The organism is Pedobacter hartonius, assembly GCF_900107535.1.
In the GTDB taxonomy this organism is placed as follows: domain Bacteria; phylum Bacteroidota; class Bacteroidia; order Sphingobacteriales; family Sphingobacteriaceae; genus Pedobacter; species Pedobacter hartonius.
This window is the reverse complement of sequence record NZ_FNRA01000003.1, coordinates 173015-230685: the sequence shown is the minus strand read 5'-3', so window position 1 is coordinate 230685 and position 57671 is coordinate 173015. Positions and strand designations below refer to the sequence as shown.

The window sequence follows — 57671 nt, the reverse complement described above, 5'->3', positions numbered from 1 at the left end:
TCTTGGCTTTGATGTTGGCAATATTGTGTTGGGAAAAGTTACCGTTTCACCAGATCCTGAGCCTCTAAAGCTGCAGGAGATCTCAGCGGCACTTCAGGTACTGGGCTTTGAGCTGATTGATAAAGAGAAAGACCAGCTGATAGAGCAGATCAAAACGCAGGTGATTGAACTTGTGCATTATTCTGATCTGAGTGATGTGCAGCAAAGCCTCATGAACCTGATCGCCGCGAAGCTGAATAAGGATTACGTTTATCTCAGCAGGCTGTTTTCTGACGCGGAAGGAATTACCATTGAGAAATATATCATTCAGCAGAAGGTGGAGAAGGTAAAGGAACTGCTTGAATACGGGGAGCTGAACCTGAATGAGATCGCCTATAAAATGGGCTACAGCAGCAGCGCACATCTGTCTACACAGTTTAAAGCTGTCACCGGTATGCCGCCCAGTAAATATAAGGCGCAGGATGCCGGTGACAGGACACCCTTGGATCAGCTGAATGCTAAACTTTGAAACGCTCGAAACATGCCCTGTCCAGTTCTTCCCGATGATCGGGGTGTGCCAGGCTGATCAGTGCATTTGCACGCTGCTTAAAGCTTTTTCCAAAAAGGTTTACCTTCCCGTATTCTGTAACCACCCAGTGTATGTGACCCCTAGTGGTAACCACCCCGGCACCTTCTTTTAAAAAAGGTACAATGCGGGATATCCCCTTTGAGGTTACTGATGGCAGGGCGATGATGGGTTTTCCGCCGGGCGACAAGGAGGCACCATGAATAAAATCCATTTGCCCGCCAATGCCCGAATATTGATAAGTACCTATAGAATCCGCACACACCTGCCCTGTGAGGTCAAGCTCTATGGCTGAATTGATGGCTGTAACCTTTTGGTTCTGCCTGATCACACTGGTATCATTTGCATAAGCAATATCCATTACCCTGATTGCCGGATTGTCGTTTACGAAATCATAAAGACGGCGTGTGCCTATCATAAACGAGGTAACAGATTTTCCGAGGTTAATCTTTTTCATACTGTTGTTGATCACCCCGCTTTCAATCAGGGGAATGACCCCGTCTGAAAGCATTTCTGTATGAAGGCCGAGATTTTTGTGGTTCCCGAGGTTCTTAAGTACCTGGTCCGGTATTCCGCCAATACCCAATTGCAAAGTTGCGCCATCCTCTACGAGGGATGCAATATGTTCTCCTATGGTGATCATTGCACTGCTGATCTTTGCAGAATAATCAACTTCAGGTAAGACCGATGAATGCCATACCAGTGAATCCAGCTTGCTGATATGGATAAACCCGTCACCATGTGTACGTGGCATATATGGATTTACCTGTGCAATCACATGTTTTGCAGTATCTACCGCTGCCCTGGCAATGTCTACAGACGTACCCAGGGAGCAGAATCCATGTGCATCAGGCGGTGATACCTGAACCATGGCAACATCCAGCGGGAGGAACCCCTCTCTGAATAATTTAGGAATCTGGCTGAGAAAAACTGGCACATAATCTCCATTGACGCTATTGACCACACCCCGGGTATTGGCAGAAACAAATAACGAGTTGAAAAAGAAGCTATTACTCCATGAGGGATGGTTAAATTCCACATCTCCAAGGGTAGTGATACTAACCAGTTCTACATTTTTTAACTCTGCATGCCTTTGCTGCATGGCTTTAATCAAATATGCGGGGGTGGCGGCACTTCCATGAAGGAATACACGGTGGCCCGACTGTATATGTTTTACTGCTTCTTCTGCGGTGATATATTTCGGATTACTCATATAGTCAATTTAAATTGCTCCCACAAAAGACCGTATTATACGGATACCTGTGGATGATAATGATCAATATCATTAATGATTAAGATCATATTATAAAGATAATTTTCTTTATCTTAATGGCTTTGAACAATACATTAAAACATGGATGTCAACATCATCAGGCAGCAAACAAAAGGATGCTCAGATAAAATATTTCTCAATAGTGCAGGCTCATCGCTGGTTCCTGAGGTGGTGACGGAAAAGATGGTCAGCTACCTGCAGCAGGAGGCGCTGACGGGAGGGTATGCCCTGGCAAGCCAGTTTGCCGGCGAACTTCAGGAACTGTATGTACAGGCCGCTGTACTGCTCAACTGTTCTCCTGAAAATATTGCTTATACTACCAGTGCTACTGACGCTTATGCAAAGGCGCTTACGGCGGTGAATTTTAAGCAGGGTAATGTGATCCTCACCACTGACGATGATTACATATCCAACCAGCTTTCTTTTTTATCCTTAAAAGACAGGCTGGGAATAGAGATCCTGAGAGCGGATAACTTACCCAACGGGGATCTTGACCTGGAATCTTTTGAAAAGCTGCTGATCAGTCATGAGCCGAAATTAGTAGCACTCACACACATTCCCACCAATTCAGGTCTGGTACAGCCGGCAGAAGAAGTTGGGGCAATCTGCCGTAAATACGATATTTTATATCTGCTTGATGCCTGCCAGTCTGTGGGCCAGATGGTGGTTGATGTGAAAAAGATTGGCTGTGATTTCCTGACAGCTACAGGCAGAAAATTTATTCGCGGGCCAAGGGGGACAGGATTGTTATATGTGTCAGACAAGGTGCTGGCGAAGGGTATGGTTCCGCTGATCTTTGACAACATGGGAGCGGACTGGACCGGGGCTAACGAATATAAACTGGCCAAAACCGCGAAAAGATTTGAATTCTGGGAGTCTTCAATTGCAGGCAGGCTTGGACTGACTACTGCCCTGAAATATATCAATGATCTCGGGATTGCGAATATCGAACAGTATAACATCAGGCTGATGCAGCAATTCAGGGAAGCCTTCGGGAAGATTGATGGATTGCAGCTGCATGACCTGGGCAGCAGGCAGAGTAATATACTTACCTTCACAACCAGCAACCGGCCGATCGAAGATACGGCACAGCTGCTGAGAGATCACGAGATATACTTTTCTCTAAGCTTCAGGAATTTTGCTGTGATTGATTTCAGCAAAAAAAAACTGGACAGCGTGATCCGCCTTTCACCGCACTATTTCAATACGGCAGAAGAACTTGAAAAAATTGCCGACATTTTGCATTATTAATTGTTACTATCTAAACAACAAAACTCGTCTTATTATGAAAGCAATTTATAATGGAAAGGTTCTGGCAGAAAGCCAGGATACTATTGTGGTAGAAAACAACCACTATTTCCCCGAAGACTCCATAGACAAAGCATACTTTAAAGATTCAGCCAAGCATACTACATGCCCCTGGAAAGGTGAAGCATCCTATTTCAATATAGAAGTGGACGGCAAGAGCAATCCTGATGCCGCATGGTATTATCCTGAGCCTAAGTATGCAGCCAAAGAGATCAAAAACTATATTGCATTTTGGAGAGGCGTTGAAGTTGTGGATTAACGCGGAGCAAAAACAATTTATACAGAAATAACAGAACTCATGAAGGAATTTGATGCAATTATAATAGGCTCAGGTCAGGCCGGCGTACCGCTGGCAAAAAAATTAGCTTTAGCAGGTTGGAAAACAGCTATCATAGAAAAGAGGATAGTGGGTGGAACGTGTATTAATGATGGCTGCACGCCTACAAAAGCGATGGTAGCTTCAGCGCGGCTGGCCTGGCTGGCGGGTAACAACAAAGAATTGGGAATAGAAATTCCTTCCTTTAATGTGAATTTTGAAGCTGTGATGGCACGCAAGGCAGAAATAGTGAGACAATTTCGTGAAGGCTCGGTAAAAGGAATTGAAAAGACTGAAAACCTGACGCTGATCTATGGGGATGCAAAATTCACTGGTGATTATACCTTATCTGTCAAAGGAAATGATGGCAGTGTTGAAAACTACACTGCCAAACATATCTTTATCAACACCGGAGAAAGTCCCGTCATCCCTGATATTGAAGGGGTACAGGAAATCAAATACCTTACTTCTACCACAATTCTTGAACTTGAGGAAGTCCCGGAGCATTTACTGATTGTTGGAGGAGGTTATATAGGTTTGGAATTCGGACAGATGTTCAGCCGTTTCGGTGCAAAGGTAACCCTGCTGGAACATGGCAACCGGCTTCTGCCAAAAGAAGATACAGATGTATGTGAAGTGGTGACCCAGATCTTCAAAGAAGATGGTATTGAAGTATTCACTGCAGCCAAAGTCACGAGGTTTGAGAACCTGCCCGATCAGAAAATAAAGGTTACTGCAGAACTGGGCGGCAAGACAATTACGCATAGCTGTAGTCATGTTTTACTGGCATCCGGAAGAAAACCACAAACCGAAACTCTCGGACTGGCCGATACAGGCATCAAATGTGACGACCGCGGGCATATTCAGGTGAATGAATTCCTGGAAACTGCGGTGAAGAACGTTTTTGCGCTTGGTGACGTGAAGGGTGGGCCTGCCTTTACCCATATCTCTTACAATGACTATATCATTGTTGCCAACAATCTTTTGGAGAACGGGAAAATGAGCACAAAAGGGCGTATGGTTCCTTATTGTATGTTTATAGACCCACAGTTGGGCAGAATAGGTATTACCGAAACGCAGGCTATTGAACAGGGTTTAGATTATATTGCAGCGAAAATTCCGATGAAAAATGTGGCGAGGGCAATAGAGAACGGCGAAACGCGGGGTTTCATGAAGGCTGTAGTTGATAAAAACACCAGGCAGATTCTGGGGGCTACGATCATAGGGGAACAGGGAGGCGAAACGATGACAATACTCCAGATGGCCATGATGGGAAAGATCACCTATGACGAGATCAGGACTACCATCTTTGCCCATCCGCTCTATGCCGAATCATTGAACAATCTATTTATGTCCATTGAATAAATGATCAAAGCAGAAAACCTGGTTAAAAAATTCGGCTCTTCTACGGCAGTAAACAGCATCACTTTCGAGGTGAAAGAGGGAGAGAACCTCGTCTTGCTGGGAACAAGCGGCTGCGGAAAAACTACTACCCTGAGAATGATCAACCGGTTGATAGAGCCGGATTCGGGAACCATATTCCTAAACGGTACAGATATCAGGTCGCAGCAGCCCGAAGTATTACGTCGTGGAATAGGTTACGTATTGCAGAATCACGGCCTGTTCCCACATTATACGGTTGCGGAAAACATCGCCATCGTACCGCGCCTGCTCAAATGGGATAATGAAGCGATCAGGAAACGTGCTGATGAGCTTTTTCAAAAGTTAAACCTCGATCCTTCGTTAAAGGATAAATTTCCGGCAGCACTGAGCGGCGGGCAGCAGCAGCGTGTTGGTCTTGCCCGCTCACTGATGGTCAATCCGCCGGTACTATTGATGGATGAGCCATTTGGCGCTTTAGATAATTTAACCAGGATCAGCATCCGTAGAGAATTCAGACTGCTGGATGAGCTGGTGAAAAAAACGATCATCATGGTTACCCACGATGTACAGGAAGCTTTTGAAATGGGCGACCGCATTTGCCTGATGGACAAGGGAGAGATCAGACAGATTGGTACTCCAGAGGAGTTGCTCTTCCATCCGGCAAATGAGTTTATTGCAGATTTCTTAAATGAGCAGCGCCTGCAGCTGGAACTGAAATCGGTTTTCCTTACAGAGATATTGCCTGAATATAGTGCTGATAGAAATGATAATGATCATTCCGATAGGGGAACCGTCTCCGTATGGGACCAGATGGAAATCTTACTACAAAGGAAGAATAACACCCCGCGGCTGCAGGACAGCATAGCTGATGAAGGTTTAACAATTGAGCGTTTGATGAGTGCATTTTCTACCTATAAAAAGAGATAATCATGGATCAGACGCAGAGTTTCTGGCAATTCATTGATCAGCAATCGTATAAATTATGGAGCCAGACTTGGGCACACATCGGCCTTACCATGATCTCGCTGATCCTGGCCATCATTATTGCCGTTCCCATAGGGATTCTCATCGCGAGAAAGCAAAAACTATCGGGCGTTGTTCTGGGCTTTGCAGGTGTATTGCAAACTATTCCCAGCATCGCTTTACTGGGGATAATGATCCCCTTTTTAGGAATCGGGCCCAAACCGGCTATCCTTGCGCTTTTCCTTTATGCATTGCTACCCATTATCAGAAACACCTATACCGGGATCATGGAAGTGAACCCTGCCGTGACCGATGCGGCAAAGGGGATGGGGATGAGCAAATGGCAGATCCTGACCAAGGTAGAATTGCCGCTGGCCTTTCCGGTACTTATGGCTGGTATACGCACGGCTACAGTAATCAACGTTGGTGTGGCCACTCTTGCTGCATATATTGCTGCGGGTGGGTTAGGCGAATTTATTTTTGGCGGAATAGCGCTGAACAATTCAAATATGATCCTTGCAGGGGCCATTCCGGCAGCCTTGCTGGCTATTGCGCTCGACTTTCTGTTGTCGCTCGTGCAGAAGATCAATCTTAAAAGTATCCGCGTGACCTGGCTGATTCTGCCTTTTATCTTTATTTCAACCACATCCTTTTACTTGCTGCCCACACAGATCGGCGGAAGGATGCTGGGAGGTTTTACCCCGGAGTTTATGGGCAGGGAAGATGGTTATCTGGGCCTGAAAAAAGTATACCGGCTGGGCATTGAGACAGTAGTGATCAGTGATGCGGTGATGTATAAGGCAGCATTTGAACATCAGCTGGATGTGATCAGCGGGTACAGTACTGACGGGCGCTTAAAAGCATATGACCTGATTATACTAAAAGATGACAGGAATATATTTCCCCCATATTATGCCGCACCAGTGATAAGGAACGATGTGCTGAAAAAATTCCCGGAGCTGGAGGCAGTGCTCAATCAATTGTCAGGCACTATCAATGATTCGGTCATGACCTCCCTGAATTACAAGGTTGACCAGTTGAAACAAAGCCCGGAAAAGGTAGCGATGGACTTCATGACGAGCAATAAATTGTACAAACCAGCTAGGAATGGTACAAAAGGGACAATCCGGATAGGCTCTAAAATATTTGGTGAACAATATATCTTAGCTCAGATGTACAAGATCCTGATCCTGGGCAATACCGATCTGGCAGTAGCTACCAAAACAGGCCTGGGAGGCACCAAAATATGTTTTGATGCACTGACCAATAACCAGATCGACTTCTACCCCGAATATACAGGGACAGGTTTTCTGGTTTTGTTAAAACCTGACATAAAAACGATGAAGAGCTTAGCGGGCAACAGGGATGGTGTTTACCAATATGTAAGTCAGGCATTTAAACAGCAGTATAATCTCAAATGGTTAAAACCAATTGGCTTTAATAACAGCTATGCACTGATGATGAGAAGAGAACAGGCACAGAGTTTGCGTATAGAAACCATAACTGACTTAACAAAGCATCTAAATTAAAAATAATATGTCACTCTCGGAGAAATACGCAGCAGTTAGGGCGCATAGTGTCCTGATATGTTCGAAACTTCAAAAAGAAGACTACGTAGTACAGCCGGTAGTGGATGTGAGCCCGCCAAAGTGGCATCTTGGGCATACTACATGGTTTTTTGAAACATTCATCCTCATACCAAACGCATTTACCTATCAGCCCTTCAACCCGGATTATAACTATGTTTTTAACAGCTATTACGAGAACATCGGCGCCAGGGTAATCCGCACTGACAGGGGTAATTTAAGCAGGCCAACGGTTGATGATGTATTCCATTACAGGGCCTATGTGGATGAAGCTATGGCCAGCTACCTGCCAGCAATAACCAACCCTGAGATATTGAAACTGGTGGAACTTGGTTTAAACCATGAGCAGCAACACCAGGAACTGTTATGGTACGATATCAAATACATATTAGGCCATAATCCCCTGTTTCCGGAATACGGCGAAGAAAATATAGAATCCGGCCTGGTTAACGCTGCAGAGGGCTGGATAGATTTCAGCGAAGGTGTATATGAAATTGGTCATCAGGGAGAAGGATTTCAATTTGATAACGAGCTGGGCAGGCATAAAACCTATATCCAGAACTTCAGCATATCCACAAGCCTGGTAAGCAATGCAGAATATCTTGCTTTTATAAAAGACGGAGGTTACAAGGATTTCAATTTATGGCATGCAGAGGCCTGGGACTGGGTAAATAAGAATGCCATTACTGCCCCCTTGTACTGGTATAAGGTAGATGGTGTATGGCATCGGTACAGCCTCTCCGGCCTGGAATTGATTGATACTGAACAGCCGGTTTCTCATATCAGCTATTACGAAGCTTCGGCATTTGCACAGTGGAAAGGAATGCGCCTGCCTACGGAATTTGAGTGGGAAGTGGCCTCAGCACAGCTGGAATGGGGTAAGCTTTGGGAATGGACAGGAAGTGCTTATCTTCCCTATCCCGGTTTCTCCAAGGCTCCAGGCGCATTAGGAGAATACAATGGTAAATTTATGATCAATCAGGAAGTATTACGTGGTGCTTCGGTGGCCACGCCGGCAAATCACAGCAGGCATACTTACCGCAATTTCTTTCACCCCAATTTACGCTGGATGTATAGCGGAATCAGGCTCGCAAAATAATATGAATCAATTTTTAAAGGAGGTTTTACATGATCTCAATCAAACACCTAAAACCCTGAACTCTAAATATTTCTATGATGGAAAAGGCGATAAGCTTTTTCAGGAAATCATGGATTGCCCTGAATATTACCCCACCAATTGTGAGATGGAAATCTTCAGGGAACATACTGAAAGCCTTGCCACAACATTAAAAAACGGCTTTAACACCTTCGACCTTGTGGAAATGGGAGCTGGTGACGCTACTAAATCGAGTTTTCTGTTAAAGGAACTGGTAGATATGCAGGCTGATTTTACCTATATGCCGATAGATATTTCCTCAGCCATGATCGCCCACCTGGAAGAATCCCTGCCGGGAAAGATTGATGGACTGAAGGTTGAAGGGCTGAACGGTGAATATTTTGAGATGCTGGACAAGGCAAATCAGATTTCTTCAAGGAAAAAAGTGGTCATGCTGCTTGGAGGCAATATCGGGAATGAAACACCGCAGAATGCGCTTGACTTTTGCCGTAAGATCCGTTCCTGCCTGCAGGAAGGCGATCTGGTATTGGTTGGGTTTGACCTGAAAAAGAATCCGCGTACCATTCTTGCTGCCTATAACGATGCCGCCGGTTTTACGAGGGATTTTAACCTGAACCTTTTGCACAGGATCAACAATGAGCTTGGGGGAGATTTTGATACTGAACAATTTGAACATTATCCTACCTATGATCCTGCCACGGGTGCCTGCAAAAGTTACCTGGTGAGCAGGATGGACCAGGAAGTAAACATTTCGGGACAAAAGTTTATATTTAAGGAGAATGAATTCATCTTTATGGAGATCTCGCAAAAGTATAGTCTAGGGGAGACTGAAGCAATAGCCACTAACACTGGATTTAAGACGGTGATGCATTTTATGGACCATAAAAAATGGTTTGTTGATACCGTATGGCAGTGCATATAAAATGTGATATCCTGATCTGCGGGGGAGGACTGGCAGGCCTCAGCCTTTTATACCGGGCAATGAAATCAGGGGTATGGGCGGGAAAGCAGATTATTGTGATTGACCGTTCAGATAAATCGGAGAATGACAGGACCTGGTCTTTCTGGAAAAAAGAAGAGTCCTGTTTTGAAGAGCTGATCCGGCATCAATGGAAGAACCTGTATTTTTTTGCCAATGACGGCACCAGGATTTCTCTTGATAGCGGGGGATACACCTATAACAGTATTAAAAGCATAGATTTTTATACTGATGTGCTTTCCTATTTAAGAGAATTCTCTACTATATCTTTTGTCCGCACGGAGGTGCTAACAGTTGTCTCTTTCGGAAATGAATGTACGCTGACCACCCCTGAACATACCTACACATCGTCATATGTGTTTAATTCTGTTTACCATAAGCCTGCAATAAACGCTAATGAACAGTATTTCCTACAGCATTTCAAAGGAGTACGAATTAAAACCGGGGCTGTAATTCCGCCCTTGCAGGATGCCTGGCTGATGGACTTCAGAACCAGCCAGGAAAACGGCGCTACCTTTTTCTATACTCTGCCAATGGCCGCGGACGAGCTGTTTCTTGAATATACGCTCTTTTCCAAATCAATATTGCCTATGGAAGAATACGATAGGCAGATCGGCACCTATATCAATGAAGTTTTAGGTATAGCTCATTACGAGATCCTGGAAGATGAATATGGCGTTATACCCATGACAGATCATCTTTTTAAAAGATTTGACGGAAATATTATCCACATAGGAACTGCAGGCGGAGATACCAGGGCAAGTACGGGGTATACTTTTACAAATACACAAAAAACCATCGGTAAAATCATTCAAAGTTTTAAAACTGATGGACATCCTTTTTTTAGCTCAGAAACTATAGGCATGAAACAGCAGTTGTATGACGCCACACTGCTGCATGTGCTGGCTCAGGGCGAATATGCCGGGCACCAGCTGTTCAGCGACCTGTTTAAGAAAGCACCTGCACACCTTATCTTTGCCTTTCTTGATGCGGAGACTTCTATTCTGCAGGATCTGTCTATCATGAAAAGTCTAAAAGTGATGCCTTTCCTCCAATCCTTTGCCGTAGCTGTGGCTAACAGGTTGAAGAACGCGGTATAAAACCCAGACCTCCTATACAGGGTTTTCAGACAGTCGTTCTCTCCCTTCTTTAAACTTATTACCAGCCTTTTCATCAGAGTGATTTCGGGTTTCGGGCACATAGCCTTCATTTTTAGTGTCACTACAAATATCATTGCATTATCATGTTTAAACATACATTGGTTTATCGGGAAAACCCGATGTATCTTTGATTTATGGATCAGGTAGATATATTTAAGGCATTATCAAACAAAACGAGGTTGTTAATACTTAAATGGCTCAAAGACCCGGCATTGCACTTTCCAGAACAGGAAAGGGACTTCAGTGAGGCGGGTGTGTGTGTAGGACAGATCCAGAAAAAGGCCAGGTTAACCCAATCTACAGTTTCTGAATACCTGTCCCTTCTTCAAAGAACCGGGCTGATAGAATCTACAAGGATTGGCCAGTGGACATATTATAAAAGAAACGAAGCCGCTTTTCAACTGCTCAAAGAGCAGATCAATAAAGAACTATAACTATAATATATATGAATATAAATAGCTTGTTTCAGCCATTTAAACTGAAAACATTAAATATGAAGAACAGAATAGTCATGGCGCCTATGACACGTTCTTTTTCGCCTGATGGCGTACCGACTTTAGATGTAGCGGATTATTATCGTAAAAGGGCAGCAGGAGATGTGGGGCTTATTCTCTCTGAAGGAACAGTGATTGACCGTCCCTCTTCGTCAAATGATGCAAACATCCCTCATTTTTATGGTGAGCATGCTTTGGCAGGCTGGCAAAAGGTGATTGATGGTGTACATGGTGCCCATGGGCAAATGGGGCCGCAGATCTGGCATATGGGTATTATGGCAGACCACCATTCGGGATGGATTCCACCCGCTCCGTTTGAAGGACCTTCAGGATTTGTCAATCCGGGTGAGAAAAAGGGACAGGCAATGACAGAGAGGGATATCACAGAGGCAATCCTGGCATACGGACGTGCAGCGGCGGATGCAAAAAGACTTGGGTTTGACTGTGTAGAGATACACGGGGCACACGGGTACCTGATCGACCAGTTTTTCTGGAATGAGCTAAATCAGCGTACCGACCAGTATGGCGGCGCAACTCTTCCTGAACGCAGCCGTTTTGGTATTGAAGTGATCAAAGAAGTGCGCAGGCAGGTAGGGAATGATTTTGCTGTGATCATCAGGCTTTCACAATTCAAACCTCAGGATTATAATTATAAACTGGCAAAAACTCCGATAGAAATGGAAGCCTGGCTGAACCCATTGGTTAATGCTGGTGTAGATATCTTACACTGTTCACAAAGACGTTTCTGGGAACCTGAATTTGAGGGATCAGACCTGAATTTTGCAGGATGGGCTAAAAAGCTGACGGGTGCTGCAACAATTACAGTGGGATCAGTAGGATTAACCGGCGAGTTTATGGCGGCATTCAGGGGCGAAGCTTCTCAGCCGGCATCACTAGATGAATTGTTGAGAAGATTGGATAGGGGAGATTTTGACCTTGTAGGTGTAGGAAGACCGCTTTTGGCAGACCCTGAATGGGCGAAAAAAGTGATTGAAGGTAAAACGGAAGAGCTTAAAGGATTCAGTAAAGAAGCCCTGGCAACACTGGTATAATCCTATCACGTTATGGAATCATCATATCAAATAAAACTATCTCCGGAGCAGCGTGAATCATTGGCGCAAGATCTTGATTTTTCAGCCGGAGTGCTGACAGAGATTATTGACGAACATGCTGATCAGCTGGGCTATATGCTGCAGGCTTATTATCCGCGTGAGAAGGTAAGCAGGGTGATGGTCAGTCCCGGAAGCATGGTAATAAAGGATGACGGGCTGACGAGTATGAGGCTGGAATATGTGCTGGAAGAATTTAGCGCCTGCAGTGCCATTGACACTGAGCAAAAGGATAAAATGACCGTTATTGTATACCTGAATGCTGAAACCGGAGTGTTAAATTTGAAAGGTGAAACCTGGCCTGAACTTTAGGAATTAAATTGCCGGTGAAAGTTCGCCTGAATGTTAAATATAATTCCAATAAAAAAAGACCTGCAATTTGCAGGTCTTTTTTTATAAAGAGGTTTGATCTACTAGTATAAAGTAAACTCAACCCTTCTGTTTTTCTGACGGCCTTCGGCAGTCTTGTTAGTAGCGATAGGTTGGTTTGGACCATAACCTGTAGCTTCTATACGGGAAGGATTAGCACCCTGAGATACAAGATAAGATTTAACTGCCTCTGCTCTGTCTTTCGATAAACGTAAGTTTAAAGCCATAGAACCAGTGTTATCAGTATGTCCTGCTAATTTCAGGCTGAAGTTTTTCTCTACCAATAAAGCAGCAACCCTATTTAAAGTATTGTATGAAGTTGCTTTGATTGTAGATTTTCCTAAGTCAAACTCAAGATCCCTGATCGCTTCGCTTACCACTTTACGATCCGATTCAGTGATGATCACTTTTTCTCTGATTACTGGTTTAGGGGCAACTAAAGGACAACCTGCACCGTCAACCACTGTGTTTGCAGGAGTTCCCGGGCATTTATCAAATTTGTTTGCTACACCATCCATATCATCATCGCCCATATCTTTAGCATATTGCTCCTGATCTCTCAGTCTGTTTTGCTCAGATGTAGACAATGCTCTTCTTAACTCAGCACTTTCAGCTGCACTTTCTTCGCGAATGGCTGCAATAGGGCTGTAGTTCTGTAATTGAGAAGTTCCTTTTTTACCCAAGGCGATCTCAACACCTGCATGTGCGTAAGAGAACTTATCATTGCTTCCGCTGCGTACCCCATCAAAATTATCACTTTTCACGAAGCTAACTGTATAACCTAGATCGATGTTCACACCTTTAGATACACCCAATTTGAAACCTGCTCCAACTGGTACAAACCAGTTTTCGTTGTATCCTGTACTTGCGCCTGCCGGAGTGTTCTGAACGTTAGCACTTGAAGACATGTAACCAGCACCTGCAGTTACATAAGGAGACAAGAAATTACGTTTTTGATTTAAGCTCAGGTTAGCGATCGTAAAGTTTGCACTTACTGCTGCTGACCAGTCGATCTTAGTTTCAAAACTACTGTTGTCCTGAGCTGCACTTGGAGAAGGCAAAACATTAGATCTGAAACCTTTTACTTTACCAGCAAGGAAGTCAGCCTGGATACCAAATCCCGGTACAATTTGTTTCTTGATATAACCTCCATATCCCCAGCTCTCCTGTGGAGTGCGGAAATCACCATTTGAGCTCCCGTTGAAAGGAGTATAGTGCGATAAAATTCCTCCGTTAAGTCCTATTGACCAGGTGCGGAATTCTTTTTTGTCGAAACGTTTTGTTGAGTCAGAAGTCATGTCCTGAGCAAACAAAGAAGTTGATAATCCTACAAGGGATAATATCAACGCCGATTTTGTAATTTTTGAGTTCATTTTATTGTATAGTTAGATATTAAATGCATCCAGTTTGTACTGAATGATTAGGCTACACGTAATAATCCTGCCAAAGAGATTACCAATGTGAATTATAACTGAAATCTATTCATAATGAACTGTTTAGTTATGATTATTATTTTTATTTAAAATCTGACTTTCCTGCTTTAAACGTCAATCAACTGTATAGTATTTGCTACAAAACACAAATTTCAGCTCATTATTTAATGATTTGTTTACCTATTGTTTACGCTAATCAGGAATATGGTACACTCATACTTAATTTTTGTTCAGGTGTTGCTGGATTAACCTTCAACAATTTTTGATAATTTTTAAAACAATAACGCTGATTAATAAATTCTAATAGTTTTGTAACGCGAATTATTTTGCATTAATAACTATGAATTTGAATAACATTGATCTGACCAATTGCGATAGGGAGCCTATCCATATTCCAGGAAGAATACAATCCCATGGATTTGTGCTTGCGGTAGATAGTGCCTCTTTTAACATTACATATGCAAGCGAAAATTGTATAAATTTTGTTCCTCTTGAGGCTAAAGCTTTGTTAGGTACCTCCATCGGGCAATTTGAACAGATGGCAGGGCTATCCGAAAAAAACGGGGCGTTGTTACAGCTAATTCATCTCGGGAATGCAAAAAAGAATTACGAGGCGATCAATCCTTATCCGGTTAAGATTAATGGTGCTGATTATTATCTGATCATATCGGTATCTACGGATTCCTGTATGCTTGAATTTGAGCCCGTAACTTTAGAATACGATATACAAAACCAGGTGGGCAAGTCGATTTCAGAAATTCTGAAAGGTAAAACTCTGAGGTCGATGTTACATAATACCGCTGAGGAAATAAAGGAGATCATTAATTATGACCGCGTGATGATCTACAGATTTCTGGAAGACGGGCATGGAGAGGTCATTGCAGAGGTGAAGAACGAAGACCTGGAACCATTTTTCGGACTGCATTATCCTGCTTCCGATATTCCCAGGCAGGCCAGGGAGCTGTATAAATTGAATTATACCAGGATCATTGCTGATGTGAATGCTGACAGTTCACCGATCCTTACTTATGAACAGGGTAAACCTCTTGATCTTACGCACTCGGCGCTCAGGGCGGTCTCCCCAATACATATACAGTATCTTAAAAACATGGGCGTAGAGTCCAGTTTCAGTATTTCGCTGATGGCTCAGGGAGAATTATGGGGCTTGGTTGCCTGTCATAATTATAGCCCTAAATTTATAGATTACAGGGCACGGGAAGGAGTTAAACTGATCGGCAAGATTGTTTCATCAGCTTTAGCGTACAAGGAAGATGAAGAACTGGAGCAGCAGTCGAACACTAACGAGTTGGCCATCAACCGGATTGGTCTTCACCTCACAAAAGACGAAGACCTGCTTTTTGCCCTGACTGGCCAGGAATATACGATAAAAGACATTATAGGGGCTACGGGCGCAGCAGTATTATTTGACAGCGAGATCTCGACGGTAGGTGAGACACCCGATGAGGCACAAATAAGGGAGCTGGTGGATTGGCTGATGATCACCATGGAGGATGCTGTTTATTATACCCATCGTTTGCCAGAGGTATTTCATCCGGCTAAAGAATATAAAAAAAATGCCAGCGGGATCATTTCAGCGATGATCTCAAAGGAAATGAATGAAATCATTATTTGGTTCAGGCCCGAAAAGATCACTTCTGTGAATTGGGCCGGAAATCCTGAGAAGCCTGTAGTAACTGCTGAAAACGGACTGCTGAATCTTTCTCCGAGAAATTCATTCAAGATCTTTTCCCAGCTGGTGGAGAATACCGCATTGAAATGGACCCGGTCTGAAGTTTCCAATGTGATGAAGTTAAGAGATAAGATCATCAATGCGATTACGAAGAAGGCTGGCGAGATCAGGATCTTAAATGAACGGCTGCGGCGTGCGTATGAAGAACTGGACACCTTTAGCTACACGATTTCCCATGATCTGCGTACACCGCTTACTTCAATTAAGAGTTATACCGAATTGGTAATCGCATCAAATAAATCATTAGATGAGCAGGGAAAACTGTTATTGGGAAGGGTGGTGGCCGGAGCTGATAAAATGAACTTCCTGATCAACGAGATTCTAAAGCTTGCAAGGGTAGGCAGGGCCGACATGGAATTTGTGAGTTTAGATATGGACCGGATCGTCAGGGAAAGTGCTGCTGAAGTTATTTCTTCTATGAATGCAGGTCATGTATTGCTGACCTTCGGCGAACTTCCTTCAATAAAGGGTGCTGAGCTTCTTGTGAGTCAGGTTTTTACAAATTTAATCGGGAACGCCGTAAAATACAGTGTTGGTTCAGCACATCCATTGGTACATATAGAAGGAGTAAGGGAAGGGGACGAAATTATTTATAAGGTGGAGGATAATGGTATTGGAATAGACATCAGTCATCACGATAAGGTATTTGAACTTTTTAAAAGGATGGAAAACGTTAAAGATATCCAGGGGACAGGCGTGGGCCTGGCGATAGTGAAACGTATAGTGGAAAAGCACAACGCCAGGGTTTGGTTTGAGAGCGAACTGAAAGTTGGCACAATTTTTTACGTAGCCTTCAGAAAATAATTATGCAAGTGTCTCCGGATATATTTTACATAGAAGATGATAAGGATTTTGCATTCATTATGCAATACGCTGTAAAAGAAGTTAGTGATGACCTGACGGTAAGTATAGTTGAGGATGGAAATTCTGCCATTGCAATGTTACATCGCTATGCCGAGGAGAAACACAGGCCAAAACTTATTTTACTGGATTTAAATTTACCCGGGATATCTGGTTTGGACGTACTGAAACGTATCAAAGAAATTCCGTATTTTAAATACGTGCCTGTAATACTTTTTTCTACCTCAGATGATTTGAATGATGTAAAAACATCACTGGAAATTGGTGCAAATGCATTTCTCACCAAACCGAACGGATATCACAACCTGATCATCTGTGTACAATCGCTCTATGATTTCTGGTTTAACCAGAACAGAAACATCGCTTGATTTTACCGCATAATTATTACCTTTACATTGTCTACAACGTCACCGCTTAATATGCTCTTATGCTTCAGGAAAAATTAAAGTCCGCTACAAGTGCCCATCACGATGAATTGGAAGAACTCATGTACGTTCATGAGATCATGAATAAAACTTTAACCCTTGAACAATACAAAACGCTGCTGGCTACAAATTATATTATACATTCAGCAGTAGAATCAAAACTTCACGATGCCCTGGATGGGGAAATCAGGGATAGTCTTGATATTGACAGCAGGAATAAGCTCAATGCATTGGAAATGGACCTGGCGGAAATGAATATGGAGAAAAAAATTCTTGATGCCATTGCTTTCGAATTTGACCTTAAAGATCATCGTAATGCTGCCTCTTTAGGTGCTATGTACGTACTGGAAGGGGCTACGCTCGGTGGCAGTGTTATACAAAAGAAACTTCGGGCAAATTCGGCATTTGCCAATCTAAGCTTAAACTATTACAACGTTTATGCACAAAACCTGATACCTAACTGGCAGACCTTTGTTAAGGTGCTGAATACGAGTGTACCTGAAACTGATCACCAGCTGGCTGAAGAAAGTGCTGTGGACATGTTCCAGGATATTGCCAGAGTGTCAAAAGCCGTTAAAACAGTCCTTTCCTGAAATCTGCCGGATACACCCGCTGTACCGGATTAACCCTGGTCAGTATATTTTATTGGGGTTCGGTACTTCGTTATAAATCAAACACTTCTCCCTTTTCGGGAATGCTTACCTCATATCCGGCTTCATTAATTGCACGGGCCAGGCTTTCCTGACTTTTAGCTTCGCCATGCACAAGGAATACTTTTTTAAGGGTGCCGGGATCCTGCTGTGTTACGTTTGCCAGAAGATCATCATGGTCGCCATGTCCGCTGAGCAGGTCTGTTTGTTTTATCGTAGCAAAAACCATCAGGTCACGGTGGCGTAACCGGACGATAGGATCTCCGCGCAGCAGACGGTTTCCGAGTGTTCCCTTTGCACAATAACCTATAAATAAGATGGTACAATAATAATTTTGGATATTATAGTACAAGTGGTCCTGTATACGGCCACCTTCCAGCATACCGGCTGAAGAGATAATGATACAGGGTTCATGGTAATTGGATATAGAGATGCTTTCTCTTTTATCCTGTACATAAGAGAGTTCCTCAAACTCAAACTCATCGCCTTTGCGCCTGTAGAAATCCTGCGATTCCTCATTGAGCAGGTGATGGTACTTACGGTAAACATCAGTGGCAAAACTTGCCAGCGGGCTGTCTACAAATATTTTTACCGGGGGGAGCAGACCTTCGCTGAAGATCTTATTGAGAGAATAAACCACGGCCTGTGTTCTGCCGATACTAAATGCGGGAATGATCAGCCGTCCCGGGAATTTAACGCAGGTCTCATTGATAGTATCTACCAGCTTCTGTTCCAGCGTAGTATCTTTACTATGCACTCTCCCGCCATATGTAGACTCAGAGACCAGGTAATCTACCGGAGGAAGGGCCTGCGGGTCTACCAGCACAGGATAATTCTTACGGCCGATGTCGCCGGTAAAAGCAATTTTCTTTTCCTGCCCCTTATCCAGGAGGGTCAGCACCACCGCTGCTGCGCCTAGTAAATGTCCTACAGGAATAAACTTCAGGGAAACATTGGGGTTGAGGCTGAATTCTTTGTCGAACGAGATCGTTACAAAACGTTCAACAGTGTCCATTACATGTTTATGGAGATAAAGTGGTTTTGGGCCTGATCCGGCTCTTTTACCTTTAGATCTCCTATTTTGTTTGCTCAGAAATATGTTTACGGAGTCCATTAACAATAACTCGGTGAGGTCTGCGGTAGGAGGCGTACAAAGGATCTGACCTGCAAAACCCATCCTAACCAGTGTAGGTAAATTTCCGGAGTGGTCAACATGTGCATGAGTTAAAATCACGACGTCGATTGTGGAAGGTTCAAAGGGGAAATACTGGTTTTCTTCCTGATAAGTATCCTTTTCGTAGTCCAGCCCGCAGTCAATCAGTATATTATAATCTTCCGACTGAAGCAGGTGCATACTTCCTGTAACCTGTTTCGCCGCGCCCCATATCGTTAATTTCATCTGTCTGTATGTTATTTCTCTGAAAGCTTCTTTAAAACTGCTTCCATTCAAGTAAATAGGAGTTAAAAGATTAGCAATATATCATTTTTAAAGCTAACGACGGGTAATTCCGTAAATTGATTTAGTATAGATTTCTATTTTATTGGATGACAATACTATTTAGTTTGACTACGAAATCATAGTTCAGGATTTTGGGTATCGTTATGCTGTTTACCTGTTTCCAGTTCAGTAGCTCATCTTTAAAATGAGGGCGCTCCAGACCTGATTTTACGCTGGCTTCTGTATAAAATGCAGAGCGGCCAGGATGTTGTGGCGAGCAGGCATTATAGGTATAGCCGAAGGCTCGATTTTGAAGGATGCTGAGGGTAATTCCGGTACAGTCTGAGAGGTGGATGAGGTTAACAGGTGCATTTCCGTTTGGGATGTCTGATTTACCGGCAAAAAATCTTCCCGGATCCCGGTTAGGGCCAATGAGGCCACCAAACCTGATGATTGTTGTCATAAAACCCGGTGTATCTTTTAATAAAAGCTCTGCAGATAGGATTGCTTTCCCTGAGTCAGTATCAGGCTGTGGGACCATATTTTCATCTACCTGTCCATTGATGTCGCCATAAACAGATGTTGAACTGATAAATATCAGCTGCGATACTTTACTTGTGGATGCTGCATCGGCAATCTTTGTGATTTTTGAGAGGAAGGTATGCTGCTCAGCAGAACTTCTTTTTGGAGGAATGCAAACGATCAGTATTGGGCAGCTGAAAAATCCGACATCAAAACTTTCAGCCTCCTGCTGGAAATTGACCAGGTAAGGAATAATTCCGGATTCTTTTAATACGATTTGTTTTTCTGGTGTAGTGGTTGATCCTTTTACTGTATAACCGTTCTCTATTAGTTTTTTGGCCATTGCTAAACCGTACCATCCGCAGCCAAGGATACTGATCTCTTTTTCTGAAGTGTCCATTTATGATGCTGGCTTTGTTAAAATATTAAATATAAATGCATAAAAAAGGGGTAATGCGATGCATACCCCTTTTAATATTTTGACGAATTAATCTTAAAGAACAGTTACATTAGAAGCCTCAGGGCCTTTTTTACCGTCATTCAATTCGAATTCCACATTATCACCTTCATTCAGTTCTCTGAATGAATCACCTGCAATTGCAGAGAAATGTACGAAAATATCTTTTCCTCCATCTTCTGGAGTTATAAAACCAAACCCTTTTGCAGAATTAAACCATTTAACTTTTCCTGTTGTACGCATATTATTATTATAAATTTCGCTGTGAAAATAATCAATTGGATATTAATATCCAAAATCTTAATTGCTTATTCTTCCTTGAGGAGTATATTTTAGCAAACCAAGCCATCCTTTTTTTGTTGTAATCATCATCAAGGAATGTCTTTATGTCAAATATGCAGCAAAAAGTAGGCGGTAATCCGGAAAAAAAAGAGCAAAAGAAAAGATATGATTCAGAAGAAAATGATAATCTGGGATTAGATGCCGATCATTCTTCAGATGATTCACGCTATAACGTCAATCTGGACAACGATAATGACCGGATCTCACACAATCCTGACGGAGAAGATGACGATCATGATACGGCTGAAGAACGGGGACATTCGCCGCTGATGGATAAATAGGAAGCGTCTTTTCTTACATAACAATGGGTTTTTATATAATAAGTTTTATGGAGCCGGATTGTTTCTTGAAATTGTAACAATCTTGGCATCATTTTAGTAAATGCCTGTATAGAATTTAATTCTCTAACTAAAAAAGATACACGATGAAAAAGTTAATAGCAGTATTTGGGATTGTCCTGGCAATGTCGGCATGTTCTAATGCTAAAAAAGAAGAGGCTATCAGACAAGCCGCTATAAAAGCTACAAGAGACAGTATGAGAGTAGATAGCTTCAAAAAAGCAGAAGTAGCTCAAAAAGAGCTTGCTGTGAAAGAGGCAAAAGAAGCGGAAGAAAAAAGGGTATTAATGTTATCTGAAGCAAGAGCTGCTGAAAATGCTCCTGCGGCCAGAATGGCGGGTACAGGATCTGAAACCACTACTACAACAACAACCAAAAAGAAAAAAGGATGGAGCAGCGCAGCACTTGGAACAGTTATTGGCGCTGGTGCGGGTGGATTAGGCGGAGCCTTGATTGATAAGAAGAAAGGTAGGGGAGCAGTTATTGGCGGAGTAGCCGGTGCTGGTGCAGGGTACCTTATCGGAAGAGGACAAGACAAAAAATCAGGCAGAGCTCAATAGAGCTTCCTGTATTATAGGATATTTTCATAAAGAAAAAGCCTGGTTCGTAAGAATCAGGCTTTTTTTGTTTTATTTCTTTTCCGGGGGTGTTGATACGATCTCACCGAATTCATTTACGTATGCCATCATACTTTCCAGGTCGCCGCCTGATGAATTTTGTTGACGTTCTTGTTTACGTTGCTCTTTATCTTCTTTTTTCTTCTGCCTGTTTTTCTCTAATTGCTTTTTCATGAAGGTTGCCTGAGACTTAGCCATAAATTTCCTTGGTTTAGTTAAAAAATAACTCTTCTCTGATGCTACTTGTTAAGGCGATCCTAAATAGGGTAAGGATCCATCTAGCCTGAATAAAACTTAAATCCCGGGCACCAACGGTAGGGGCCAGGAGAAATTGAATCTAATCAATGGATTGATTAGCAAGTAAGTATTGAGAGAATAGTGTGTTTGTATTCCGTTCTGTGCAAATATACAAAAAATAATCTATTTATGAGTGGATTTGTCAATGTAAATCTTATATGCAGACTGGCGTTTTTACTCGGGAATTGGGCACTACCATTAACAATATGCACTAATGTTCGATATTTCATGATAGTGTTATTCATTTATTGAAAACAGTATCAAATAATTATAATTTTTAAATTTACATATTACATTATTTGGAAACAAAAATTAATATTTTTGTGTTGTTATTGGTTTTTTAAGTGTTGAATAACAATATAAACTACCATTTATGTAGATTAATTTCTTTGTGCAATTGTATTCCCGTATTGTGTATAAAGTATACGTTATCTATTTGTTAAGTATTACATGAATTATACTGTAATAAAGTAAATTAATAATTTCAAAGTTACATTTGTAAATTGTTGGATTTTTAAAATGCATTTTATATTCTTTTTAAGGACGTTTTTAAAACTTTAGAAAAAATAAATTTGTCTTATATCGTGTTAAAACACGATTTTCGACACAAAAATTATTAAAAACAAAAAATCAACGTTATTTATTTTGATTTGCTATATAATTGTTGGTATTTTTGAGAGTAAAAAGAACAATTAACTTATTTGAAAATGTTGTTTTCAGTTCCAGTCTGCCCCAGGGTGATGCATTTTATTCGATTTCGTTTACTTCTTTGTAACTGATTTATTTACAATGAACAAAACGCTGTGACTACCCGTATTTCCGCGCTTATATGAAAATACCTCTCCTTTTTAATTTATTAAGGTTTGGTTGGTTTATGCACTATTCTGAGGGGCATAAATTGAATGGTGCTTTTTTAAAAAAGAAATTTAACAACAGGCTATCACCGCTCGTGTTTCTCCTTCTTTTTTTTAGTCCTTTTTTTGTTTTTGCGCAGTTTCCATATAATGAGTCCTTTAAAAATGCGACGGCGGATAATGTTGTGTTTGGCGGGGACCCAAAAGCCTATTTAACTGCAGGGCCAACTCCTATGGGAATTGTTGATCCTCAATCAGATCCTATAGGAGCCGGATATCTAAGACTTACCAATAGGGAAGGAAGTCAGAAGGGATATGTTTATTCAAATGATGTATTCCTGGGCACTTACGGACTCAATATTGAATTTGAATATTTTACCTATGGAGGGAATGGTGCCGACGGGCTTTGCTTTTTTCTGTTTGATGCTTCGGTCACAGACCGTAATTTTTCGATTGGTGGTTTTGGTGGTTCATTAGGGTATTCGCAGATCAGCGGTAATGTAAAGGGCGTGAGCAAAGGATATTTAGGAATAGGTATTGATGAGTACGGGAATTTCTCTGATAACAGAGAGAGCCGGCAGGGCGGACCCGGGCGTGCTGCAAATAGTGTAACCCTCAGAGGGGCGGGTAATGGATTTGAAACTGACGGTGAGAATTACAAGTTTCTGGCCACTGTACAAACCTTCAATGATAATCGTGAAGGATTCGAGATTGCAGGAGGTTTGAGAGGGGCTGCCTCTCCAGATTCAAGATATCGTAAGGCTTTTATCAGCCTTGTTCCCAGAGTTGGCGGGGGATTGATCATCAACCTGAGTATTCAGCATGGAAATACAGTAACTCCGGTTATTACCGCGTATGAGTATGATAAGCCTGTACCTGTCAGCGGTTTAAAGTATGGTATTTCTTCTTCCACGGGCGGAAGTAATAATTATCACGAGATCAGGGGACTGAGCCTGGTGGTTGACCCGACTAAATTGAATAAGCCTCAGGCTGTAAATGATGATAAGTCTATTTGCCAGGGCAATTCAACGGTGATTGATATCCTCAGTAATGATTCCAGACCAAATTCAGGCGGGGCCATTAACCTGGAAAATGTGGATATTGATCTTTCAATTCCGGGAGTTCAACAGGAATTAACCGTTCCTAATGTGGGAACCTATACGTTTTCTCAGTCAACAGGAAAACTGACGTTTGTTCCCCTTGCTACTTTTACCACCAATTATTCCATCAGGTATAACTATATGGATGTTTATGGTGCCAAATCAACAAATGGTACGGTGAAGGTAACTGTAGTTCAGCCTAAAATTACTGCACAACCTCCGGGTGCTGTGATTTGTGAAGGTGGCACATTTATATCCTCGGCCGAGGTTATTGGGGAAGGAGCCACCTTTCAATGGATGTATCGTATGCCGAATGGCAGCTGGCAGAACGTAGTTGATGGAAATGGAATATCTGGTGCTACTACAAAGGTCCTTACTATTGCTAATGTGCCTGCCGCCTCAAATGGTAACGAGTACATGCTTAAAGTGACGTCAGTTACCGCCGCTTGTGATGTTTATTCCGTAGTGGCTCCGCTTAAAGTAAATCCTTTGCCGACGGCTACGGTGACAGGTGGAACGGCAGTTTGTGTGAACAACACGCCTGTCGTGGTTACTTTTACAGGAGCGAATGGTATGGCGCCGTATACATTCAGCTATATGATTAATGATGTAGCCCAGCCAGCTATTAGCACCACAGGTGCGAACACGACTGTACTGTTGAATCAACCGGCAGCTATAGCAGGGACGTTTACCTATAAGCTGTTGAGTGTTAAGGATGCAAGTTCAACTGCCTGTTTGAACGCTCAGACGGGCACAACCACTGTGCAGGTAAATCCAATTGCATCCGTAAATCCACTTGCTGATGTGTCGGTTTGCAATAATCAAATGATTACTGCCGTCACTTTTACCGGCAATATCTCAACCAACACTTATCACTGGGAGAACAGTTTGCCTTCAATTGGCCTTGCGCCTTCAGGTGACGGAAATATTTCAGCCTTCCGGGCAATCAATACTTCTGATGTTCCTGTGACTGGAATGATTACAGTAACCCCAACATCGGCCAGCGGCTGCATCGGCGCCCCTGAAGTATTCACCATTAAAGTAAACCCAACAGCAAAAGTAAACACGTCGGATAATCAGGAGCTGTGTAATAACATGAGTACCAATCCTGTTGCCTTTACCGGCAATTTCGCTACCAATACTTATCACTGGGAAAACAGCCTGCCGTCAATTGGCCTGGCCCCTTCAGGTGACGGAAATATTGCAGCCTTCCGGGCAATCAATACTTCTGATGTTCCTGTGACTTCAACGATCACAGTAATCCCGACATCGGCGAGCGGCTGCATCGGCACCCCTGAAGTATTCACTATTAAAGTAAACCCAACAGCAAAAGTAAACAGGCCGGATAATCAGGAGCTGTGTAATAATATGAGTACAAACCCTATTGCCTTTACCGGCAATATCGCTACAAACACATATCACTGGAGGAATAGTTTGCCATCAATTGGCCTGGCACCTTCAGGTGACGGAAATATTGCAGCCTTTCGGGCAATCAATACTTCTGATGTTCCTGTTACTGCAATGATCACAGTAATTCCAACCTCTGCCAGCGGTTGCATAGGCACACCAGAAATCTTCATGATCAAGGTAAATCCAACAGCAAAAGTAAACAGGCCGGATAATCAGCAGCTGTGTAATAACATGAGAACAAACCCTATTGCCTTTACTGGTAATATCTCTATCAATACTTATCACTGGACAAACAACCATCCGGAGATTGGACTTCCGCGGTCCGGAACAGGCAACATTGGCAGTTTCAACGCAAGAAATACGGGCAGCTTGTCAATTGTTGCAACGATAACTGTGACTCCTGTTACCCTATCAGGATGTACAGGAACACCTCAGAGTTTCACAATAACTGTTAAACCCGGTGTTTCAATATTACGAACATCTGCTTTGCGGACCGTTGGCCAGTCTGTGTGTATCAATAACGCTATTGAAAACATCGTTTATACAATCAGCAATGGAACAGGTGCTATCGTATCGAGGCTCCCAAATGGTGTAATGGGGACATATTTAAACGGTGTGTTTACTCTTAGCGGCAGACCAACAGTATCGGGGATATTTAATTATACCGTAACTACCCGGGGTGGCTGTTCATCAGCAAGCCTTTCCGGAACAATCACTGTCAATCCTAATACTACAGTGCAGTTAACATCGGCCGCTCCCACAGCACATCAAACTGTTTGCATAAATAGTGATCTCAGAAATATCACTTACCAGGCGGCAAATGCAACGCGGCTTACTGCAACCGGACTGCCAAATGGTGTTTCCGGAACCTATTCAAAAGGTGTGTTCACCATTTCCGGCACTCCTGCGGCTTTAGGAACCTTCAACTATCTCGTTACTGCAACAGGCAGTTGTGCAACTGTACAACTATCCGGAACAATCACTGTCAATCCAAAACCTGCCGGTTATAATGATGTGATAAACCTGAGCTGCGGTAATACTGCTATCAATTATAACTTACAGGCTAACGTAAACAATATCGTCAAAGGAGGTAATGCTATTCCCGCAAGCTTCACATGGACCGCGGCTCCAAATAGTAACGTCATTGGTATCAGCAATGGTTCCGGAACCAGGATCAACACTACGCTTTACAACTTAAGCAATACTACCCGGCAAGTCGTTTATACCATAACTCCGACAGCTATCTCAGGAAACTGCCCGGGAAGAACATTTACGGTTACAGTAACTGTTCCCGCATGCAATGGTTTAGCCATTACCAAAACTGCTGATGTGAATGTAGTCAGAAAAGCAGGAGATGCAGTACGATACACGATAACTGTGAAAAACACAACTACAGCAAACCAGACAAGGGTGAAAGTTACAGATCCTTTCCTTGGAGGTGTATTGGCTGGTCCCGCCTCAGGAGATAACGGAAACGGAATATTGGAGGCCAATGAGTCATGGGTATACTCAGGTGTTTACCGCGTCACTCAATCAGATATTGATGGTTTTGGAAAACCAACTTCCGGAACGGGCAGGATCATCAATACGGCTACGGTAAATTCGGCGGAACATCCGCAATTGCTGTCAGCGACTGCAGCGGTAAATATTGTCACTGCAGGAGAGATCAGGCTGGTAAAAACAGGAGTGCTGAGCAATGATTTTGCTACGATCACCTATACTTTTAAAATTACAAATACCGGAAAAGTACGATTGAGCAACCTGAATTTAGTGGATGCCAAAATAAGGGAACGAATCAATCTGAGTCCTGCAGTGCTCGAAGCCGGTGCATCGGTTACCGCCACGTCAATCTATACCGTTACTGATGCTGAAAAGCGCGATGGGAAGGTGTTGAACACAGCAACGATAACAGGAATAACACCTTCAGGCGGTACCGTTAGCGATATCTCCGGTACGAAATCTAACAATGATGATCCGACGGTTCACATTATAGATGATGCGCCACAGGCTTTAAACGATCATGCAGATACTAAAATAAATCAGCCCGTTACAATTGACCTCACCAGCAACGACCTGCCATCACATCATGGTTTGGATAAGGGAAGTGTCCTGATCACCCGCTTCCCAACCCACGGACAGCTGCAGGTAAATGCAAACGGGACCGTCATTTATACACCTAACAGGGACTACCCGGGGCCGGATGACTTTATCTATACTGTAAAAGATCTGAAAGGCAATGTGAGTAACACAGCATTGGTGAATATCACCGTAAAACCAACCGACCTATTTATTCCCAATACGTTTACCCCCAATGGAGATGGCAAGAACGACACTTTTAAAATTATTGGAAGGGAAAGTTTCGACAGTATCAACCTGCTGGTTTTTAACCGCTGGGGGAACGAAGTTTACCGCAAAATGAACTACCTGGATGAATGGGACGGATCGGGATTGAGCGAGGGAACCTACTACTACATCATCACATTGAAAAAAAGCGCAAATGAGGTGACAAAAAAAGGATGGATCTTACTGAAAAGATAACGAAAAGAAGATAGAATGAAATTTTATATTAAAATGTTGTTGTTTACCAGCTTAATCGGTTTTTCTGCCGGAAGGAGCAGCGCGCAGCAAAACATTCAATTTTCTCAGTATATATTTAATACACTCAGCGTAAATCCGGCATATGCCGGATACAAAGAAGAGTGGTTTGCACAAACGGCTTTGCGTAATCAATGGGTTGGTATTTCTGGCGCCCCTCAAACAGCACAGATTTCAATAGATGGGATCTTAGATCCACAGACTACTAAACATGGAGTAGGCTTTCAGATTACTTCAGATAAACTGGGTGCACAGTCTTCAACTTCTGCTACGGCTAATTACGCTTTTCGTTTGCAGTTGGATGCTGCCGATACCAGAAGGTTAAGTTTTGGCCTTGGTGTAGGTGTTGCACAATACAGTTTAAATGGAAATGAACTTACTACTGTTGATGGCGAAGATCAGTCGGTTCCTTTGGGTACTGCAAGTAATCTTACCCCGGATTTCAGGTTCGGGATCTTCTATACCACACCATACTGGTATGCGGGTATTTCTGCGCTCGACCTGCTGTCTAATACCAAATCTGCGGATGATTACAGAAGGAATACTACGCTGGACGATAATATCGTGCGGACCCGGCACCTGTATTTCGTAGCCGGATCACTCGTTAACGTTTCGCCTGGTCTGAGGATCAGACCAAGTATGATGATCAGGGAAGACTTTAAAGGCCCTACAAATGCTGATTTTAATATCATGGGTATTTTCAGCGACAGGATATGGCTCGGTGGCGGATACCGTACCAGCCTGAAAGTTTTTAAGAAGGAATACCAGAATACCGATGTAAGCAGCCAGGCCGCATTAGTAGGCATTGCGCAGTTTTATGTGAATGAACGCTTCAGAATAGGTTATTCCTATGATTTTGCTACCTCAAAGCTAAGTGGTTATCAAAGTGGATCACATGAAATCACAGTGGGCATTGCGTTTGGAAAAGCCCCGAAGGCATCCATTTGTCCCAGAGTATTTTAAGATTATTCCTGAGTATACTAAAATAAATTTTGTAATTCGGTTAAGTTAATATATTTTTGTCTATCAAATCTATAGATAATATGTTAAACACGTGCTCAACAGGTATATCATTTTTCAACCGCCAGCAATATTCCGTTGCTGATATATGCTGTTGTTGCGCTTCGTATTTCTAAATATATCCGCTTTCAATCATCAAAATCCACCCATAATCCATTTTAATGAAATCACTTTACCCAATACGTGTCGCTGCGCTTATATTTTTTACCCTGCTGTTGAGCTTACAGTCCCTGCATGCCCAGGAAAACCAGCTGATTGAGGTTACCGGGATCGTTAATGATCAGGAAACAAAAACACCGTTAGCCGGTGTAAGTGTTACCATTAAAGGAACCATTGCCGGTACCACGACTGATCAGGCCGGTAAGTTTAAACTGCGCTCCAAACTAAAATTCCCTTTTAAACTTGTATTTACAAGTATTGGATTTAAAACACAGGAATTTGATGTGAAGGAAACCGGTCTGCAATTAAATATAGAACTGGTTACCCAAACGATCATCGGCAATGAAGTAGTGATCACAGCATCCCGCGTGCCTGAGAGCATTCTGAAATCTCCGGTTGCAATTGAGAAACTGGATATACGGGCCCTTCGTGAATCTCCTGCTCCCAGCTTTTATGATGCATTGGAAAATGTAAAAGGAGTTCAGATGACTACTGCGAGTCTTACTTTTAAGATTCCCAATACCAGGGGATTTAATATTCCCAGCAATTACAGGTTCGTTCAGCTGGTAGATGGTATTGATATGCAAGCCGCAACCTTAGGTGTGCCTCTTGGAAATGCAATAGGGCCAACCGAACTGGATATTGCCAGTGTGGAAATTACGCCAGGCGCTGCCTCAGCACTTTATGGAATGAATGCGATCAACGGGATGTCCAATCTGATTACAAAAAGCCCTTTTTTATATCAGGGACTGAGTTTTTATCAAAAAGGAGGACTTAACCACCTTGGCGGCACGGGGCGCGATGCAAGCAACCTGACGGAAACGGCTATACGTTATGCCAAAGCTTTTAATGACCGTTTCGCTTTTAAAGTAAACCTGAGTTACCTGAAGGGAACAGACTGGCTGTCTGATACGAGAACGGATCAGAACCCCAACAACTTAAAAACTGCCAATCCTTCGTTTCCTTCTCTGAATGGCGCAAACAATGTGGCCTTTGATGGCTGGAATAAATACGGTGATGACGTCCTTGCCGGAAGTAATACTGTTTCTGTTTCAGGATTGAGCATCGATGGAAAAGCAAATCAAACGCTGAACGTTGCCAGAACAGGTTACTGGGAAAAGGATCTGGTAAAGCCCAATGTAGACAACCTGAAATTTGATGTAGGATTGAATTACCGCTTTGGAAAATTTGCTGAGCTCTCTTACACCTATAGGGTCGGAAAAATGGATGGGGTGTTTCAGCGAGGAAATAAGATCCAGCTGGACAACGTGGTGATCCAAAATCATAAACTGGAACTCAAAGGAAGTAACTTCCTGATCCGCGCAAATATGTCGCTCGAAAATTCAGGCGACTCCTATAATGTAAAGCCCCTGGCTGATAATCTGGACCTGGCAAGCGGAGGGAGCGGAACGGTATGGGGTGCAAAATATAAAACTGCACTGAATTCATATGCTTCTACAAATGGAGGTACACTTACTAGCGCCAACCTTGCTGCCGCTACGGCTTATGCAAGACAACAGGCCGATGCAGGAAGGGTAGAACCCGGAACACAGGCATTTGAAACACTGAAAAATACGATCATCGGAATCAATAACTGGGATATCAAGTCTGCTACCATTCCTGATGCCCCTGTTACAGGTGGAGCCGCTTTGGTTCAAAAAAGCAGCACTTACAATTTTGAAGGACAATGGGACCTTTCCAAGGCAGTGAAATATTTTGACCTGCTTGTTGGGGGTGATACACGTATCTACCAGATCATTCCTGATGGAAATAGCTTTGTAGACTTTAGCCGTCCTATTGCAGACCGCAATAAGGAACTGCCGGACGGAACCTACGGCAAGAATATCTATTATAAAAAATTCGGTGGTTTTGCACAGATCACCAAAACATTCTTTGATGAGAAGCTGAAACTTTTTGCTTCTTCACGTGTAGATTACAATCCTTATTTCGATCCTAAACTTACGCCAAGGATTGCTGCGGTGTTCTCTCCTGACAGTCACAATAATTTTAGGGTCACCTATCAGCAGGGATATCGTTTTCCGGGTCTGTTCGAAGCCTTGTCTTACGTGAACAATGGCCGTGTGAAAAGAGTAGGCAGTCTTTCTTTTATCAACGAAGGCCTCGGTTACCTGGATAACAGTTATACCCGCGCTTCGGGAGTTGTATTCAATTCTGCAGTTAATGCTGCTGTGGCAGCAGGTGCTGATAGAAATGCAGCTGCCCTGGCTAACCGCGACCTGCTGGTAAAAGCAGATCTGCCAAAGGCAACTCCGGAAAAGATCAATTCATTTGAAGTAGGTTACAAAACTGTTTTACTGGAAAATACACTTTCCATCGATGTTGATGCCTACACAAATACATATACAGGCTTTTTGGGCCAGGTGCAGGTAGATGTGCCCAAAGGCGCAACCGTGGGCTCTGATGCAGCGGTGCTGAATATGCTGGATGCAAACAGGGATGCCGGACAAGACCGATACAGGGTGTATACAAATGCCAAAAACAAATACACCAACTATGGTTCCGCCCTGGGCGTTACCTACAATTTTTATCAGAAGTATACTGTTGCAGGAAATGTGAGTTACAATAGGATCAAATCGAATACTGAAGATGATATTTTTGTAACAGGGTTCAATACCCCGGATTTTGCAACCAACCTGACCATCGGAAACAGGGAGATAGTAAAAAACCTGGGCTTCAGCGTTGTTTATAAATGGCAGAACTCTTTCTTATGGGAGAGCCCGCTGGTAACAGGAACAGTAAACGCTATCAATACCTTCGATGCGCAGGTTTCTTACAGGATGCCGGCTTCAAATGCAACGATTAAGATCGGCGGAACAAATATCTTTAACAAAACATTCATTCAATATGCCGGCGGACCAACAATCGGAGCACTGGTTTATGCAGCAGTAACTTTTGAAGGCCTCTTAGCAAAATAGAAAGGCTGGTAAAGAATGCCTGTCGACCAGCAACCTGATCAGTTATTTGACTGCTTTAACTGCCTGGTTCTTGATCAAAAAAGACAGTAACCCGAGCGCGGTGTCATCGACATCAGCGCTCGAGTTGCTTAATATCACTATACCAATTTTCTTATCCTTTAAATATCCGCACCAGGTTCTGAATCCTCCGGATCCGCCATTGTGCCATATATTGATATTTCCTTTAAAGGGTTCTAACGTCCATGCCAGCCCCCTTCCAAAATCAGTCTGACGGTCAGTTTCTTTATGGCTCAGGGAAAAATCAGGATTGAGATTGTTCATGTTTGTTTTCAGGTAAATGAGCATGTCCTGCATATTTGACTTCAGTCCTCCGGCAGCCTTATACGCCCCAAATTGCCAGTAGGGGATAGCTTTCCCATCTTCCTCTGAATAACCAGTTGCAAGCAGGTTTTTCTCGCTTTCCGGTACATCAAAATTAGTACTGCCCATTTTTAAAGGCCCGGTAATGGTTTGTTTAAGCAGTTCTTCCAGCGGCTTTTGATACACATTTTCAATTATGGTTCCAAGCACAGCAAAACCCAGGTTGGAGTACTGTGATCTTGACCCGGCAGTGGTATCGGGTCTGAAGTCCTTTAAATACTGGTAGATCATATCTTTGGAGTAACGCAGATAGGGGTTTGACTCATCATATCCGGGAACCTTAATGAAATCAACCGGCAGGATAGGCAGTCCTGAAGTATGGTTGGCCAGGTTCACGATCCTGATCGGCTCGACGCCGAACTGCAGATGGGGATATTCTCCCGGGAGATATTTCCTGATATCATCATTCAGCGCAATCTTCTTTTCATTGACCGCATGTGCAAGCAATATTGCAGTAAAGGTTTTGGTGATTGACGCGATCTCGTACAGGGATTTGTCGTCGGGCAAAGTGTTCGTCTCTTTCTTCGTTTCGCCGTAGTAGTACGTTTCTGTCGTATTACCGTTGATAATGCCAAAGCTCAGGCCGCTGTTATTTGGGTCTTTAAGATACTTTAAAGCAAGGGTATCCAGGTACAATTGAAGTTTGGTCTGCCTTGGGTTGGTTGTTTTTATTGATGCCGGATTTTTTGGATGAGGGATATCTTTTTCCTTTTTTACGGGGAACCACTCACTATAGGTAATGTGAAGATCATTTGCTACAGCAATTTGTAAAGCCATTTTTCCGCGTTCAAAATTCACGAGGTAATTGGCATTGGTTTTTACTTCATCAACGTATTTCCAGGAGGTGATCCTGCCCAGATGCTGAAGGATATTGACCTTGTAGAACTGAACGATATCTTCATGGGTAACTATCGCTTGTGCCTGTGGGCTGAACTGGTCATAAATTGCGTCATACAAACCGGTGTTATAGTTATCGGCCAGCAGGGCAACAGCTTTTTCGGTCGCTGCACGTTGCTGGGCAAAAGAACCGAAGCAAGTAAAGAATAAAATAGAAAATAGTAGTCTGGTCATTTTTAATCCGTATTAACTGTTGTAGTTCTTGTCAAGTTTTTAAAGGTAGCAATAAATTTAGTCCTGTTCTATTAACAAAGTTTAACATCTCCTGTAACTAAATAATTAGGGAAGAGTCTTATCTTCAACTTACCAAAACATTTGATATGAAAGGGAATTTCATTTTTGCTGTAACATTACTATCGCTTTTAAATGTTTCCGTTAAATCATCGGCCCAACGTATTACACGGATTGACGGAACTAAGATCAGTGCAGATTCATTAAATCACTATCTCCCGGAGCTCATGCGGAAAGCAAAGGTACCCGGACTGGCCATCGCCATCTTTAACCAGGACCACATCGTTTATAAAAAGACATTCGGATATAGTAATGCCACAAAAAAAACACTGCTGAGACCAACTACAAATATTTACGGGGCTTCGTTAAGTAAATCTGTTTTTGCAGTTCTTGTCATGAAACTGGTTGAACAGGGAAAGCTTGATCTGGACAAGCCATTGCAGGAATACCTGCCGGAACCCATCTATGATTATATGCATTTGAAAAGGTGGCATGATGACTATAGCAGCCTGAAGCAGGATACGCTGTATAAAAAGATCACTGCCAGAATGTGCCTTGACCATACTTCTGGTTTTCCCAACTGGAGATGGGACCTGCCAGATCAGAAACTAAGGGTGGTACACACACCCGGTAAGAGATATAGCTATTCAGGTGAAGGAATGGTCTACCTTCAGGTAGTTTTGGAGAAGATGACCGGTAAGTCCCTGGAGCAACTGGCAGATGAAATAGTTTTTGGCCCTCTGCAGATGAAATCCACAGCCTATACTTTTCTCCCTTCCTATGAAAAGGATTATGCCTGGGGGCACAATACCAAAGGCGAACTTTATGAAAAGGATAAGGACAATGAGGCCAGGTCACCCAGTACCATGGAAACTACGCTGGACGATCTTTCGATATTCATAGCCGGTATGCTGCAACACAAAATTATCAGCAAACAAAGCATGGATAAAATGTTCAGCCCCCAGATCCGTCTGCATTCTGTGGTGCAGATGGGACCTAGGTCCCTGCGTGATACCGACGCCTATGACGGCATCCAGCTGAGTTATGGTCTTGGATTTGGCTTACTGAAATCACCCTTTGGCTGGGGAGCATTTAAGGAAGGCCATGGTGATGGTTTTCAGCACTACATGATCCTTTTCCCAAAACAGAGAACTGCCATACTGATCATGACCAACAGCGATAACGGGGAAAGTATGTTTAAAGAATTACTGGAGCTCAGTATTGCAGATAAATATACGCCCTGGAAATGGCAGCAATATATTCCATATACAAATCAATAGTTCCAGAGGTGCTAAAGTTGCGGCTGCAGCACCTCCCATACATTTTGTGCTAATATTTTATGTCCCTGCTGCGTAGGGTGCAGCCCGTCCTCCTGGATCAGTTTCGGCACGCCACCCACACCTTTCAATAAAAAGGGTATGAAGGCCATCTGGTTCTTTTTTGCCAGTGCAGGAAACAGTTCCCTGAATGGAACGGTGTACTTTTCTCCCATGCTTGGCGGCATCTGCATACCTGCAAGCACAAGTTTGGCGTCTGGATATTTCTTTTTCACTTTGTCGATGATCGCCTGCAGGTTCACTTCCGTTTCCTTCACAGGGATACCCCTCAGCCCGTCGTTGGCTCCGAGTTCCAAAACGAAAACATCCACCGCCTGGCGCAACAGCCAGTCAATACGGCTTTTGCCATCAGCAGAAGTTTCCCCGCTCAGCCCTGCATTAATGATCTTGTAAGGTAAATGAAGTGAATCCACCCTATGCTGGATCAGTGCAGGAAAAGCCTGGTCAGGATCTACGCCCAGGCCTGCAGTAAGGCTTGTTCCGAAGAAGAGAATATTCTTTGCAGTGCTCTTTTTTGCGGCTGTGTTTGCTGTCGTGGCAGTGGTATCTGCTGTTTTTTTGTCTGATGCGGCTTTTTCATTATTGCTGCAACCGGAAATTACGGCAGCAAAAAGCGTGAAGGCGATATAATAGAACAGTAATTTGATTGATCTCATTCGGTGAATTGTCTTTGATATACTTAAAACAGCAAAATACGGATATAGTTTCAGCAATACAGCGCTTGACAGATAATTTAATCTGTACGGGCAACATCAAATCCGGGGATTACAGCGATAAAACTCAGGATATATCAACAGGCAATCAGGCGTTAAGGCCTCCCGGTTTTATAATTATAAAGTAACTTAATTGTGCCCTCCAAACAATTCAATGGTTTTAGCATTATATTTAACGTAACAAACGGTTCTTATTCAGGTCAAACATCAATATAACCTCCCGTATCTTGGAAACCATTTTAAATATCAAAGAAGTCAGCAAACATTATCAAAGTGCCGGCTCATCACTCACTATACTTGACCGGATTAACTTTTCCATCCAGAAAGGCTCAACCGTTGCCATCACCGGTCCCTCCGGCAGTGGAAAAACTACATTATTAGGCCTTTGTGCCGGTTTGGACCGCACCAGTGACGGCTCGGTGGAATTGAACGGTATTTCACTTGACCAGCTGTCTGAAGACCAGCGGGCTGCAGTAAGAAACCGCTACGTAGGCTTCATCTTTCAAAATTTCCAGTTGCTGCCTACGCTTACGGCATTGGAGAATATTATGGTTCCCCTGGAGCTGAGAGGAGAGAAGAACATCCGCCCAAGGGCACTGGAACTGCTTGATAAAGTAGGTTTGTCCGCCCGTGCCGACCACTATCCGGTACAGCTTTCCGGTGGTGAGCAGCAACGGATCTCACTGGCAAGGGCCTTTTCAAATACGCCTGCCATTTTATTTGCCGATGAACCTACAGGAAACCTTGATGGTGAAACCAGCGAGAAAGTAATCAAGCTGTTATTCGATTTAAATAAAGAAGCCGGAACTACGCTGATCATCGTTACGCATGATCTGGAACTTGCCGGGCGCACAGACAGGATCATCCGGTTAAAAGGTGGTGTGATTATAGGTGATGAACGGAAAATATATGCCTGAGCAAAATAACCAGTCCTTCCAAAACTCAGCTCCGGTATCATGGTTGTTCAAGATGGCCTGGAGGGACAGCCGTAAAAACCGGTCCCGTTTATTCCTTTTTACATCGTCAATCATATTAGGGATTGCGGCACTGGTAGCCGTCTACTCTTTCAGGGATAACCTGCAGCGTGATATTGACGAGCAGGCAAAAACCCTCACAGGTTCTGATCTGACCATTGACAGCAGAAAGCCTATCAGCAAACCTGTAATGGCTATGCTGGACACGTTGGGTGACGCACGCGCCAGACAATTGGATTTTGCTTCTATGCTTTACTTCCTCAAGGGGCAGGGAAGCCGGCTGGTTCAGGTAAAGGCGCTGGAAGGCAATTATCCGTTTTACGGAGCGCTGGAAACTACGCCTGTGAATGCCGGTAAAGCATTCAGGAATGGCAGAAATGCATTGGTAGACCGTACGGTGATGCTGCAGTTTAAAGCTAAACCCGGCGATTCTATCCGCGTAGGCGCACTGAACTTTGCAATAGCAGGGTATTTAAATAATGCTCCGGGACAGACGGGTTTTTCCGCCACCATATCGCCCATTGTATACATCCCGCTAAAATATCTGCCCGCAACCGGACTCGTACAATTCGGCAGTCGTATCCATTATTCCTATTTTTACCAGTTCAACCAGCCATCGGCCATATCTCCTTTAATCAAAAAGATTCGGCCTGCGCTGGACAAAGAAGGACTGGACCATGAAACTGTGGAGTCAAAAAAACGGAATACCGGGCGTTCCTTCCAGGACCTGAGCCGTTTTCTTGCACTTGCAGGTTTTGTAGCACTGCTGTTGGGCTGTGTTGGGGTAGGCAGTGCTATACATGTCTACGTTAATGAGAAGATCGCCGCAATATCAACCCTTCGCTGTTTAGGTGTAAAAGCCTGGGAGGCATTTTTTATCTACCTCATTCAGATTACCTTTATCGGCCTTGCGGGTGCAATAGCCGGCGCGGTACTGGGTAGCGGTATCCAGTTTTTACTGCCGCTGGTGCTCAAAGATTTTCTGCCGGTGGAATTTACAGTGCAGGTATCCTGGCTGGCCATATTACAGGGGGTAGTGACAGGCCTGGTGATCTCCGTGTTGTTCGCCCTGCCCTCGCTGTTGGCCCTGAGGCTAGTTTCGCCGCTCAATGCCATCAGGTTGTCTTTTGAGCCTGCACAGGCGGAACGGGAACCCCTGAAATGGTTGGTGTACCTAGTTATATTTTTGTTCATCACGGGTTTCAGTTACCTGCAGATGAACAGCTGGATGCAGGCGCTGATCTTCAGTGGCAGCATCCTGGGGGCTATTGCTATATTCTACGGGCTGTCCCTGTTGTTGTTGTGGATGGTCAGAAAGACCCTTCCGGCAGGCCTGGGTTACACATGGCGCCAGGGTTTTTCAAATTTGTACCGTCCGAATAATCAAACACTGATGCTGATTGTCGCTATCGGACTGTCTACTGCACTGATCGCCACGCTGTATTTTGTACAGGGAATACTCATCAGCAAGGTGACGCTTTCTACAGGAAAGTCGCAACCGAACATGGTACTTTTTGATATCCAGAGCAGCCAGGACAAAGCAGTTTCCTCACTGACAAAGCAATATCACCTGCCACTGATGAATCACGTAGCCGTCATTACGATGCGTTTGGAGGAGATCAACGGTAAGAATGCTGCTGAACTGGCACAGGCCGATAGTCTTAAAGGCAGGCCTAAAATTGACGAAAATGAACGGAGGGAATCATCCAGCAGGGCTTTCAAAAGTGAACTGCGTGCTACTTTCCAGGATAAACTAACGGCTGCAGAAACGATCACCAGCGGAAAGTGGACAGGAAAGGTCAATTCACCTTCGGACATTATCTATGTATCACTCGAAGAGGGATATGCGGAGCGGATTAACGTAAAAGTAGGGGATAAGATGCTGTTTAATGTTCAGGGAATGATTATTCCTACGGTTGTCGGCAGCCTGAGAAAGGTCAACTGGGGCAGGATACAGACCAACTTCAGGATCGTATTCCCGCTGGGTGTGTTAGAGGAGGCACCGCAGTTCCATGTGATCATGACCAGGGTACCCGATAACCGAACCTCTGCAAGTTTCCAGGCGCAGGTAGTGCAGAACTATCCCAATATCTCTGTGATTGACCTCGGGCTGGTGCTGCAGGTACTTGATGAGCTTTTAGGGCAGATCAGTTTTGTGATCCGTTTCATGGCTTCTTTCAGTATGGTCACCGGTTGGATTGTATTGGTTTCTGCAGTGAGAAGCAGTAAAAATCAGCGTTTGAGGGAAGTCGTTCTATTGAGAACGATAGGTGCAAAAGGGCGGCAGATACTGTCCATTACTGCAATAGAATATTTATTCCTCGGGTTGTTCTCCGCTGCTGCTGGAATGATCATTGCTGTTGCCGGGAGCTGGGCACTGGCTGTGTATAGTTTTGAGGCGGTCTTTCTGATGCCAGTGATACCAGTACTGCTGATTTTTGTTTCGGTGACGCTGATTGTAGTATTTACAGGAATGCTGAGCAGTACAAGTGTACTTCGCCGCTCTCCCTTAGAAGTCTTACGGAAAGATACTTAGCCATAAATGTCACATATATAAAGGTAAAATGTAACATAATTTGAAAAACCGGAACAATGTTTGCATAAGGTTTGAGATTTTAATATTCACGAAGTAAATTATGAAGAAAAGAATACATGTTCTCGAGGACGATCAGGATATAAGATATATTATAGAATTTTTGTTAAAGGATGAAGGTTATGAGTTACAGTTATCTTCTACTTTTACAGAGTTGAAAAGCAAATTGAACGATTCATTGCCCGATCTGTTCATCATCGATGTGATGTTGCCTGATGGTAATGGTATTGAGATCTGTGAAGATCTGAAAACAGACATGTTCACCAAACATATTCCTGTGATCGTGATGTCTGCCAACCCGGGAAGTAAAGAGAAAAGTGTCACTGCATTTGCAGATGATTATATCAGCAAGCCTTTTGATCTGGATTATGTGGTAAAAAGGATTGACAGACTGCTGGCTGATAAAGTGGCTTAAAAATTAATTTTTATCGCATGATCTTACTGGAAAACGAAAATATCAGGGTGACTTTTGCAGCAAAAGGTGCTGAACTCAGAAGTATCACCAGTAAAATCAATGGGCTTGATTATTTATGGAGCGGTGATGCTACCTACTGGGCTAAGTTTAGTCCAGTTCTTTTTCCTGTTATCGGGGCACTGAAAGATGAAACATATATTGTTGACGGGAAGGAATATCATCTTTCCCGTCACGGATTTGCACGTGACCATGATTTTGAGGTAGAACAGATCAGTGATTCCGAATTGTTATTTACCCTCTCCAGTACAGAAGATACGCTTAAAGTGTATCCCTTCGAGTTTAAACTGGACTTGCGTTACATCATCTCAGGCTCATCCGTGTCATGTACATACGAGGTGACAAACCCTGCTGAAAAAGAGCTTTTGTTTTCCATAGGCGGTCATCCTGCCTTTGCCGCGCCACTGACAGCTGATGCTTCATATGAAGACTGTTATCTTGAATTTGCCGTTGATGAATCGCTCACCTATTTTAAAATCTCAGATAACCTGATCAGTGATCAGACCGATACACTGCATCTGGACAAAGCAAAACTTTTTCTGAAACACCCTCTTTTTTATGACGATGCACTGGTATTCAAACACATGGAGAGCCGTGCGATCACGTTAAGGAATACCAAAAACGAATATGGATTACATTTCCGTTTCAATGATTTTCCTTTTTTCGGTATCTGGGCCGCTAAAGATGCAGACTTCGTTTGTTTAGAACCATGGTGTGGTATTGCTGATGGTGTTCATCACAATCAGCAACTGAGCGACAAAGAAGGGATTGTATCCCTTCCACCCGGTGAAGACTGGAAAAGGATCTGGGAGGTTGAAGTTTTTTAAACTTCTGCGTGCCTTCAGTTCCCTGATCAGCATCTCTGCTTTTCGCTTTGCAATATATTCACTTTAATATGTGATGCCTGATCTTTTCGGGTATATACACGGTTGGTTGCCTTTTGGAAGTCGGCCTCCGTTGCCTTATAAATATTAACGAATTTTTGCGGGTTGCGGTCTACCAGTGGAAACCATGAGCTTTGCAACTGCACCATCACACGGTGGCCCTTTTTAAAGCAGTGAGCCACATCCTGCATATCAAATTTAACTTCCGTAACGCTGGAGGGCACCATAGGCTCCGGTTCCGAAAAGCTTTTCCTGAATTTTGAACGCATTACCTCTCCACGTACCAATAGCTGGAAACCTCCCATTCGTGTACCAGCTATCGGGCTGTCGTCCGGAGCATTACCGGGATAAACATCGATCAGTTTGACGATGAAATCTGCGTCTGTTCCAGTGGTGGATACAAAGAGGTCTGCTATCAGGTTTCCTGAAATTACAATATCATTTTCAAGTATGGGCGTCTGGTAGACCAGGACATCAGGCCTTGAAGCAGCGAAACGCTGGTCTTCGTACATAAAGTCGGTACCGCGGTCTATCCTGATCTCTTTTGTATAGGGAACCGGTTGACGCGGGTCGCTGATAAATTCATTGAAGGTAGTTCCATCTTCATTGTCGCCACCTTCATCAGATGCGGTGGGGGCATCAAAAGAAAGTGTCCCATTGGCATGCAGATACAGGTTTTTTTCCTGTGCTGCTGCGGGCGGCCATGACGAATATTTTTTCCATTTGTTGGAACCGGTTTCAAATATATTGGCTTTTGCCAGGTCAGGTGCCTGCTTCCCCTTCAGGTAGTGGTTAAAAAAGGCAAGTTCTATCTGCTGGCGGTAAAACGGACCGGTTTCAGTATGGAAACGGATATTGCCAAGGGTACTGTTATCGCCCCTGGTCCAGCTGCCATGTGTCCAGGGACCCATTACAAGGTAATTTGCTGCTGAGAGCTTGTTTTTTTCTATACCTGCAAAAGTTTTTAAAGGCCCGTACAGATCTTCCTGGTCAAACCACCCGCCTACGGTCATTACCGCAGGTTTGATATTTTTCAGGTGTGGAACAGGAGTGCGCGACTGCCAGAAGGCATTGTAGTTATCATTGTCCATCATCTCATTCCAGATCGGGTTCGCGCCTTTAAAATATTTTTCGTTTACGTTTTTTACAGGCCCCAGGTTTTTGTAGAAATCGTAGGCGTCCGGAGTTCCGTAATCCGAAAATGAAGCTGCCCGTTCTGCCGTAGGTACGGGTCTCGGGGCTCCGTAGTAGGACAAAAAAGAGAAGGTGCCCATCAGGAAAAACGCCCCGTTGTGGTGGCGGTCATCTCCCATAAACCAGTCGGTAACAGGAGCCTGCGGCGAGGCTGCTTTTAACGCAGGATGTGCATCAATAGCCGTCATGGTGGTATAAAATCCGGGAGCAGAAATGCCCCAGGTTCCCACTTTTCCGTTGTTGCAGGGAATGTTCTTCAGCAACCAGTCGATCGTGTCATAACTGTCAGAGCTTTCGTCTGTCTCGGTTTCTTTTTTATCGGGAATATATGGTCTGGTCGCTACGAAGTGACCTTCTGACAGGTAACGTCCTCTTACATCCTGGTAAACGAAGATATAACCTTCTTCTGCAAAGAGCATAGAAGGTCCAAGGCTTTGTTTGTATTCCTTTTCACCATATGGGCCGGCGCTATAAGGGGTACGATGGTACATGACCGGATAGGTACCGCTCTGATCTTTTGGAACATAAATCACTGTAAACAGCCTTACCCCGTCACGCATAGGAACCTGGTGTTCCAGTTTGGTGTAATGTTCAGTAATATAGGCCGCATCTTCTTCAGCGGTTAACGGGAGTGGGGCAAAGGCACCAGAAGTGGAAGTAGACATTAGTGCAAAATAAACATTTTGTCTGCAATTCATCATTATTCTTTGAGATAGTAGGCATCATTCATCTCCCTGTTGGGAATCAGGTTATCCCAGATCATCCTTACGCCGTCGCTGCTGTTCTTATGCTTCATTTCGATTATCCTGCGCAGCTTGTTTACCGTTGTACATTCTTTCTGTGACAGGTAGAAGTCGTTTTCCTGGAAAAAATCCATCAGGCGGTTAAAGCTTTTCCTTAAAAATTTATCCGTCTCGCTCAGTTTAACCAGGGCGTTGATGTGTTTGCTGATGGCAGAATGTTTTACCTGGGGTTTCAGGTTAGGGATCAGGTCAATGAGGCCGTCTTCGGAAATCACGACCAATACTGTCTGTGCCTTGTGTTCCATGTGCTCATAATAGCGCAGGGCTGAATTGTATCTTGCGCCCCTGGATGAGTCGCCATTTGCCGTAGCGATGCCATCCAGGATTACTCCGATCGCGTGGCAGGTACAATCGGTGTCGACAAGGACTGCCCCGTCAATAGAGGTGATCTGGTGAATAATGTCTGTGTTGATGCGGATCGGTTTGATCTTAAAACACTGGCTGCTGAGACGCACAGCTTCTTCATCTGCTTTGGATGATATGGCGAGTATAGTGCCATGTTTTTGTTTTGTCGCTTCAAGGGTAATGTCCCAGAGCGTATTTAACCTGGTCTTATCAATGCCGCTGAATAATCTTCTTAAACTGGAAAAAAAATTTTCCCTGTTGATCTTTTCATTGTACAGGTCGGGCATTCTGAAAGCTACTGAGATCATGACATTTTCATGGTGTGTAACTTCCCAGTGAAAGTGTTTGGTGAAATGGACGATGAACAGCGATTCCTCGTGGTAATTGTATTTCCCTTTCAGCTGGCAGAGGCCGTAGATCAGTACAGAATCCGACAGGATCAGCTGCTTATGGTCGGCCAGTTCAAGGAATTTCCGTACTTTCCTGAAATCCTTGATGTGTATCGGCTTTTCCAGCTCCATAGTCATTTTCACATTAGGATGGTTTTTAGGGGCAATAACCATTTTGCCGAAACCTTCAGCGCCTTCATATTTCAGGGAGGAAATGGTGTTACAGGCATCGTACAATATATGGAGACTGTTAGGATGCTGACCGGCCATGGAAATGGTGGTCATAAAATCATGGCCTGCTTTACTGACCAGCTCGTCGCGCGTTTTAGATAATACATTAAAGTCTGAAGGCGATGTGGCCTTAAGAGCATTCGCACTTGCGTCAAGATAGACCTTGATAATGCTTTCTATGAAAGACCTGCTGATCTTCTGCCCGGAGAAGGAGTGGTCCCTGCTGAGGTAGTAATACGTGTTGAGGATTTTCTTATTCAATTCTGCTACCACATAAATCAGGTAACCATCAATATAAACCGGGGAGGAGATAAAGTTTTCACTGTAGCTGCTGTTGGCATGTGCCCTAAGGATCCGCTGGATCTCTGCGGTATAGACTGCATTTAAAAGCCGTCTGTCCTCATCATCATTGTAGCCTGCCTTCAGGCTGTGCTGGATGCATAAAGCTTTAAGTGTACGGAAATCCACTCGCTCATATTCACATTCAGGGCATTCCAGTACCACAAACGGACGCTGTACTTCTGGCTTTAACAGTGCGGCGATCAGGAATACCTTAGGTGCAAGCCGGTCGTCCAATGAATTAAACAGTTCTTCGGCCGCCAGCACCAGCGAGATCTGGCAATGCTGCTGATGTTCCCAAATTAAATTGTCGCAGGTCTTCATAGCTTCTATAGTATTTTATTCTAGTAGATCTCTCGCTATATATATCTTTTGTTTTTAAAAATCTGTGATCAACAAATGTATTTTAAGTTTCCTTCTTAAAGTGTTAAAAAAAGTTAATTCAGGAAATAACTTTTTTATTACATTAGTCGTTTAATTAGGTAATTTTCAATAATAGATGCAATCAGCAAAATACTCCAAAACCGCGCTAGGCGCAGCAATACTTGTGGCTTCCTTAGGCTATTTCGTAGATATTTACGACTTGCTGCTTTTCAGTATTGTACGTGTGCCGAGCCTTAAGTCTTTAGGCCTTACAGGTACTGCACTTACCGATACAGGAATCTCGTTACTGAACATCCAGATGATAGGACTTTTACTGGGAGGAATATTCTGGGGTATGCTGGGAGATAAAAAAGGACGTCTTTCTGTACTTTCCGGCTCCATATTTATTTATTCAGCAGCTAATTTTGTAAATGGGTTTGTACATTCTGTACAGGCCTACGGGATATGTCGTTTTATTGCTGGTTTAGGGCTTGCCGGGGAGTTGGGTGCGGGAATTACACTGGTGGCAGAACTGATGCCGAAGGAAAAGCGGGGGTATGCCACTACCATCATTGCCTCTGTTGGCGTGAGCGGGGCTACAGTTGCCTATTTCGTAGCTCACCTTTTTGAATGGCGCACTTCATATTTTGTAGGCGGATGTTTGGGCTTTGTACTGTTATTGCTGCGGATCGGGGTTGCAGAATCAGGGATGTTCAGCCAGTCCAAAGATGCCAGTAACAGGGGTAATTTTTTCGCCCTTTTTGGTAGTAAGAAGCAGTTTTTCAAGTATATGAGGTGTATTTTTATCGGATTGCCTTTTTGGATGATAGTAGGTATTTTCATCACCCTTTCTCCCGAATTCAGCAAAGTGCTTGGTGTTCAGGGCGAGGTAAACGGTGGGGCTGCTATCGCGGCCTGTTACGCAGGGATTGTTGTTGGTGATATTGTAAGCGGGCTGCTGAGCCAATATCTGAAAAGCCGGATCAAAGTAGTGTATATATTTTTATCGCTCTCAGTGATCGGCATCATCTCCTACCTGACATTACATGGTCTTACACTCCAGCATTTTTACTGGTTGTGCGGCGGTATCGGATTTGCTACGGGATACTGGGTGATCTTTATGACCATCGCCGCCGAACAGTTTGGAACCAATATCAGAGCCACCGTCACCACTACTGTTCCCAATTTTGTGCGTGGCGCTATTGTTCCGATAGCTTTTCTTTTCCAGACGTTCAAGAGCTTTTATAGTGGGTCTATTATCCTCTCGGGTGTCACGATAGCGGTGATCAGCTTTGGAATTGCCTTTCTCGCGCTGAGCAGGATGAAAGAAACCTTCCATAAGGACCTGGACTATGTAGAGGAATTCCAATAGTAAATCATATTTTGCCGCAATGCGGTAAAGTCATAAATTGCAGGTATAATTAATGATCATGAAATATATTCTGGGGATAGACATCGGTACCGGCAGTACTAAGGCAGTTGCAGTTGGGCAGGATCATATTGCATTTGACAGCAGCCAGTTCTTTTATCCGACTGATACTTCTGAGCCTCAACATAGCGAGCAGGATCCCGAACTGATCTGGCAGGCCTTTCAAAACAGCGTGACAGAGCTGGTCTCGAAGTTAGGTTATCCTCCGTTGGCGATCAGTCTGAGCAGTGCGATGCATAGTGTAATTGCTGTTGATGAACAGTGCAATGCGCTTGCACCGATGATGACCTGGGCAGACAGCAGAAGTGCGGCGATTGCCGATGAATTGCTGGCTTCGCCCTTAGGGCTGAAGCTGTACAGGGAGACAGGTACGCCTGTACATTCCATGTCGCCCCTTTGCAAGATCATCTGGATCAGGGAGAACCAGCCCGAATTTTTCAAAGGTGTATATAAGTTCATTTCTATTAAGGAATATATCTGGTACCGTTTGTTCCATACTTTTGAGGCAGATCATTCCATTGCATCCTGCAGCGGGCTGATGGATGTGGAAAAACTGGTCTGGAGTAAGCTCGCCCTGAGTACTGCCGGCATTACGGTAGCGCAGCTTTCAGCTCTCGTTTCCACTACTTATCTGAGGAATGATTTTGAACCCTCAACATCCTTTGATGTCCTGAAAGCAAGAACCCCCTTTGTGATGGGAGCCAGTGACGGCTGTCTGGCGAATTTGGGTACCGGCGCAATCAGTCCGGGGATTGCGGCATTGACAATTGGCACCAGCGGAGCCTTGCGTGTGTCAGGAAGCCAGGCGGCACCAAACGAATCAGCAATGACGTTCAGCTACCGTCTGGATGAAGAAACATTTATTAATGGGGGTCCTGTAAATAACGGGGGCATTGCTTTAAAATGGCATTTGAAGAACCTGTTTCAAAAAGAGCAGCTGGCTGCGGCAGACTATGCTGACGCATTGAGCCAGATGGAGCAGTTAAATCCCGGTGCCGAAGGTTTGATTTTTCTTCCGTATTTGCAGGGAGAGCGTGCACCCATATGGGATTCCAAAAGCTGCGGTACCTTTTTTGGCATGCGGCTGATACACCAGCCGCGGCATTTTACCAGAGCAGTGATTGAGGGGATTTGTTTTGCCTTAAATGATGTGTTGAAGTCATTGGAAGAATCAGGTCAGCAGATCTCTCAGCTGAATGTGAGCGGTGGATTTGTGTCTTCGGCAGCATGGCTGCAGATCATGGCTGATATCACTGGCAAAAGACTGGTGCTCGCCACAGCAGAAGATGCATCTGCAGTAGGAGCTGCATATCTTGCGGTGAAGGCCACAGGTATTTCGTCTACTTATCCTTTGCCTGATAGAGGTGAAAGCACAACGGTTGAGCCGGATCAGGCAAATCACGTCATCTATCAGCAATATTTTGCTGTTTACAGGAAATTATATGCAAACCTGAAAGGGCTGATGCAGGAATTATATACGCTGCAGATTTCTTAGTTATTATTCGGCTGATTGCTGTTGTTCTGATGAACTGAATTGTATGCTTTTACCAGGGACTGGATAGATTTTACATCAAAGCTGTTCATCTCTTTTACTCTCGCTGTCAGGTCCTGGTCATCAGAAAATTTGTCCAGTAATGTATTCCTGATGTAACGGTAGTTGGCATCCGGGTTATTCTGATCCGGTGTGATTTCCAGCATATCACCTGTTCCCGGTTTCTCTATGTAGTATAATCCCTGACGCTGAGGTCTTTGTTCTTCGTCATCACGGCTGGAACGGCCATCAATACTTACACCACCGCCAAATCCAAATCCGCCGAAACCTCCGGTACCAATGCCCAGGCCAATTGAGGGCATGAAACGCATACGGCGGCGTTTTTTCTCCGGGCCGGTGTTTCCTCCCATCGAATACAGGTTAACAGAACCGGATTCTAACATTTTAAAGAAACGGTATTCAGTTTTTTTATGGTTTACAAAGGGTTTGCTGACAAATGTTTCCCCGTTCCAGAGAAATTCTTTAATATCTTTTGCATTGAACTGCTGAACTTCTCCATTATCTTTTTTAATGCCAACGGTTAAAAAGTCAGTACCCTGAATCGTTCCCCTGATGAAATCACCATCTGAGATGACTACAGCATCCTGAGCGGCGGCGGTTAACGTAAGAATAGAAAGGAGCAAAAAAGTGCTCAGATATTTTATTGTTTTCATCTGTTTGTTTTATGGTATGTCTTTCAGCTGTGTTTATTGTTTTTTGTCGTTAAGCTGCCTACGGCGGTTTGTTAGATGGCGCCTTTTATGATTAAAATAATTATTGCAATGTGTGTTTAATAATTATTTTGATCATGTCGGTTTCATATTAGTCCAAATAACGTAAATAGTTTCGCAAATGTTGTCACGCGCGACTCAGATATTTTGAGATTTATTGAGGAAAGACAATTCTAATGGATTTGTTACGGGATTTTTAGTGTAAACATAAAATGCCCCGGTAAATAGACTGACCCCTAAAAGTTGGACGAAGTTAAAAATTAATTAGACAGGTGAGCTCGATATTTTATCGGGCTCATCCCGTTTAAGTTGAGTCTGATTCTGTCGTTGTTATAATATTTAATGTATTCTTTTATATCTTTTTTTAGTTCATCGGTGGTAGCATATTTTTTAAGCTAGAACAACTCCGATTTCAGGGTGCCAAAGAAATTTTCGATTATAGCATTATCATAGCAGTTCCCTCTTCCAGACATGCTTTATGTTATGCCCTTTTTCTTTAGCATCGTTTTATATTTGGCCATTCTATATTGCCATCCTTGATCAGAATGTAATGTTAGCTTAGTATTTCCTCAAACTTCTTAAATGCATCCGTGAGCATATCGGAAACCTGTTTGAAATTGGGCGATTCGGATAAATTGTAGCTGATAATTTCACCGTTAAACAACTCTATAACAGGTGAGAGATAAAGCTTCTTTCCATTAACTCTCCTTCACAATTTTTAGCCTATACTCAGCTGTGTGAATTCTGTTCTTTCTCATAAAAAACCCCCAAATAGTGTCTAACTTTTTGGGGGCAGTGCAAAACCGGAACATTTTATATGTTGATAGCGTTGCGTAATATCCTTATTTAGGTGTTACGGTTTTCTTTGCTACAGTCTTTTTAGTGCTGGTCTTGCTTTCTGTTTTGTTTGCTTTATAACGCATATCTGGTGTACCGTCTTTTTTCGTGACCTGCTTGTTTGCCTTGTAGCGCATGTCTTTAGTACCGTCTTTTTTTGTTTGCGCAAATGTAACTGTAGTGGTAAAAGCCATTACAGCCAGTAACATCATCATGATTATCTTTTTCATAAGCAATTGAATTAAGTTTAATTGAAGCTAGGAAAGATTTCTGAGAAAAGCAATAGCCGTCATATTAGTTATAATTTGTATTTAACCAGATACTCTTTCGCTTTCATGATCTCAATTTCATAGCTGTTACCCGTCAGCGAACGGATCACTGCACCTTTACAAACCGGCCTGCTGCTGCTTTTTATCTTCAATATCCCTGTTCCTTCACTTCCCCTGATTCTGATCTCCGTAGTGCTGCAGTAGATCTTTATTTCCCCGTTTGGAGTAGGTACTGTACCTTCCATCCATTTTAATCCGCCAAGTGCAGGTTCTGCCAGCCATGAGGCGTAACCTGCGGAAGTGGGTTTAACACCGAGGAAATATTTACCGGGCAGGTAGATCGGGCTGGCTCCCCAGGCATGGCAGAGGCTTTTTCCAAATGGCCTGCCATACATTGCCAGGTGTGCGTTACCCTGTTTGGCCGGGTCAAATTCTTCCCAGAAAGAAGTTGCACCAAGTTTTAGCATACCTTCCCAGTAATCTTTGATTTCTTTGAGCACATACGGCTACTCCCCCAGGGCGCAAAGTGCTTCGAGCTCGTAAAAGCGCATGTAGGGAGTGGTGATCTTCTGTACCTAGTCATTCAGCAATACGTGCTGTTTAACGGCCTGCTTTTGTGTATCGCTGAAATAGTTGAAGAATATCCAAACATATTGGCATACCTGGTTACGTTGTCTGTCTGCTTGCCGTTGATCATGCTATGAACGAACGCTTGTTTATCATCATTCCAGTAACCTGCAAAGATTGATCAGCAGCCAGTGCCGCATATTTTTCTGCACCGGCGGTATCATTGATGATTTTTGCGCTCATGGCCATGGTTTCGAGGCTGCGGGCCAGGAGGATTTGCCCAAAGCTAAGCTCCCCCTGTTTACTGAGGCCGTCTGCCCAATCGATAAACACCCAGTCGCCCGCCATCCCTTCCATCATGCCGCGTGAATTCCTTCTGGACAGACAATAATCCATCAGGCTTTTCATGCGCGGATAGAACTGCTGTATGAAAGTTTTGTCGCCCGTATATTCATAATAATCGTGAATACCGATAAACCAGTAAAAAGTGTAGTCCATGATGGTATTGATGTGACTCGTTACAGGATCTTTCCCTCTTAGCGCCAGCAGTGTACGTGTGACCGAGGGCGAGCCGAAGAGCAGGTAGTAATTCATCAGGTAGCTTTGATAGGCATCGCCAGACCAGATCCAGCGGTCGCACTTGATCCCGTCGATAAAGAATTCACGGGTGTTTAAATGGAAAGTATATTTTGATACCTCATAGATCTTATTGACTTCCTCATCCGAACAGTGAAAACTGCCCCTGTCGGCCACCGGAAGATATTCAAACAGCATTGAAACGTAGTCTGCACTCATGCCGGGTAACATAGCAGAATGCTTTGGTCTGTTGCGTAAGGGTATCCTTTTTTTCGCTGAGGCTGATGTCCAGTTTGTCAAGCGTTTCACATTGCGCTGTAGCCAGTGCTTCTTCTTTTGATTCCCCATAATACAGGCTCAGCACACCTTTTCCTTTTAACCCCTGGAATTTAATAAAGCCGAAAGTTTCCTTTCCAAAGTCTAGCAGCAGGGATTGTCCCTTTTTTTCTGTTGTGACGGCAGACTGGGCTTTTACTAAAAGTTTAAATGCAGATGGGGGAGATGCAGGATCATTAAAGTTCCAGGAGGCGGCATTGAGCCAGGCAGTGCCCGACTGATCGGAGGCCTTGCCGGACTGGTCTATCCATTCCTTATCTTCAAAGGTGACCATCCAGGACGCATCAGAAATCACTTTCTTTCCCTGTACAAAAATGGCTGGAACACTGTTCTGGCAGAAGACCTTCAGGTTAAGGGTGCATCTGCCACCCATACTTTTCCCTTTGCTGCGGCAGGTAAGCCGCTGACAGGTGTGTTCATGATCTTCCATCCGGTAATGATCCTTCCGCCGCTGACCACAGGTTTTTCTCCCGTAGCAGCCCGGATGATGGTGGGGCTTGATTCAGTCCCTGCATCTTCAGGCAGGATAACAATAGGTTCCTGAAGTATATACAACCCGCCTCTGAGGATGATAGAAATTCCTTTCGATGCGGAAGCATCAGACGTTCGCCTGAGTTCACGGGCTTTTCTGATGGCAAAACTGATATCTGCCAGGGGTTTTTCTTTCGTGCCGGAATTTACATTGTTGCCCTGGGGAGAAACCCATATGTCTGCCGCGGCGCAAATACCGGCAAAGGAGATGTGTAATAAGAAAAGTATAGTAAAATGTTTACCTGTAGTAATCATAGTCGTAAAAATACATGTCGGCAAACGGTTTTTTTTATACCAAGTTCTCCAGGTATTGTAGGATATCATCTCAATAATAAAAATATCTTCCATTGCAGATATTCAATATCTTTGTTTTAAAGAAGACAAGATCATATGTTGAATGGTGAGCGCATCGAATCATAAACAGGCAGTTATCCCTGTCCATAAACTCCAGGAACGGACATCTTCCGGGATGGAGGTGCGTTATATCGATAATGACAACGAATCTGATTACAGTGATCTGGGTGTACACCGCGATGATCATTATATCTTCCTGGTGCAGGAAGCGGGTTATAGCTCATTTCATGTAGATTTCAAACACTTTGAGCTGAGTGGCCAAGCGGTCTTTTATATCCGGCCGGCACAGGTTCACTATATCTCGAAGGTTAAAATGATCAGCGGTTGGTTTTTAGGGATCGAAACCTCCCTGGTGGATGAAAAATACCGTGCTGTTTTTGAAGAGCTTGTTTTAGATCAGCAGCCGCTGCTGCCGTCAGAAGATAAGTTTTTACAGCTCAGCAGATGTGGTGCTGTTTTAAAGGATGTTTTTAAAGACGGTGATCAGTCGCAATTACATGCTCCGGTTCTTAATTCGCTGGCCTCTGCTTTTATCGGGTTGATTGCTCAAATTTACATGGCCAATGAAAGCGCAGCTGCCAGGCCCAATCAGCGGCCGGAGATCATCACAAGGCAGTTCAGGAAGACACTCAGGGCCAATTACCGCAGGCTAAAGCATCCCAGCGGGTACGCATCCGCACTTTGTTTATCGTTGTCATATCTCAACGAGTCAGTGAAATCTGTAACCGGCTTTCCCGTCAGCTACTGGATACACAACGAAATTATGCTGGAGGCCAGGAGACTTTTGTATTATAGCGATCTCAGCATCAAAGAAATTGCCTTTGCCCTCGGTTATGAAGACCATACCTATTTCTCCAGGTTGTTCCACAAAATTTGTGGCAGCTCCGCCATGGCGTTCCGTAAGCAATACCGCGGATAGTCCAACTTTAACCGCGTATCCTCTATTGAAAGGCGCTGAGTTTTGTCCTTGCTTTGTATAAAGCAATTACTTATGAATATTATCAAGAAAAAAGCACTTTCAATTTTTGAAAATCAGCTGTTAAAACAGGGGCTTGTACTGGATGTAAGGTCATGGAGCCCGGCAACCTTTTTTGAAGTAGATCTTCATCTTCCGCATGTAGACATGGAAAAATGGCAGACCGTGCAGCACATCAAAGTGAAAGTAGCAGAATATACTTACCGCGATTATACGCCTACATTATGGGATACGGAGACACGTACCTGTACCCTGTGTATCAACTCTTCACAAAGCGGGCCGGGCAGTGCCTGGGTTTCTTCTCTGAAAAGAGGTGATGTCTTGTCCTACGTAGGAATAGGTTCTACCTTCCATAAACCTGTTGCCGGAAAGCGGTCGCTGTGCCTGGGTGACAGCAGCAGTGCAGGTCATTTCCTGGCCCTGAATCAGCTTGCGGCGGCTGATACTGAAGTCTGCGGCGCGATTAGCTTCGGGCAGCAATCCCATATTGATGAATTTGCATCTTATTTCAGCACCCGTTTGCAACCGATCAGAGAGAAAAACCGGGATTACAGTCTGGTTTCATGGCTGGAACAACAGGATCTGGCCGACGAAACGGTTTATATAGCCGGCCATATCCCCACAGCTATACAGCTGAGAAAACATTTGAGACAGCGTAACGATTTTACGGGGACAATCAAGTTACAGGGATTCTGGAGCTGATCACTATCCGGGTGATGCTCAAATTTAGCTTCCTTTTTACCGCATCTCAAAAACAATTTCCTTTAAATGCCGTTGTCCCGGAATGCCTCTTCAACCTAAAGCACCCGAACCATTTGAAAAACCCGGAATGATACTGATCAAACGCCTGGTGTACCTCCTGGATGAGCAATTCCGGATTCCGGGCACTAATTTCAGGTTTGGTCTCGATCCGCTGATGAATCTTTTTCCGGTTGCCGGAGATTTGACGGGTTTCCTGATCTCAGCAGGCCTTTTGTGGGCAATGGCCAGAAAAGGTGCGGGCAATAAGCTGGTGGTGCTCATGAGCATTAATATTTTTCTTGATGCAGCCCTTGGTGGAATTCCACTGGTAGGACAGGTCTTTGATTTCTTTTTCAAGGCCAACAGCCGTAATCTAAAATTAATGAAAGAACATTATGTAGAAGGGAAACATCATGGAAGTGGAAAGAATACACTGATTTTAACGGCATTTATCCTGATGATCATGTTAATTATTATGATCTTCCTGCTAGTGAAGACTACCGAATGGATGTTGGGACTTTTTAAGTAAAAAAGCTGTTATAAATAGCAGGTGAAAATTAATATTTGATATCTTGGATTAAGAATTATAAGTTTAAATTGAAACCCGATCTTACTGGCTTTATCAGGTCAAACTATAGGAATGCATTCACTGTAGCCGTCTTACTGATCATATTTCAGGTTAGCGTAACGCAGAATTACCTGTTGTTCCATACGATTGTAGAACTACTTTCCATCGTGGTAGCCTTTGCTGTTTTTATGATTACCTGGAATTCCCGGAAAATGCTGGACAATAATTACCTGTGTTTTGTTGGGATTGCTTATATTTTTATTGGTGCGCTGGACCTGATGCACACCATTACTTTTAAAGGAATGCAGATCATTCCAGGGTCTGTGTATCATGGTAACCAGTTCTGGATCGCAACCAGGGGCCTGGAGGCACTTACGCTCATCACCGGATTTCTGTTCCTTAACATCAGAAAGGTAATAAATGTAGACCTGATCGTACTGGTTTATTCCATAATTACCGTCCTGATCATTCTCTCTATACTCTATTGGGGGATTTTTCCTTTGTGTTATACTGATGAAGTGGGGCAGACCCCGTTTAAGATCTATGCTGAATATGTGATCATCGCTATCCAGTGTTTTGCTGGCTTTTTATTGTACCGGTCGAGAAATAATTTTGATAAACCGATATTCAGACTGCTTTCCATGTCGATCCTCTTTGGCATCTTAGGTGAATTTTGTTTTACCCTGTATATTTCTAATTACAGCCTTACCAATGAGATTGGGCACTACGGAAAACTGATCTCCTTTTTTCTCATTTATAAGGCAAATGTTGAAAAGGGCTTTACCAAACCTACCGGTTTAATATTCAGGAACCTCAGGGACAATGAAGAAAAGTACAGGACACTGGCGGAAAACTTGCCTGAAATTATCTTCAGGTTTGATAAAGATTTTAAATGCCTTTATGCCAATAGTGCTGTAGAAAAATTCCTGCCGCACCATCATGATTTTTATACAGGGAAAGCACTAACGGAACTTGGTTTTCCAGAGCATTTTGAACAACAGCTCAGCCGGGTATTAATGCGGGCCGAACAGGCGAAGGTAATACAGGAAATAAACTTCGACCTTCCCAATGAAAATGCTGATTGCTCTTTTTCAATGCAGGCTATTCCCGAATATGGTTCTTATGACAATGAAAGTACTTTCCTTGTGATCTGTTATGACATTACAGAATTGAAATTAAATGAAAAGCGGCTGCAGGACCTGAATGCTGCAAAGGATAAACTGTTTTCTATTATTGCTCACGACCTGAAAAATCCTTTTACCTCTCTTATTGCATTTAGCGAACTCATTCACAGGAACGTGAATAAGCTGAGCAGGGAAAAGATCGAAAGCCTGGCAATGAGAATGAACGATTCTTCAAAACAGGCATTTGCATTGCTGGAGAATCTGCTGAACTGGTCACGTGTTCAAACCGGAGCATTGGTTCCCAATCCTCAGATTGTGGATGTACAGAGGTTATTAAATGAGAATCAGGAACAGACCGCATCGCTTGCGCTGGCAAAGGGAATTGAGATCCTCGTGGAAAACTCCGGCTCCGGACGGATCTTTGCCGACAGGCAGATGATTGATACCGTATTGAGGAACCTGATCGCCAATGCGATAAAATTCAGTTACGCCAACAGCACGATCTGGCTGAAAGGAGAGGATAAACAGGGGCATATCCTGTTCTCTGTGACAGATTCCGGTTTGGGCATAACAAAAGAAAATTTAGAGCAATTGCTGAAAATCGAGAGCAAATTAACCACCAGGGGTACGCAGGAAGAAAAAGGGACCGGTCTCGGGCTGATACTTTGTAAGGAATTTGTGGAGCTCAGCGGAGGACGGATCTGGGCGGAGAGTGAGTTCGGGTTGGGAACCACCTTTTACTTTTCAATTCCGTCGATTTGATAAACATATCAATACCCTCCAAAAATTATTTTATGAAAATTTCATCAATTACCGGTTTTTAAGATCCTTAATCGTAAAAAAAGACTGTTTTTAATTCTTTTACTATGTTCAAACTCATAAATCAATTGAAAATATGATAATTATGGGATCTCATAGTATCCTTTATTTGTGTTAAATATAATTTTTACCTTTAAATATTAGTCATATCATAAAAATTATATGTAAATGCTTCCAAAATAGAAAAAATGTTGCATACATTTCTTTTTTTGCGGAATATTGTGATAGTATAAAACGTTTTGGCTTTCATGCCATTTTTTAGCGCTTTTTATGACACCAAATTGGCCAGACTGTTAGTGATATCAAAGAGAAATTATAGATATAATCTGCGGATTGCAGATCAAGAGTTTACCTGAGGATGGATGTCAAAGGTAATAATAGGTAATAACAGTTAATAATGAAGGCCAGTTTATCTGGCCTTTTTTTAGTTCATACCTAATTGCTTATTATACTCCAGGATTGCGGTAGTAATATTGCGCACAATTTCTTCCCTTCCGGTCTGGGAGTTGATATATTCTTCTTCACCCGGATTGCTGATAAAGCCTATTTCGGTCAGTACTGCAGGCATACCTGCTTTTGCAAGAACCGCCAGGCTCTGCTCTTTTACCCCCCGGTCTACACGCCCGGCTTTAATATATTGCTGCTGAATCAAACCAGCCAGTTTAATACTTTGCCGGCGATATGCATTTTTCATCAGTGAAAGAATAATAAAGCTTTCAGGGTCATTGGGATTATAGCCTTCATAATTGTCTTTGTAATCCTTTTCCAGTAAGATAGAAGCATTTTCCCTCACCGCCGCGTCCTGTTCTCCAAGCCGTCCGGAACCGGAAACCAATGTCTCAACACCCGTTACTGCTGTTCTGCCTCTCATACTAGCAGGCATAGAGTTACAGTGAATAGAAATAAAAAGATCGGCATGGGCCCTGTTGGCAATATCAATCCTTTCATATAATGGAATAAAGACATCTTCTGTACGGGTATAGATCACTTTAAGGTTGGGAATCTCTTTTTCAAGCGTCTGGCCCAGCAATAAAGCTACCTGCAGGGCTACATCTTTTTCTCTTGAAAACTCTCCCCTAGTGGACCCGTCCTTTCCACCGTGACCGGCATCTACCACGATTGTCATGGTTTTGGCTATAGGCGGTGGCAGTAACTGCACAGGTAAAGACTGCCCTTTTACATAACCGGCATTAAGGAGAATAAGGCAGACAAAAATATTTTTAAATGATAGTGGGTTTCTAATCAGGTCAGGCATTCGTAAATTCGTGTGTTTATTCAAAATTACGAAAGATTACGATCAATTTTAAAAGTTTAACGGGAAACTATCAATGTTTTGAGAATTTTCATCTGTTCAGGCAGCCCTGTCAAATCTATATTTTGTAAGATTACGTAAATGCTGAAGCCAAATATAAATGATGTTAAGGACTTGTATTTTTAGCAAACCGCCCCCGGTTACTAAAATTCTTTCAGCAACAGATCATTTAAAAACCGATTTGAATGAAAGTTTTAGTGATACACACTTTTGACCAGCCTAAGACAGGTAGTGATCATGTGGTGAAAAATGAAATTGAACTGCTGAGTATGCATGGGATACAGGTGGAGTTGCTCCGCCTGCGGGCAAGGACTGATTTTATTTCTATCGTGCAAATGCTATTTGACTACGCTGCTTATTACAAAATAAAGCGCCGTATCCGGGCATTCAAACCGGATATCGTCCACCTCCATCATCTGGATTTCGGTAGTATGGCCGCGGCAGTTTATGCCGTAAAAAGGTTTAAACTGCCCCTTGTCTGTACACTGCATAACTATTACCTGCTGTGTCCGTCTGGTACACTATTTTACGGAGATCAGTTATATACCGGTTCACTGAAATATGACTTTTCCTATAAAAGCATTCAAAAAGCGCTTTACCGCAACTCGAAGTTCCTGACTTTTGGGCTCTCATTCAGTATGTTTATCCATCAGCTTGCAGGTACATGGCTTTATTTTGATAAAATAATTGTTTCCGGAGAATTTGCCCGGGAGCTTTTTATCCGTTCTAAACTCCGTGTACTCGCTGATAAAATGGTGGTTAAACCAGATTTTTGCTACCCTGCAGGAAAGAGAAGGCAAAAGGCAGCTCCGGCGCCTTATTATTTATATGCAGGGGAGCTTACAGATGAAAACGGAATTGCCGTTCTGCTGGAAGCATTTGCTGATAACGGGCTGCCTGTGAAAGTAGCGGGAAAGGGATTTCTGAAAAAACTGGTCTTCGGATATTCAGAATTCTAT

Annotated in this window: 49 protein-coding genes and 2 pseudogenes (2 of these 51 running past the window's edge); 32 read left to right on the top strand and 19 right to left on the bottom strand. The window is 43.4% G+C overall.

Annotated features, from left to right (window positions below; all coding sequences use genetic code 11):
- A protein-coding gene (locus BLW16_RS07010) for an AraC family transcriptional regulator (protein WP_090555852.1) crosses the window boundary here: on the top strand, positions 1-508 show its 3' portion. The gene continues 68 nt to the left of window position 1, outside the view; only the last 508 of its 576 coding nucleotides appear in the window; its start codon lies beyond the left edge, outside the window; it ends in the stop codon at positions 506-508.
- Here BLW16_RS07010 and BLW16_RS07005 read toward each other — a convergent pair.
- Positions 498-1778, bottom strand: a complete 1281-nt coding sequence (locus BLW16_RS07005) for an acetyl-CoA hydrolase/transferase family protein (RefSeq protein WP_090555851.1) — start codon at positions 1776-1778, stop codon at positions 498-500. The two genes, BLW16_RS07010 and BLW16_RS07005, sit on opposite strands and share 11 nt — an antisense overlap.
- A gap of 141 nt (positions 1779-1919) precedes the next feature.
- Between BLW16_RS07005 and BLW16_RS07000 the strand changes: the two genes are divergently transcribed.
- The 11 genes from BLW16_RS07000 to BLW16_RS06950 all read left to right on the top strand — a co-directional run bounded on the left by BLW16_RS07000 (position 1920) and on the right by BLW16_RS06950 (position 12565).
- On the top strand, positions 1920-3089 hold the full coding sequence (locus BLW16_RS07000; protein ID WP_090555850.1) for an aminotransferase class V-fold PLP-dependent enzyme: 1170 nt from the start codon (positions 1920-1922) through the stop codon (positions 3087-3089).
- A gap of 34 nt (positions 3090-3123) precedes the next feature.
- A complete protein-coding gene (locus tag BLW16_RS06995; protein WP_217631528.1) occupies positions 3124-3405 on the top strand; it encodes a DUF427 domain-containing protein in 282 nt (93 codons plus the stop codon).
- Positions 3406-3444: 39 nt separating this feature from the next.
- A complete protein-coding gene (locus tag BLW16_RS06990) occupies positions 3445-4827 on the top strand; it encodes a mercuric reductase (RefSeq protein WP_090555849.1) in 1383 nt (460 codons plus the stop codon).
- Positions 4828-5772 (top strand): ABC transporter ATP-binding protein, encoded by a 945-nt coding sequence (locus BLW16_RS06985; protein ID WP_090555848.1) that lies wholly within the window; start codon positions 4828-4830, stop codon positions 5770-5772.
- Between the two features lie 2 nt (positions 5773-5774).
- A complete protein-coding gene (locus BLW16_RS06980; RefSeq protein ID WP_090555847.1) occupies positions 5775-7337 on the top strand; it encodes an ABC transporter permease/substrate-binding protein in 1563 nt (520 codons plus the stop codon).
- Between the two features lie 7 nt (positions 7338-7344).
- Complete coding sequence (gene egtB / locus BLW16_RS06975) at positions 7345-8493, top strand: ergothioneine biosynthesis protein EgtB (protein WP_090555846.1); 1149 nt, start codon at positions 7345-7347, stop codon at positions 8491-8493.
- 1 nt (position 8494) lies between these two features.
- Positions 8495-9433 carry an L-histidine N(alpha)-methyltransferase gene (locus BLW16_RS06970; RefSeq protein ID WP_090555845.1) on the top strand — a complete coding sequence of 313 codons (939 nt, stop codon included), beginning with the start codon at positions 8495-8497 and terminating at the stop codon, positions 9431-9433.
- The gene (locus BLW16_RS06965) at positions 9418-10590 is read left to right on the top strand and encodes a lycopene cyclase family protein (protein ID WP_090555844.1); all 1173 of its coding nucleotides are present in this window, start codon (positions 9418-9420) and stop codon (positions 10588-10590) included. Before BLW16_RS06970 ends, BLW16_RS06965 begins: the two co-directional genes overlap by 16 nt.
- Before the next feature lie 239 nt (positions 10591-10829).
- Positions 10830-11084 carry an ArsR/SmtB family transcription factor gene (locus BLW16_RS06960; RefSeq protein ID WP_449415902.1) on the top strand — a complete coding sequence of 85 codons (255 nt, stop codon included), beginning with the start codon at positions 10830-10832 and terminating at the stop codon, positions 11082-11084.
- A gap of 11 nt (positions 11085-11095) precedes the next feature.
- Positions 11096-12196: an NADH:flavin oxidoreductase gene (locus BLW16_RS06955; protein ID WP_090555842.1), complete on the top strand. Its 1101-nt coding sequence runs from the start codon at positions 11096-11098 to the stop codon at positions 12194-12196.
- Positions 12197-12208: 12 nt separating this feature from the next.
- Positions 12209-12565 (top strand): hypothetical protein, encoded by a 357-nt coding sequence (locus tag BLW16_RS06950; protein WP_090555841.1) that lies wholly within the window; start codon positions 12209-12211, stop codon positions 12563-12565.
- 101 nt (positions 12566-12666) lie between these two features.
- Here BLW16_RS06950 and BLW16_RS06945 read toward each other — a convergent pair whose 3' ends face one another.
- On the bottom strand, positions 12667-13995 hold the full coding sequence (locus tag BLW16_RS06945) for an OmpA family protein (RefSeq protein ID WP_090555840.1): 1329 nt from the start codon (positions 13993-13995) through the stop codon (positions 12667-12669).
- Between the two features lie 400 nt (positions 13996-14395).
- Between BLW16_RS06945 and BLW16_RS06940 the strand changes: the two genes are divergently transcribed.
- The 3 genes from BLW16_RS06940 to BLW16_RS06930 are packed head-to-tail and all read left to right on the top strand — an operon-like array spanning position 14396 to position 17684.
- Positions 14396-16609: an ATP-binding protein gene (locus BLW16_RS06940; RefSeq protein ID WP_090555839.1), complete on the top strand. Its 2214-nt coding sequence runs from the start codon at positions 14396-14398 to the stop codon at positions 16607-16609.
- Between the two features lie 8 nt (positions 16610-16617).
- Positions 16618-17034: a response regulator gene (locus BLW16_RS06935; protein WP_394332009.1), complete on the top strand. Its 417-nt coding sequence runs from the start codon at positions 16618-16620 to the stop codon at positions 17032-17034.
- A 59-nt stretch (positions 17035-17093) separates the two neighbouring features.
- Positions 17094-17684: a biliverdin-producing heme oxygenase gene (locus BLW16_RS06930; protein WP_090555837.1), complete on the top strand. Its 591-nt coding sequence runs from the start codon at positions 17094-17096 to the stop codon at positions 17682-17684.
- Positions 17685-17754: 70 nt separating this feature from the next.
- On the opposite strand, the gene BLW16_RS06925 is transcribed toward BLW16_RS06930, so the two are convergent.
- The 3 genes from BLW16_RS06925 to BLW16_RS06915 all read right to left on the bottom strand — a co-directional run bounded on the left by BLW16_RS06925 (position 17755) and on the right by BLW16_RS06915 (position 20401).
- Complete coding sequence (locus tag BLW16_RS06925; protein WP_090556136.1) at positions 17755-19140, bottom strand: MBL fold metallo-hydrolase; 1386 nt, start codon at positions 19138-19140, stop codon at positions 17755-17757.
- 139 nt (positions 19141-19279) lie between these two features.
- Positions 19280-20101 (bottom strand): SDR family oxidoreductase, encoded by an 822-nt coding sequence (locus BLW16_RS06920; protein WP_090555836.1) that lies wholly within the window; start codon positions 20099-20101, stop codon positions 19280-19282.
- A gap of 93 nt (positions 20102-20194) precedes the next feature.
- Entirely contained in the window at positions 20195-20401 is a 207-nt protein-coding gene (locus BLW16_RS06915) for a cold-shock protein (RefSeq protein WP_037438206.1), read from the bottom strand.
- A 152-nt stretch (positions 20402-20553) separates the two neighbouring features.
- Between BLW16_RS06915 and BLW16_RS06910 the strand changes: the two genes are divergently transcribed.
- Both BLW16_RS06910 and BLW16_RS06905 read left to right on the top strand, forming a co-directional pair.
- Positions 20554-20781, top strand: coding sequence for a hypothetical protein (locus BLW16_RS06910; protein WP_139298271.1), 228 nt, complete (start codon positions 20554-20556; stop codon positions 20779-20781).
- Between the two features lie 143 nt (positions 20782-20924).
- Entirely contained in the window at positions 20925-21398 is a 474-nt protein-coding gene (locus BLW16_RS06905; protein WP_090555834.1) for a glycine zipper 2TM domain-containing protein, read from the top strand.
- Positions 21399-21467: 69 nt separating this feature from the next.
- Here BLW16_RS06905 and BLW16_RS06900 read toward each other — a convergent pair whose 3' ends face one another.
- Positions 21468-21653: a hypothetical protein gene (locus BLW16_RS06900; RefSeq protein ID WP_090555833.1), complete on the bottom strand. Its 186-nt coding sequence runs from the start codon at positions 21651-21653 to the stop codon at positions 21468-21470.
- Positions 21654-22581: 928 nt separating this feature from the next.
- On the opposite strand from BLW16_RS06900, the gene BLW16_RS06895 reads away from it, so the two are divergent.
- From BLW16_RS06895 to BLW16_RS06885, 3 genes are all read left to right on the top strand, one after another.
- On the top strand, positions 22582-27654 hold the full coding sequence (locus BLW16_RS06895; protein WP_090555832.1) for a PKD-like domain-containing protein: 5073 nt from the start codon (positions 22582-22584) through the stop codon (positions 27652-27654).
- 15 nt (positions 27655-27669) lie between these two features.
- Entirely contained in the window at positions 27670-28674 is a 1005-nt protein-coding gene (locus BLW16_RS06890; RefSeq protein WP_090555831.1) for a PorP/SprF family type IX secretion system membrane protein, read from the top strand.
- 218 nt (positions 28675-28892) lie between these two features.
- Positions 28893-31826: a TonB-dependent receptor domain-containing protein gene (locus BLW16_RS06885; protein ID WP_090555830.1), complete on the top strand. Its 2934-nt coding sequence runs from the start codon at positions 28893-28895 to the stop codon at positions 31824-31826.
- A gap of 42 nt (positions 31827-31868) precedes the next feature.
- Here BLW16_RS06885 and BLW16_RS06880 read toward each other — a convergent pair whose 3' ends face one another.
- Entirely contained in the window at positions 31869-33317 is a 1449-nt protein-coding gene (locus tag BLW16_RS06880) for a serine hydrolase (RefSeq protein ID WP_090555829.1), read from the bottom strand.
- A gap of 146 nt (positions 33318-33463) precedes the next feature.
- Between BLW16_RS06880 and BLW16_RS06875 the strand changes: the two genes are divergently transcribed.
- Positions 33464-34654: a serine hydrolase domain-containing protein gene (locus BLW16_RS06875; RefSeq protein WP_090555828.1), complete on the top strand. Its 1191-nt coding sequence runs from the start codon at positions 33464-33466 to the stop codon at positions 34652-34654.
- 11 nt (positions 34655-34665) lie between these two features.
- On the opposite strand, the gene BLW16_RS06870 is transcribed toward BLW16_RS06875, so the two are convergent.
- On the bottom strand, positions 34666-35367 hold the full coding sequence (locus tag BLW16_RS06870; protein WP_090555827.1) for an arylesterase: 702 nt from the start codon (positions 35365-35367) through the stop codon (positions 34666-34668).
- Positions 35368-35651: 284 nt separating this feature from the next.
- Here BLW16_RS06870 and BLW16_RS06865 point away from each other — a divergent pair, with 284 nt between their 5' ends.
- From BLW16_RS06865 to BLW16_RS06850, 4 genes are all read left to right on the top strand, one after another.
- Positions 35652-36341, top strand: coding sequence for an ABC transporter ATP-binding protein (locus BLW16_RS06865; RefSeq protein WP_090555826.1), 690 nt, complete (start codon positions 35652-35654; stop codon positions 36339-36341).
- The gene (locus BLW16_RS06860) at positions 36334-38934 is read left to right on the top strand and encodes an ABC transporter permease (RefSeq protein ID WP_217631527.1); all 2601 of its coding nucleotides are present in this window, start codon (positions 36334-36336) and stop codon (positions 38932-38934) included. The genes BLW16_RS06865 and BLW16_RS06860 overlap by 8 nt, the downstream gene beginning before the upstream one ends.
- A gap of 100 nt (positions 38935-39034) precedes the next feature.
- Positions 39035-39406, top strand: a complete 372-nt coding sequence (locus BLW16_RS06855; RefSeq protein WP_090555825.1) for a response regulator transcription factor — start codon at positions 39035-39037, stop codon at positions 39404-39406.
- A gap of 17 nt (positions 39407-39423) precedes the next feature.
- Positions 39424-40290 (top strand): aldose 1-epimerase family protein, encoded by an 867-nt coding sequence (locus BLW16_RS06850; RefSeq protein ID WP_090555824.1) that lies wholly within the window; start codon positions 39424-39426, stop codon positions 40288-40290.
- 26 nt (positions 40291-40316) lie between these two features.
- Here the strand turns inward: BLW16_RS06850 and BLW16_RS06845 are convergent, their stop codons facing one another.
- A complete protein-coding gene (locus tag BLW16_RS06845) occupies positions 40317-42206 on the bottom strand; it encodes a CocE/NonD family hydrolase (RefSeq protein WP_245735161.1) in 1890 nt (629 codons plus the stop codon).
- Positions 42207-42241: 35 nt separating this feature from the next.
- Positions 42242-43972 carry a diadenylate cyclase gene (locus BLW16_RS06840; protein ID WP_217631526.1) on the bottom strand — a complete coding sequence of 577 codons (1731 nt, stop codon included), beginning with the start codon at positions 43970-43972 and terminating at the stop codon, positions 42242-42244.
- A gap of 175 nt (positions 43973-44147) precedes the next feature.
- On the opposite strand from BLW16_RS06840, the gene BLW16_RS06835 reads away from it, so the two are divergent.
- Positions 44148-45383 carry an MFS transporter gene (locus BLW16_RS06835; protein ID WP_090555823.1) on the top strand — a complete coding sequence of 412 codons (1236 nt, stop codon included), beginning with the start codon at positions 44148-44150 and terminating at the stop codon, positions 45381-45383.
- Positions 45384-45441: 58 nt separating this feature from the next.
- Positions 45442-46935, top strand: a complete 1494-nt coding sequence (locus BLW16_RS06830; protein ID WP_090556132.1) for a gluconokinase — start codon at positions 45442-45444, stop codon at positions 46933-46935.
- On the opposite strand, the gene BLW16_RS06825 is transcribed toward BLW16_RS06830, so the two are convergent.
- The 8 genes and pseudogenes from BLW16_RS06825 to BLW16_RS22955 all read right to left on the bottom strand — a co-directional run bounded on the left by BLW16_RS06825 (position 46932) and on the right by BLW16_RS22955 (position 51073).
- Positions 46932-47645 (bottom strand): hypothetical protein, encoded by a 714-nt coding sequence (locus tag BLW16_RS06825; RefSeq protein ID WP_090555822.1) that lies wholly within the window; start codon positions 47643-47645, stop codon positions 46932-46934. The two genes, BLW16_RS06830 and BLW16_RS06825, sit on opposite strands and share 4 nt — an antisense overlap.
- Before the next feature lie 317 nt (positions 47646-47962).
- Positions 47963-48079, bottom strand: a pseudogene (locus BLW16_RS23990) (IS3 family transposase); the annotation flags it as partial.
- A 21-nt stretch (positions 48080-48100) separates the two neighbouring features.
- Positions 48101-48405: pseudogene (locus BLW16_RS24145) on the bottom strand (transposase); the annotation flags it as partial.
- A 139-nt stretch (positions 48406-48544) separates the two neighbouring features.
- The gene (locus BLW16_RS06815; protein ID WP_090555821.1) at positions 48545-48769 is read right to left on the bottom strand and encodes a hypothetical protein; all 225 of its coding nucleotides are present in this window, start codon (positions 48767-48769) and stop codon (positions 48545-48547) included.
- 68 nt (positions 48770-48837) lie between these two features.
- Positions 48838-49275, bottom strand: coding sequence for an alpha-L-rhamnosidase C-terminal domain-containing protein (locus BLW16_RS23640; protein WP_245735160.1), 438 nt, complete (start codon positions 49273-49275; stop codon positions 48838-48840).
- A 226-nt stretch (positions 49276-49501) separates the two neighbouring features.
- Positions 49502-50170, bottom strand: coding sequence for an alpha-L-rhamnosidase-related protein (locus BLW16_RS23635; protein WP_245735159.1), 669 nt, complete (start codon positions 50168-50170; stop codon positions 49502-49504).
- Positions 50139-50717, bottom strand: a complete 579-nt coding sequence (locus BLW16_RS23630; protein ID WP_245735158.1) for a hypothetical protein — start codon at positions 50715-50717, stop codon at positions 50139-50141. The genes BLW16_RS23635 and BLW16_RS23630 overlap by 32 nt, the downstream gene beginning before the upstream one ends.
- On the bottom strand, positions 50633-51073 hold the full coding sequence (locus BLW16_RS22955; protein WP_139298270.1) for a hypothetical protein: 441 nt from the start codon (positions 51071-51073) through the stop codon (positions 50633-50635). Before BLW16_RS22955 ends, BLW16_RS23630 begins: the two co-directional genes overlap by 85 nt.
- A 142-nt stretch (positions 51074-51215) precedes the next feature.
- On the opposite strand from BLW16_RS22955, the gene BLW16_RS06800 reads away from it, so the two are divergent.
- From BLW16_RS06800 to BLW16_RS06785, 4 genes are all read left to right on the top strand, one after another.
- The gene (locus BLW16_RS06800; RefSeq protein ID WP_090555819.1) at positions 51216-52091 is read left to right on the top strand and encodes an AraC family transcriptional regulator; all 876 of its coding nucleotides are present in this window, start codon (positions 51216-51218) and stop codon (positions 52089-52091) included.
- Positions 52092-52163: 72 nt separating this feature from the next.
- Positions 52164-52850 (top strand): ferredoxin reductase domain-containing protein, encoded by a 687-nt coding sequence (locus BLW16_RS06795; protein ID WP_090555818.1) that lies wholly within the window; start codon positions 52164-52166, stop codon positions 52848-52850.
- Positions 52851-52932: 82 nt separating this feature from the next.
- Positions 52933-53418: a DUF4112 domain-containing protein gene (locus tag BLW16_RS06790; protein ID WP_090555817.1), complete on the top strand. Its 486-nt coding sequence runs from the start codon at positions 52933-52935 to the stop codon at positions 53416-53418.
- A 68-nt stretch (positions 53419-53486) separates the two neighbouring features.
- Positions 53487-55343: a sensor histidine kinase gene (locus tag BLW16_RS06785; RefSeq protein ID WP_175470498.1), complete on the top strand. Its 1857-nt coding sequence runs from the start codon at positions 53487-53489 to the stop codon at positions 55341-55343.
- Between the two features lie 481 nt (positions 55344-55824).
- On the opposite strand, the gene BLW16_RS06780 is transcribed toward BLW16_RS06785, so the two are convergent.
- Entirely contained in the window at positions 55825-56655 is an 831-nt protein-coding gene (locus tag BLW16_RS06780; RefSeq protein WP_090555816.1) for an N-acetylmuramoyl-L-alanine amidase family protein, read from the bottom strand.
- Positions 56656-56897: 242 nt separating this feature from the next.
- Here BLW16_RS06780 and BLW16_RS06775 point away from each other — a divergent pair, with 242 nt between their 5' ends.
- On the top strand, positions 56898-57671 hold the 5' portion of the coding sequence (locus BLW16_RS06775; RefSeq protein WP_090555815.1) for a glycosyltransferase. It continues 387 nt past the right edge of the window; only the first 774 of its 1161 coding nucleotides appear in the window; the start codon lies at positions 56898-56900; the stop codon falls past the right edge of the window.

Coding starts and splice junctions, on each gene's coding strand:
- BLW16_RS06905 (WP_090555834.1), top strand. CDS start 20,925: ATGAAAAAGTTAATAGCAGTATTTGGGATTGTCCTGGCAATGTCGGCA.
- BLW16_RS06800 (WP_090555819.1), top strand. CDS start 51,216: ATGGTGAGCGCATCGAATCATAAACAGGCAGTTATCCCTGTCCATAAA.
- BLW16_RS06985 (WP_090555848.1), top strand. CDS start 4,828: ATGATCAAAGCAGAAAACCTGGTTAAAAAATTCGGCTCTTCTACGGCA.
- BLW16_RS06860 (WP_217631527.1), top strand. CDS start 36,334: ATGCCTGAGCAAAATAACCAGTCCTTCCAAAACTCAGCTCCGGTATCA.
- BLW16_RS06895 (WP_090555832.1), top strand. CDS start 22,582: ATGAAAATACCTCTCCTTTTTAATTTATTAAGGTTTGGTTGGTTTATG.
- BLW16_RS23630 (WP_245735158.1), bottom strand. CDS start 50,717: ATGGAAGATCATGAACACACCTGTCAGCGGCTTACCTGCCGCAGCAAA.
- BLW16_RS06900 (WP_090555833.1), bottom strand. CDS start 21,653: ATGGCTAAGTCTCAGGCAACCTTCATGAAAAAGCAATTAGAGAAAAAC.
- BLW16_RS06885 (WP_090555830.1), top strand. CDS start 28,893: ATGAAATCACTTTACCCAATACGTGTCGCTGCGCTTATATTTTTTACC.
- BLW16_RS06835 (WP_090555823.1), top strand. CDS start 44,148: ATGCAATCAGCAAAATACTCCAAAACCGCGCTAGGCGCAGCAATACTT.
- egtB (WP_090555846.1), top strand. CDS start 7,345: ATGTCACTCTCGGAGAAATACGCAGCAGTTAGGGCGCATAGTGTCCTG.
- BLW16_RS22955 (WP_139298270.1), bottom strand. CDS start 51,073: ATGATTACTACAGGTAAACATTTTACTATACTTTTCTTATTACACATC.
- BLW16_RS06840 (WP_217631526.1), bottom strand. CDS start 43,972: ATGAAGACCTGCGACAATTTAATTTGGGAACATCAGCAGCATTGCCAG.
- BLW16_RS06890 (WP_090555831.1), top strand. CDS start 27,670: ATGAAATTTTATATTAAAATGTTGTTGTTTACCAGCTTAATCGGTTTT.
- BLW16_RS06930 (WP_090555837.1), top strand. CDS start 17,094: ATGCTTCAGGAAAAATTAAAGTCCGCTACAAGTGCCCATCACGATGAA.
- BLW16_RS06825 (WP_090555822.1), bottom strand. CDS start 47,645: ATGAAAACAATAAAATATCTGAGCACTTTTTTGCTCCTTTCTATTCTT.
- BLW16_RS06980 (WP_090555847.1), top strand. CDS start 5,775: ATGGATCAGACGCAGAGTTTCTGGCAATTCATTGATCAGCAATCGTAT.
- BLW16_RS06880 (WP_090555829.1), bottom strand. CDS start 33,317: ATGACCAGACTACTATTTTCTATTTTATTCTTTACTTGCTTCGGTTCT.
- BLW16_RS06910 (WP_139298271.1), top strand. CDS start 20,554: ATGCAGCAAAAAGTAGGCGGTAATCCGGAAAAAAAAGAGCAAAAGAAA.
- BLW16_RS07000 (WP_090555850.1), top strand. CDS start 1,920: ATGGATGTCAACATCATCAGGCAGCAAACAAAAGGATGCTCAGATAAA.
- BLW16_RS06870 (WP_090555827.1), bottom strand. CDS start 35,367: ATGAGATCAATCAAATTACTGTTCTATTATATCGCCTTCACGCTTTTT.
- BLW16_RS06875 (WP_090555828.1), top strand. CDS start 33,464: ATGAAAGGGAATTTCATTTTTGCTGTAACATTACTATCGCTTTTAAAT.
- BLW16_RS06780 (WP_090555816.1), bottom strand. CDS start 56,655: ATGCCTGACCTGATTAGAAACCCACTATCATTTAAAAATATTTTTGTC.
- BLW16_RS06850 (WP_090555824.1), top strand. CDS start 39,424: ATGATCTTACTGGAAAACGAAAATATCAGGGTGACTTTTGCAGCAAAA.
- BLW16_RS06815 (WP_090555821.1), bottom strand. CDS start 48,769: ATGAAAAAGATAATCATGATGATGTTACTGGCTGTAATGGCTTTTACC.
- BLW16_RS06915 (WP_037438206.1), bottom strand. CDS start 20,401: ATGCGTACAACAGGAAAAGTTAAATGGTTTAATTCTGCAAAAGGGTTT.
- BLW16_RS07005 (WP_090555851.1), bottom strand. CDS start 1,778: ATGAGTAATCCGAAATATATCACCGCAGAAGAAGCAGTAAAACATATA.
- BLW16_RS06950 (WP_090555841.1), top strand. CDS start 12,209: ATGGAATCATCATATCAAATAAAACTATCTCCGGAGCAGCGTGAATCA.
- BLW16_RS06995 (WP_217631528.1), top strand. CDS start 3,124: ATGAAAGCAATTTATAATGGAAAGGTTCTGGCAGAAAGCCAGGATACT.
- BLW16_RS06795 (WP_090555818.1), top strand. CDS start 52,164: ATGAATATTATCAAGAAAAAAGCACTTTCAATTTTTGAAAATCAGCTG.
- BLW16_RS06925 (WP_090556136.1), bottom strand. CDS start 19,140: ATGAAATTAACGATATGGGGCGCGGCGAAACAGGTTACAGGAAGTATG.
- BLW16_RS06955 (WP_090555842.1), top strand. CDS start 11,096: ATGAATATAAATAGCTTGTTTCAGCCATTTAAACTGAAAACATTAAAT.
- BLW16_RS06945 (WP_090555840.1), bottom strand. CDS start 13,995: ATGAACTCAAAAATTACAAAATCGGCGTTGATATTATCCCTTGTAGGA.
- BLW16_RS06990 (WP_090555849.1), top strand. CDS start 3,445: ATGAAGGAATTTGATGCAATTATAATAGGCTCAGGTCAGGCCGGCGTA.
- BLW16_RS06920 (WP_090555836.1), bottom strand. CDS start 20,101: ATGGACACTTCAGAAAAAGAGATCAGTATCCTTGGCTGCGGATGGTAC.
- BLW16_RS06855 (WP_090555825.1), top strand. CDS start 39,035: ATGAAGAAAAGAATACATGTTCTCGAGGACGATCAGGATATAAGATAT.
- BLW16_RS06965 (WP_090555844.1), top strand. CDS start 9,418: ATGGCAGTGCATATAAAATGTGATATCCTGATCTGCGGGGGAGGACTG.
- BLW16_RS23635 (WP_245735159.1), bottom strand. CDS start 50,170: ATGAGTGCAGACTACGTTTCAATGCTGTTTGAATATCTTCCGGTGGCC.
- BLW16_RS23640 (WP_245735160.1), bottom strand. CDS start 49,275: ATGCTAAAACTTGGTGCAACTTCTTTCTGGGAAGAATTTGACCCGGCC.
- BLW16_RS06970 (WP_090555845.1), top strand. CDS start 8,495: ATGAATCAATTTTTAAAGGAGGTTTTACATGATCTCAATCAAACACCT.
- BLW16_RS06790 (WP_090555817.1), top strand. CDS start 52,933: ATGCCTCTTCAACCTAAAGCACCCGAACCATTTGAAAAACCCGGAATG.
- BLW16_RS06845 (WP_245735161.1), bottom strand. CDS start 42,206: ATGTCTACTTCCACTTCTGGTGCCTTTGCCCCACTCCCGTTAACCGCT.
- BLW16_RS06830 (WP_090556132.1), top strand. CDS start 45,442: ATGAAATATATTCTGGGGATAGACATCGGTACCGGCAGTACTAAGGCA.
- BLW16_RS06940 (WP_090555839.1), top strand. CDS start 14,396: ATGAATTTGAATAACATTGATCTGACCAATTGCGATAGGGAGCCTATC.